The organism is Rhizobium acaciae, assembly GCF_025941625.1.
In the GTDB taxonomy this organism is placed as follows: Bacteria; Pseudomonadota; Alphaproteobacteria; order Rhizobiales; family Rhizobiaceae; genus Rhizobium; species Rhizobium acaciae.
The window spans coordinates 1-54,922 of record NZ_JAPCZO010000020.1 but is presented as its reverse complement, the minus strand read 5'-3'; the positions used below and the strand labels follow the sequence as shown (position 1 = coordinate 54,922).

56 protein-coding genes and 1 tRNA gene (1 of these 57 cut by a window edge) are annotated in these 54,922 nt (G+C 62.5%); 26 read left to right on the top strand and 31 right to left on the bottom strand.

The window, feature by feature from the left end; genetic code table 11:
• The 6 genes from OLZ32_RS27740 to OLZ32_RS27715 all read right to left on the bottom strand — a co-directional run.
• Nucleotides 1-318: the 5' portion of an arsenate-mycothiol transferase ArsC gene (locus OLZ32_RS27740; RefSeq protein WP_264423864.1), read on the bottom strand. 168 nt of this gene lie to the left of the window's left edge; the window shows 318 of its 486 coding nt (coding positions 1-318); the start codon lies at nt 316-318; its stop codon lies off the left edge, out of view.
• Nucleotides 315-788, bottom strand: a complete 474-nt coding sequence (locus tag OLZ32_RS27735; protein WP_003545319.1) for a UPF0262 family protein — start codon at nt 786-788, stop codon at nt 315-317. The genes OLZ32_RS27740 and OLZ32_RS27735 overlap by 4 nt, the downstream gene beginning before the upstream one ends.
• 4 nt (nt 789-792) lie before the next feature.
• Nucleotides 793-2,091, bottom strand: a complete 1,299-nt coding sequence (hisD, locus tag OLZ32_RS27730; RefSeq protein WP_264423862.1) for a histidinol dehydrogenase — start codon at nt 2,089-2,091, stop codon at nt 793-795.
• A gap of 116 nt (nt 2,092-2,207) precedes the next feature.
• A complete protein-coding gene (locus tag OLZ32_RS27725; RefSeq protein WP_264423860.1) occupies nt 2,208-2,639 on the bottom strand; it encodes a DUF2948 family protein in 432 nt (143 codons plus the stop codon).
• Nucleotides 2,640-2,747: 108 nt separating this feature from the next.
• Nucleotides 2,748-4,040: a UDP-N-acetylglucosamine 1-carboxyvinyltransferase gene (gene murA / locus OLZ32_RS27720; protein ID WP_017992881.1), complete on the bottom strand. Its 1,293-nt coding sequence runs from the start codon at nt 4,038-4,040 to the stop codon at nt 2,748-2,750.
• Between the two features lie 107 nt (nt 4,041-4,147).
• On the bottom strand, nt 4,148-4,342 hold the full coding sequence (locus OLZ32_RS27715) for a hypothetical protein (RefSeq protein WP_012755987.1): 195 nt from the start codon (nt 4,340-4,342) through the stop codon (nt 4,148-4,150).
• A 153-nt stretch (nt 4,343-4,495) separates the two neighbouring features.
• Between OLZ32_RS27715 and OLZ32_RS27710 the strand changes: the two genes are divergently transcribed.
• Nucleotides 4,496-4,570 (top strand) — tRNA-Thr (locus OLZ32_RS27710).
• A gap of 263 nt (nt 4,571-4,833) precedes the next feature.
• Here the strand turns inward: OLZ32_RS27710 and OLZ32_RS27705 are convergent.
• Nucleotides 4,834-5,271 (bottom strand): hypothetical protein, encoded by a 438-nt coding sequence (locus tag OLZ32_RS27705; RefSeq protein ID WP_130654545.1) that lies wholly within the window; start codon nt 5,269-5,271, stop codon nt 4,834-4,836.
• Nucleotides 5,272-5,527: 256 nt separating this feature from the next.
• Here OLZ32_RS27705 and OLZ32_RS27700 point away from each other — a divergent pair, with 256 nt between their 5' ends.
• A complete protein-coding gene (locus OLZ32_RS27700) occupies nt 5,528-5,770 on the top strand; it encodes a DUF982 domain-containing protein (RefSeq protein WP_018486318.1) in 243 nt (80 codons plus the stop codon).
• A 240-nt stretch (nt 5,771-6,010) separates the two neighbouring features.
• On the opposite strand, the gene OLZ32_RS27695 is transcribed toward OLZ32_RS27700, so the two are convergent.
• Nucleotides 6,011-6,274: a hypothetical protein gene (locus tag OLZ32_RS27695; RefSeq protein ID WP_264423853.1), complete on the bottom strand. Its 264-nt coding sequence runs from the start codon at nt 6,272-6,274 to the stop codon at nt 6,011-6,013.
• Nucleotides 6,275-6,430: 156 nt separating this feature from the next.
• Nucleotides 6,431-6,691, bottom strand: coding sequence for a BON domain-containing protein (locus tag OLZ32_RS27690; RefSeq protein ID WP_264423851.1), 261 nt, complete (start codon nt 6,689-6,691; stop codon nt 6,431-6,433).
• Between the two features lie 176 nt (nt 6,692-6,867).
• Between OLZ32_RS27690 and OLZ32_RS27685 the strand changes: the two genes are divergently transcribed.
• Nucleotides 6,868-7,134 carry a hypothetical protein gene (locus OLZ32_RS27685; protein ID WP_264397592.1) on the top strand — a complete coding sequence of 89 codons (267 nt, stop codon included), beginning with the start codon at nt 6,868-6,870 and terminating at the stop codon, nt 7,132-7,134.
• A gap of 107 nt (nt 7,135-7,241) precedes the next feature.
• Complete coding sequence (locus tag OLZ32_RS27680) at nt 7,242-9,299, top strand: ATP-dependent helicase (RefSeq protein ID WP_264423849.1); 2,058 nt, start codon at nt 7,242-7,244, stop codon at nt 9,297-9,299.
• 11 nt (nt 9,300-9,310) lie between these two features.
• Here OLZ32_RS27680 and OLZ32_RS27675 read toward each other — a convergent pair whose 3' ends face one another.
• The 5 genes from OLZ32_RS27675 to mscL all read right to left on the bottom strand — a co-directional run bounded on the left by OLZ32_RS27675 (nt 9,311) and on the right by mscL (nt 15,476).
• On the bottom strand, nt 9,311-10,363 hold the full coding sequence (locus OLZ32_RS27675; RefSeq protein ID WP_264423847.1) for an enoyl-CoA hydratase/isomerase family protein: 1,053 nt from the start codon (nt 10,361-10,363) through the stop codon (nt 9,311-9,313).
• 83 nt (nt 10,364-10,446) lie between these two features.
• Entirely contained in the window at nt 10,447-12,408 is a 1,962-nt protein-coding gene (locus OLZ32_RS27670) for a putative bifunctional diguanylate cyclase/phosphodiesterase (protein ID WP_264423845.1), read from the bottom strand.
• A 109-nt stretch (nt 12,409-12,517) separates the two neighbouring features.
• The gene (gene galE / locus OLZ32_RS27665; RefSeq protein ID WP_003545285.1) at nt 12,518-13,552 is read right to left on the bottom strand and encodes a UDP-glucose 4-epimerase GalE; all 1,035 of its coding nucleotides are present in this window, start codon (nt 13,550-13,552) and stop codon (nt 12,518-12,520) included.
• 196 nt (nt 13,553-13,748) lie between these two features.
• A complete protein-coding gene (locus OLZ32_RS27660) occupies nt 13,749-14,915 on the bottom strand; it encodes a pyridoxal phosphate-dependent aminotransferase (RefSeq protein ID WP_264423843.1) in 1,167 nt (388 codons plus the stop codon).
• A 123-nt stretch (nt 14,916-15,038) separates the two neighbouring features.
• Nucleotides 15,039-15,476, bottom strand: a complete 438-nt coding sequence (mscL, locus tag OLZ32_RS27655; RefSeq protein ID WP_264423842.1) for a large conductance mechanosensitive channel protein MscL — start codon at nt 15,474-15,476, stop codon at nt 15,039-15,041.
• A gap of 222 nt (nt 15,477-15,698) precedes the next feature.
• Between mscL and OLZ32_RS27650 the strand changes: the two genes are divergently transcribed.
• Complete coding sequence (locus OLZ32_RS27650) at nt 15,699-19,241, top strand: PAS domain-containing hybrid sensor histidine kinase/response regulator (RefSeq protein ID WP_264423841.1); 3,543 nt, start codon at nt 15,699-15,701, stop codon at nt 19,239-19,241.
• Nucleotides 19,242-19,352: 111 nt separating this feature from the next.
• Here the strand turns inward: OLZ32_RS27650 and OLZ32_RS27645 are convergent, their stop codons facing one another.
• Complete coding sequence (locus OLZ32_RS27645) at nt 19,353-19,910, bottom strand: TetR/AcrR family transcriptional regulator (protein WP_164024904.1); 558 nt, start codon at nt 19,908-19,910, stop codon at nt 19,353-19,355.
• 137 nt (nt 19,911-20,047) lie between these two features.
• Here OLZ32_RS27645 and OLZ32_RS27640 point away from each other — a divergent pair, with 137 nt between their 5' ends.
• Nucleotides 20,048-21,250 carry an MFS transporter gene (locus tag OLZ32_RS27640; RefSeq protein WP_264423838.1) on the top strand — a complete coding sequence of 401 codons (1,203 nt, stop codon included), beginning with the start codon at nt 20,048-20,050 and terminating at the stop codon, nt 21,248-21,250.
• 7 nt (nt 21,251-21,257) lie between these two features.
• Here OLZ32_RS27640 and OLZ32_RS27635 read toward each other — a convergent pair whose 3' ends face one another.
• Together OLZ32_RS27635 and OLZ32_RS27630 are read right to left on the bottom strand one after the other, a co-directional pair.
• Complete coding sequence (locus tag OLZ32_RS27635) at nt 21,258-21,701, bottom strand: YybH family protein (RefSeq protein ID WP_264423835.1); 444 nt, start codon at nt 21,699-21,701, stop codon at nt 21,258-21,260.
• Nucleotides 21,702-21,794: 93 nt separating this feature from the next.
• On the bottom strand, nt 21,795-22,199 hold the full coding sequence (locus tag OLZ32_RS27630) for a GFA family protein (RefSeq protein ID WP_264423833.1): 405 nt from the start codon (nt 22,197-22,199) through the stop codon (nt 21,795-21,797).
• 115 nt (nt 22,200-22,314) lie between these two features.
• Between OLZ32_RS27630 and OLZ32_RS27625 the strand changes: the two genes are divergently transcribed.
• The gene (locus tag OLZ32_RS27625; protein ID WP_264423831.1) at nt 22,315-22,758 is read left to right on the top strand and encodes a MarR family winged helix-turn-helix transcriptional regulator; all 444 of its coding nucleotides are present in this window, start codon (nt 22,315-22,317) and stop codon (nt 22,756-22,758) included.
• Between the two features lie 190 nt (nt 22,759-22,948).
• Here the strand turns inward: OLZ32_RS27625 and OLZ32_RS27620 are convergent, their stop codons facing one another.
• The 5 genes from OLZ32_RS27620 to OLZ32_RS27600 form a co-directional block, all read right to left on the bottom strand.
• Nucleotides 22,949-23,158 carry a cold-shock protein gene (locus OLZ32_RS27620; RefSeq protein WP_003545273.1) on the bottom strand — a complete coding sequence of 70 codons (210 nt, stop codon included), beginning with the start codon at nt 23,156-23,158 and terminating at the stop codon, nt 22,949-22,951.
• A 264-nt stretch (nt 23,159-23,422) separates the two neighbouring features.
• The gene (locus OLZ32_RS27615) at nt 23,423-25,636 is read right to left on the bottom strand and encodes a 3-hydroxyacyl-CoA dehydrogenase NAD-binding domain-containing protein (protein ID WP_264423829.1); all 2,214 of its coding nucleotides are present in this window, start codon (nt 25,634-25,636) and stop codon (nt 23,423-23,425) included.
• A 16-nt stretch (nt 25,637-25,652) separates the two neighbouring features.
• The gene (locus OLZ32_RS27610) at nt 25,653-26,036 is read right to left on the bottom strand and encodes a cupin domain-containing protein (protein ID WP_264423827.1); all 384 of its coding nucleotides are present in this window, start codon (nt 26,034-26,036) and stop codon (nt 25,653-25,655) included.
• A 2-nt stretch (nt 26,037-26,038) separates the two neighbouring features.
• Nucleotides 26,039-27,247 (bottom strand): acetyl-CoA C-acetyltransferase, encoded by a 1,209-nt coding sequence (locus tag OLZ32_RS27605; RefSeq protein WP_264423824.1) that lies wholly within the window; start codon nt 27,245-27,247, stop codon nt 26,039-26,041.
• 100 nt (nt 27,248-27,347) lie between these two features.
• Nucleotides 27,348-29,144: an acyl-CoA dehydrogenase C-terminal domain-containing protein gene (locus tag OLZ32_RS27600; RefSeq protein ID WP_264423822.1), complete on the bottom strand. Its 1,797-nt coding sequence runs from the start codon at nt 29,142-29,144 to the stop codon at nt 27,348-27,350.
• Between the two features lie 317 nt (nt 29,145-29,461).
• Here OLZ32_RS27600 and OLZ32_RS27595 point away from each other — a divergent pair, with 317 nt between their 5' ends.
• The 9 genes from OLZ32_RS27595 to OLZ32_RS27555 all read left to right on the top strand — a co-directional run bounded on the left by OLZ32_RS27595 (nt 29,462) and on the right by OLZ32_RS27555 (nt 39,011).
• Complete coding sequence (locus OLZ32_RS27595; protein ID WP_246705948.1) at nt 29,462-29,872, top strand: hypothetical protein; 411 nt, start codon at nt 29,462-29,464, stop codon at nt 29,870-29,872.
• Between the two features lie 186 nt (nt 29,873-30,058).
• Complete coding sequence (locus OLZ32_RS27590) at nt 30,059-30,760, top strand: SDR family NAD(P)-dependent oxidoreductase (protein WP_222326262.1); 702 nt, start codon at nt 30,059-30,061, stop codon at nt 30,758-30,760.
• Between the two features lie 219 nt (nt 30,761-30,979).
• Nucleotides 30,980-31,345, top strand: a complete 366-nt coding sequence (locus OLZ32_RS27585; protein WP_264397578.1) for a VOC family protein — start codon at nt 30,980-30,982, stop codon at nt 31,343-31,345.
• A 326-nt stretch (nt 31,346-31,671) separates the two neighbouring features.
• Entirely contained in the window at nt 31,672-35,475 is a 3,804-nt protein-coding gene (locus OLZ32_RS27580) for a peptidoglycan-binding protein (RefSeq protein WP_264423817.1), read from the top strand.
• A 32-nt stretch (nt 35,476-35,507) separates the two neighbouring features.
• Nucleotides 35,508-35,672 carry a hypothetical protein gene (locus OLZ32_RS27575; RefSeq protein ID WP_264423815.1) on the top strand — a complete coding sequence of 55 codons (165 nt, stop codon included), beginning with the start codon at nt 35,508-35,510 and terminating at the stop codon, nt 35,670-35,672.
• A gap of 111 nt (nt 35,673-35,783) precedes the next feature.
• The gene (locus tag OLZ32_RS27570; RefSeq protein WP_003545257.1) at nt 35,784-36,707 is read left to right on the top strand and encodes a sulfite exporter TauE/SafE family protein; all 924 of its coding nucleotides are present in this window, start codon (nt 35,784-35,786) and stop codon (nt 36,705-36,707) included.
• Entirely contained in the window at nt 36,707-37,507 is an 801-nt protein-coding gene (locus tag OLZ32_RS27565; RefSeq protein ID WP_003545255.1) for a TIGR02186 family protein, read from the top strand. Before OLZ32_RS27570 ends, OLZ32_RS27565 begins: the two co-directional genes overlap by 1 nt.
• Before the next feature lie 201 nt (nt 37,508-37,708).
• On the top strand, nt 37,709-38,266 hold the full coding sequence (locus tag OLZ32_RS27560; RefSeq protein WP_003545254.1) for a dihydrofolate reductase family protein: 558 nt from the start codon (nt 37,709-37,711) through the stop codon (nt 38,264-38,266).
• 163 nt (nt 38,267-38,429) lie between these two features.
• Nucleotides 38,430-39,011: a transglycosylase SLT domain-containing protein gene (locus OLZ32_RS27555; RefSeq protein WP_264423812.1), complete on the top strand. Its 582-nt coding sequence runs from the start codon at nt 38,430-38,432 to the stop codon at nt 39,009-39,011.
• A gap of 32 nt (nt 39,012-39,043) precedes the next feature.
• On the opposite strand, the gene pdeM is transcribed toward OLZ32_RS27555, so the two are convergent.
• The 3 genes from pdeM to OLZ32_RS27540 all read right to left on the bottom strand — a co-directional run bounded on the left by pdeM (nt 39,044) and on the right by OLZ32_RS27540 (nt 43,089).
• Entirely contained in the window at nt 39,044-39,769 is a 726-nt protein-coding gene (pdeM, locus tag OLZ32_RS27550) for a ligase-associated DNA damage response endonuclease PdeM (RefSeq protein ID WP_003545251.1), read from the bottom strand.
• A gap of 24 nt (nt 39,770-39,793) precedes the next feature.
• On the bottom strand, nt 39,794-42,304 hold the full coding sequence (locus tag OLZ32_RS27545; protein ID WP_264423810.1) for a ligase-associated DNA damage response DEXH box helicase: 2,511 nt from the start codon (nt 42,302-42,304) through the stop codon (nt 39,794-39,796).
• 152 nt (nt 42,305-42,456) lie between these two features.
• Nucleotides 42,457-43,089 carry a YitT family protein gene (locus tag OLZ32_RS27540; protein ID WP_003545247.1) on the bottom strand — a complete coding sequence of 211 codons (633 nt, stop codon included), beginning with the start codon at nt 43,087-43,089 and terminating at the stop codon, nt 42,457-42,459.
• 133 nt (nt 43,090-43,222) lie between these two features.
• On the opposite strand from OLZ32_RS27540, the gene OLZ32_RS27535 reads away from it, so the two are divergent.
• Nucleotides 43,223-43,723: an RrF2 family transcriptional regulator gene (locus OLZ32_RS27535; protein ID WP_003545245.1), complete on the top strand. Its 501-nt coding sequence runs from the start codon at nt 43,223-43,225 to the stop codon at nt 43,721-43,723.
• A 22-nt stretch (nt 43,724-43,745) separates the two neighbouring features.
• Entirely contained in the window at nt 43,746-44,207 is a 462-nt protein-coding gene (locus OLZ32_RS27530; RefSeq protein ID WP_264423808.1) for a carboxymuconolactone decarboxylase family protein, read from the top strand.
• Between the two features lie 69 nt (nt 44,208-44,276).
• Here OLZ32_RS27530 and OLZ32_RS27525 read toward each other — a convergent pair whose 3' ends face one another.
• The 3 genes from OLZ32_RS27525 to OLZ32_RS27515 form a co-directional block, all read right to left on the bottom strand.
• On the bottom strand, nt 44,277-44,423 hold the full coding sequence (locus OLZ32_RS27525) for a hypothetical protein (RefSeq protein ID WP_157626686.1): 147 nt from the start codon (nt 44,421-44,423) through the stop codon (nt 44,277-44,279).
• Between the two features lie 392 nt (nt 44,424-44,815).
• Nucleotides 44,816-45,451 carry a YitT family protein gene (locus tag OLZ32_RS27520; RefSeq protein WP_003545240.1) on the bottom strand — a complete coding sequence of 212 codons (636 nt, stop codon included), beginning with the start codon at nt 45,449-45,451 and terminating at the stop codon, nt 44,816-44,818.
• A 211-nt stretch (nt 45,452-45,662) separates the two neighbouring features.
• Nucleotides 45,663-46,595, bottom strand: coding sequence for a class I SAM-dependent DNA methyltransferase (locus tag OLZ32_RS27515; protein WP_264423806.1), 933 nt, complete (start codon nt 46,593-46,595; stop codon nt 45,663-45,665).
• Between the two features lie 201 nt (nt 46,596-46,796).
• Here OLZ32_RS27515 and OLZ32_RS27510 point away from each other — a divergent pair, with 201 nt between their 5' ends.
• The 3 genes from OLZ32_RS27510 (at nt 46,797) to OLZ32_RS27500 (ending at nt 48,994) form a co-directional block, all read left to right on the top strand.
• Nucleotides 46,797-47,063: a DUF6460 domain-containing protein gene (locus OLZ32_RS27510; RefSeq protein WP_003545236.1), complete on the top strand. Its 267-nt coding sequence runs from the start codon at nt 46,797-46,799 to the stop codon at nt 47,061-47,063.
• 1 nt (nt 47,064) lies between these two features.
• Complete coding sequence (locus tag OLZ32_RS27505) at nt 47,065-47,562, top strand: CAP domain-containing protein (RefSeq protein ID WP_017958873.1); 498 nt, start codon at nt 47,065-47,067, stop codon at nt 47,560-47,562.
• An 85-nt stretch (nt 47,563-47,647) separates the two neighbouring features.
• Nucleotides 47,648-48,994 carry an MATE family efflux transporter gene (locus tag OLZ32_RS27500; RefSeq protein WP_264423802.1) on the top strand — a complete coding sequence of 449 codons (1,347 nt, stop codon included), beginning with the start codon at nt 47,648-47,650 and terminating at the stop codon, nt 48,992-48,994.
• Here the strand turns inward: OLZ32_RS27500 and OLZ32_RS27495 are convergent.
• Together OLZ32_RS27495 and OLZ32_RS27490 are read right to left on the bottom strand one after the other, a co-directional pair.
• Complete coding sequence (locus OLZ32_RS27495; protein WP_264423800.1) at nt 48,970-50,058, bottom strand: quinone-dependent dihydroorotate dehydrogenase; 1,089 nt, start codon at nt 50,056-50,058, stop codon at nt 48,970-48,972. The genes OLZ32_RS27500 and OLZ32_RS27495 overlap by 25 nt on opposite strands.
• A complete protein-coding gene (locus OLZ32_RS27490; protein WP_130792358.1) occupies nt 50,055-50,408 on the bottom strand; it encodes a DUF952 domain-containing protein in 354 nt (117 codons plus the stop codon). Before OLZ32_RS27490 ends, OLZ32_RS27495 begins: the two co-directional genes overlap by 4 nt.
• Nucleotides 50,409-50,584: 176 nt before the next feature.
• Between OLZ32_RS27490 and OLZ32_RS27485 the strand changes: the two genes are divergently transcribed.
• From OLZ32_RS27485 to OLZ32_RS27465, 5 genes are all read left to right on the top strand, one after another.
• Entirely contained in the window at nt 50,585-50,983 is a 399-nt protein-coding gene (locus tag OLZ32_RS27485; RefSeq protein WP_264423798.1) for a hypothetical protein, read from the top strand.
• Between the two features lie 91 nt (nt 50,984-51,074).
• Nucleotides 51,075-51,722, top strand: coding sequence for a response regulator (locus OLZ32_RS27480; RefSeq protein WP_003545225.1), 648 nt, complete (start codon nt 51,075-51,077; stop codon nt 51,720-51,722).
• A gap of 111 nt (nt 51,723-51,833) precedes the next feature.
• The gene (locus OLZ32_RS27475; protein WP_003545224.1) at nt 51,834-52,511 is read left to right on the top strand and encodes a S24 family peptidase; all 678 of its coding nucleotides are present in this window, start codon (nt 51,834-51,836) and stop codon (nt 52,509-52,511) included.
• Between the two features lie 11 nt (nt 52,512-52,522).
• Nucleotides 52,523-53,233 carry a thermonuclease family protein gene (locus tag OLZ32_RS27470; RefSeq protein ID WP_264423796.1) on the top strand — a complete coding sequence of 237 codons (711 nt, stop codon included), beginning with the start codon at nt 52,523-52,525 and terminating at the stop codon, nt 53,231-53,233.
• A gap of 101 nt (nt 53,234-53,334) precedes the next feature.
• On the top strand, nt 53,335-53,748 hold the full coding sequence (locus OLZ32_RS27465) for a tellurite resistance TerB family protein (RefSeq protein WP_003545221.1): 414 nt from the start codon (nt 53,335-53,337) through the stop codon (nt 53,746-53,748).
• A 28-nt stretch (nt 53,749-53,776) separates the two neighbouring features.
• Here the strand turns inward: OLZ32_RS27465 and OLZ32_RS27460 are convergent, their stop codons facing one another.
• Nucleotides 53,777-54,652, bottom strand: coding sequence for a transporter substrate-binding domain-containing protein (locus tag OLZ32_RS27460; RefSeq protein ID WP_264423793.1), 876 nt, complete (start codon nt 54,650-54,652; stop codon nt 53,777-53,779).
• Between the last annotated feature and the right edge of the window lie 270 nt (nt 54,653-54,922).

Genomic DNA, 54,922 nt, shown 5'->3' with positions numbered 1-54,922 from the left:
CGTCAGCTCGAGTGCTGCATGATGGGCCTGCGGCGACAGCGTGATGATCAGATCGAAGTAATCGTCCTCGAGCTCTTCCAGCGTCTGCGGCTGGCGGCGCCCGAGGGAAAGCCCGATCTCCTCGAGCACGACATCCACGAAGGGATCGCGCTCGCCGGCGCGTACGCCGGCAGACTTGATATAGGTATTGGCCGGCAAAATGCTACGGGCGATCACTTCGGCCATCGGCGAGCGGATGGCATTCATCCCGCACATGAAGAGGATGGCGCCCGGCCGCTTTCCCTCCTCGACGTCGACGGCGCGCTCCATTGCCGTCATCCGCGCCAGTAGAGCACGCAGACCAGCGTGAAAAGGCGCCGGGCGGTGTCGAAATCGACCTCTATCTTGCCGGCCAGCCTATCCTTCAGCGTCTGCGAGCCTTCGTTGTGGATGCCGCGCCGGCCCATGTCGATCGCCTCGATGCGGCTCGGCGTCGACGAGCGGATCGCTTCGTAATAGCTTTCGCAGATCATGAAGTAATCCTTGACGATCCGCCGGAAGGGCGTGAGCGACAGGATATGGGTGGCGACCCCGCCGCCCTCTTCGGTGGTGATGGCGAAAACCAGCTTCGAATCGACCAGCGAGATATTCAGCCGGTAGGGGCCGCCGGCATGGCCGAGTGGCTCGAACCTGTTCTCCTCGATCAGATCGAAGATGGCGACGGCGCGCTCATGCTCGACATCGGGCGTCGAACGGCCGATCGTATCGTCAAGGACGACGTCGCAAAGCCGGAAATCGCCCTTCGCCATGCCCTCACCTTTCGAGGTTGAGGCGGATCGCGACCGATCGCGCATGGGCATCGAGGCCTTCGGAGACAGCAAGGGCGATCGCCGCCGGGCCGAGGGTGCGGAGCTGTTGCGGGCCGAGGCGCAGGATCGACGTGCGCTTGACGAAATCGAGCACCGAAAGACCGGAGGAGAAGCGCGCCGAACGCGCCGTCGGCAGCACATGGTTCGAACCGCCGACATAATCGCCGATAACCTCGGGCGTATGGGCGCCGATGAAGATCGCGCCGGCATTGCGGATGCCGTCGAGCAGCCGGTCCGGATCGGCGACGGCGAGCTCCAGATGCTCGGCAGCGATACGGTTTGCCAGCGGAATGGCCTGTTTCAGATCGGCAACGAGGATGACCGCGCCGAAATCGCGCCAGCTTGCCGCCGCCGTCTCGGCGCGATTCAGCGTCTTCAGCTGGCGTTCGACTGCCTGCTCCACCGCCTTGCCGAATGCGGCATCATCGGTGATCAGGATCGCCTGGGAACTAACGTCGTGCTCGGCCTGGGCCATGAGGTCGGCTGCGATCCAATCCGGATTGTTTTCCTTGTCTGCAATGACAAGCACCTCGGAGGGGCCGGCGATCATATCGATGCCGACGGTGCCGAAGACATGGCGCTTGGCGGCGGCGACATAGGCATTGCCGGGGCCGGTGATCTTGGCGACCGGGGCGATCGTCTCGGTGCCATAGGCAAGAGCCGCGATCGCCTGGGCGCCGCCGACACGGTAAATCTCGGTGACACCGACAAGCTTGGCGGCAGCAAGCACCGCCGGATTGACGGCGCCGCCGGTGGCCGGAACGGCGATGACGATGCGATCGACACCGGCGACCTTGGCCGGCACGGCATTCATCAGCACAGAGCTCGGATAACTCGCCGTGCCGCCCGGAACATAGAGCCCGACCGCTTCGATCGCCGTCCAGCGCGAGCCGAGACCGACGCCCATATCGTCCTCGTAGATATCATCCTTCGGCAGTTGCCGGCGATGATGGGATTCGATGCGCAGTGCCGCGAGCTTCAGCGCCCCCAGCACTTCCGAAGGCACCGCCTCGACGGCGGCGTCGATCTCTTCAGCTGTGACCCGCATCGGGACGGTGGCGTAATCAATGCCGTCGAATTTCAGCGAATATTCGGCAAGCGCCACATCGCCACGGGCGCGCACGTCATCGATGATGGCGCGAACGACGATGTTCACATCCTCGGAGACTTCACGCTTCGTCGTCAGGAAGGCGGCAAAATGCTGCTCGAAACCTTCCGATGCCTGATCCAGCCAGATTGCCAAGGCCGATATTCCTTCTCAACTCGAAACTGCGATGTTCAAACTTTAGGGCGTCAAACACTCATTGTTTTATGCATGTCGTTATCCCGGAACCGCTGCACACTTCCGGGCGACATGCATTAGCGGTGACGAGGCTTTGACGAAGCCTCCCAGGCGCCGCCGAGATCGGCCAGCTGGACCTCGATGCATTCGACATCGAGCGCAATCGAGGCGGTGCCGGACAGCGACAGCTCGATCGTGCCCTCCGGCCCCTCGCCCTTCTGCTCGAAGCGCAGCGCCAGCAGCGACAGCACTTCGTCGCGTTTCCCACGATCGATGCCGAGCGAACGGACGGCAAGCACGCGCTTGAAAACCAGGGCAGCACGGCGGCGCTCGAAACCCTTGCGCTTGCGCTCGGCACCTTCCCAGACGAAACGATTGGCGGCAAGCGCGAACTGCGCGTCGCGCGGCGACCAGTCGATGTCGCCGACCTTGAAGACGCTGTCCTGCATATGCGCGGAGATGATCGCAAGATCCTCGTTATCGAGCGCAACAAGTTTCAGGTCGGTCATTCAGCCTCATCCCATTACCGGCCTAGGCCGGGCACCGCCGGAATGGCGATGCGTCAGACAAGGGAAATAAGGCGCGGCGACCAATTACGCAACCGGGATGAACGGTGCTTACTCGCTGATGCGCTCGACGATGGCGCCGCAGCGGGTCAGCTTCTCCTCGAGCCGCTCGAAACCGCGGTCGAGGTGATAGACGCGGGAGACCGTGGTTTCGCCCTCGGCGGCAAGGCCGGCGATGACGAGCGAGACGGAGGCGCGCAGATCGGTCGCCATGACGGGCGCGCCGCGCAGGCGTTGGACACCCTCGATCTTCGCCGTCTGGCCGGACAGCGAGATCCTGGCGCCGAGGCGGGCAAGCTCCTGCACATGCATGAAACGGTTTTCGAAGATGGTCTCGGTGACATGCGAGACGCCGGAAGAACGGGTCATCAGCGCCATGAACTGCGCCTGCAGGTCGGTCGGGAAGCCCGGGAAGGGATCGGTGACGATATCGACCGGCCTGATGCCGGCGCCATTGCGCTTGATGCGCATGCCATTGTTGGTCGACGAGATTTCCGCGCCGGCGCGGCGCAGCGTTTCCACCGCGGTTTCGAGCAGCGCCACATCGGTATTTTCGAGCACGACGTCGCCGCCGGCCATGGCGACGGCCATGGCATAGGTGCCGGTCTCGATGCGATCCGGCAGGACGCGGTGGCGGGCGCCGGAGAGCGAGGTGACGCCTTCGATGGTAATCGTCGCCGTACCCGCGCCCGATATCTTGGCGCCCATGGCGTTCAGGCAGTTGGCGAGATCGACGACCTCAGGCTCGCGGGCGGCATTGCCGATGACAGTCGTGCCGCGGGCAAGCGTTGCCGCCATCATCATCACATGGGTGGCGCCGACGGAAACCTTCGGGAAGGTGTAGCGTGCGCCGATCAGACCGCCGGCAGGCGCCTTGGCGTTGATATAACCGGCATCGATTTCCATGGTGGCGCCGAGCGCCGTCAGGCCTTCGATGAAGAGATCGACCGGGCGCGTGCCGATGGCACAGCCGCCCGGCAGCGAAACGCGGCAATGGCCTTCGCGCGCCAGCAGCGGGCCGATGACCCAGAAGGAGGCGCGCATCTTCGAGACCAGCTCATAAGATGCTGTGGTATCGACGATAGTGCGGCAGGTGAAATGGATCGTGCGCGAATAGGCGTCTTCCTGGCGCTCGCGGCGGCCGTTGACGGCGACGTCAACGCCGTGATTGCCGAGAATGCGCATCAGCAGTTCGACATCGGCCAGATGCGGCACGTTTTCGAGCGTCAGCGTATCGCTGGTCAGAAGCGAGGCGATCATCAGCGGCAGTGCGGCATTCTTGGCGCCGGAAATCGGAATGATGCCATTCAGCTCATTACCGCCGACGATTCTGATACGATCCATGTGCGCTTACGGGCCGAGCCCGCCTTTCCTGAAAGTTCTGCCTTGGAATAAGGAGTGAGGTGTTTAGGGGATTTCTCGACACGCTTCAATTCGCGACGGACGGAACATTACGATTCGTCCATTTTTGCGGCGGGCAGCCCATTTGTTTCGTCGGCTTGGCCGGAACGGCGGGCGCGGACCTGCTGTTTGCGTCGCCCCAGATTTTCCCTGAGCTTGTCGGCGGCGCGCTCGCGGCGCAATTTCGCCTGTGCCTCGATCGCTTGCTTGCGGCTCTGCTGGCCGGTTTCGGTCTTTTCGTTCATGCGACAGGATTAGCCGAATTCGCGCCAATCCAAAAGGCCCGTCATCGCAATCGACGCGAAGTTGGAATTTGCGGCTTGCGCTGGCCGCCAAGCTGTGGCAATAGCCCCCCGTTCTCGCGATTGAGCCACACGGCTCGCACGGGTCCTGGTCCTGCTGCCGTAGCTCAGTGGTAGAGCACACCCTTGGTAAGGGTGAGGTCGGTGGTTCAATCCCACTCGGCAGCACCAGTTTTCTCTCAGGTATCGGGAAATCACTTTTCTCCCTCAGCGAGGCGGGCGATAAGTGGACAATAGTTCGCTGCTGGAAAAGTGTGGACTGGGCGGAGGGCGTTATTTAACGTCACACGCAACATTCCGACTTAGTAGATCGGCGAGACCAGCCCCTCATCCGGCTGCCGCCACCTTCTCCCCGTAAACGGGGCGAAGGGGATATGCCGCGACCTCTCCGTCCCTCGCTCACCTCTCGCAGGGCACGTTCCCTCGCCCCGTTTTTACGGGGAGAGAGTTAGTGTGAGGGGCAGCCATCCACACGAAGCGGGCAGCATTGCAGTACAATCGGGGATTTCGGTTACTTCGAGATAATAAGGTATGAAGGGCGAAAACTGCCAGAGTTCGAACAATGCTCCGGTCAGCACCACTTCTTCATCTGGAATTGGTGCGTGAGGCCCGAAAGGAACTCCATCGAACACGCCTTCGACATACCAGTGATCAAATTTCGCTGCCGAAAGATAGGCGCCAAGATCAATGACCGTCCCGTACACCGGGAGCGTAGCTTGCAGATATTCCCGCTGCATTTTGGGAATGGCCTCAGCGGAAATACGCGCGAGCAAAGCCTCTTCTGCTGATATCTCTGCACTGTGAGCAAGAGCCGGCATGGCCAGCACCCCGCCGAGAAAAGCAGCCTGGATCAATTTTCGATCTATACCCATGTCGAGCCTCATTTCCCGGCATGGTAGCGGTAGCAGCGCGCAAGCGCCATACAACTTATCTGCGACTATGTAGAAGACCTCCCGGCGTGCACGCCGCCGAACCCTTCTCACTCAAGCTGACATTTCGCCTCATCAGCAACCGACGATTCACCATTGTTGACCGCAAAAATCACGCTAGAGTAACTATCGCAAAGTCTCCCTGGAGGAACTGGGAGATGCTGCACTCGTTTCTGTCGAAAATCGTGGAGGAGCGTCGATGGCGACTGAAAGATGGAACAGCCCGGTCAAGGTTGGTTTCGAAGATGCCGATGCGCGAACGGTCAATGGTCCGTTCGATGCGCTGAAATGCCTGGCGGATCTGTGGCCGAGTGTGCGCGGGCTTCGTTATATCAAGGCCCGCAGTACCTGCCGGGCAGCGCTCGACGGGCGCAAGAGCGTGGAAGAAGCAAGAGCCGAGTTTCTGGCGGCAGCCGAAGAGGCGAAGCTGAAGCTGCATTAGCAGTTCGGCAAGGAATTTCGGGCGATTTTCGCCTTCTGGGCGCGAAAGCGTGCCGGAACGGGATAATGCATTAATTTTAGCTTAACCCTGCAACAAGTGCGTGCCGGGTTTCGGTGCAAAGGGCGTTGCGCCTGGTACAGCTGCATCAATAGAAGACGACCAGCCATCATGATGATGGTTAGAGGCTCGTCACCTCTGCGGAAACGCAGGCGAGCCTCGTCCGAGCAGGACCGCCTTTTTTCAGCAATCCGCGCCGCTCTCATTCTCGATCTCGACATAACCGACGCCGATGATCGTGCCGTCCGCCGCGCGAATGAAAGAGGGAAGATAGTGAGGCTCTACCGGCTGGCAGGCGACGGCCCCGGTATATTCGTTGAGGGCGATCTGGTCCTTCGGCAAAGCGGAATAATTCGTGCCGGTTTCCAGCGAAGCATGGGCGGAGCCGGCAAAGACACCGCAACCCACTATCAATGTCGTTGGCCAGAGGCGAGGAAGCAACTGCATGAGAGTCTCCAGCGTTTAGGTCCGGCCTTTCAACACGCGAGAGAGCATTTTGGTTCCCTTCATGCATCGCAAAGGGATGAGCGCGAGCCGGCGCCGGACTTTTATTTGATGCATGTCGTTGTCCTAAAACCGCTGCACACTTTTAGGCGACATACATTAGCGTCGCAGCAAGCGCGCACGCACATAGCCCCGGCCGACGACGCCCTCAGCGATCTCGACCGCCCGCTCGACATCACCCCGCCGGCGCACGAAACCTTCCAGGATGATATAGGAGCCCGATATGCTGACGGTGATTTCGCCGGCTTCGAAATCGGCGGCCGCATGAAGGGCGCTCTCCACCGAGGCCCGCGTCGCGGCATCGCTGTGGCCCTGCCGGCCGGGCTCGCCATGCCCCGTGAATGCTGGAAAGCCGAGCACCGTGAACGTTTCCTAATGTAGGTTGATGTCTGTTAACGCCGCTGCGACGCATTCGTTGCGTCCCCCGGAAAAGAAGAGCCTGCTCGACAGTGATACCTGCGCGGTGGCACGAACGGCCCTTGGCGAAAGACGCCGCGGTTTCCATATCTGGCGGCAGTCTGAGAAGGATGACGACGATGAAAGCGCTTCTGCCCGCCTTGCTTGCCGGGGCATTGCTTGCCGGGTGTTCCTCGGCCGATACGCCGGCGCTCGAACCCATTCCCGGCAGCATTACCTATGGCGGCCAGCCGCGAACGAAGCTCACCAAATCGCCGGTCGGCAGCGCCGTCTACAACCAGTTCTACAACGGGACGGGACAGCGTGTGGAGGAAACCTATATTCTTCAGCCCGACCGCAGCCTGAAGCTGGTGCGGCGCGAGATCGGCCCGGATTTCCCCGACTGAGATGTTGCTCGCGCGCCAGATCGCTTGACAGAGGCGGCAATCGCGAACATTCAAGGAACATCTAATCTTTCCCCAGTGATTCTGCGGGAGCCCGACCGGACGGCTGGATGTATCTCGAAAAGCTCAATCCGCAGCAGCGCATGGCCGTCGAGCACGGCACGCTCATCGACGGCAGCCATATTGCCGGGCCGCTGCTGGTCATTGCCGGCGCCGGCTCGGGCAAGACGAATACCTTGGCGCATCGGGTCGCCCATCTCATCGTCAAGGGCGCCGATCCCCGCCGCATCCTGTTGATGACCTTCTCGCGCCGGGCCGCCGCCGAGATGGCGCGACGCGTCGAGCGCATCTGCCGCGATGTGCTTGGTGCGAATGCCGGCGTGATGGCGGATGCGCTTTCCTGGTCCGGCACCTTCCACGGCATCGGCGCGCGGCTGTTGCGCGATTATGCGGAGCAGATCGGTCTCGATCCTGGGTTTACCATCCACGACCGCGAAGACAGTGCCGATCTGATGAACCTGATCCGACACGACCTCGGCTTCTCGAAGACGGAAAGCCGCTTTCCCACAAAGGGCACATGCCTTGCCATCTATTCCAGGGCGGTGAATTCGGAAACCGCGCTCGACCTCGTGTTGCGCGACGTCTTTCCCTGGTGCGCGACGTGGGAGAAACAGCTGCGCGAACTCTTCGCCAGTTATGTCGAGGCCAAGCAGAGCCAGAACGTGCTCGATTACGACGATCTGCTGCTCTACTGGGCGCAGATGGTTGGCGAAGCGATGATTGCCGAGGATATCGGCAGCCGCTTCGACCATGTGCTGGTCGACGAATATCAGGACACCAACCGGCTGCAGGCCTCGATCCTGCTGGCGCTGAAGCCCCAAGGCCAGGGGCTGACCGTCGTCGGCGACGACGCACAGTCGATCTATTCCTTCCGCGCCGCGACGGTGCGCAACATCCTCGATTTTCCCGCCGCCTTCAGCCCGGCCGCCAATATCGTCACGCTCGACCGCAACTACCGCTCGACGCAGCCGATCCTCGCCGCCGCCAACGCCGTCATCGATCTCGCCTCGGAGCGCTTCACCAAGAATCTCTGGACCGAGCGGCAATCGGTCGAGCGGCCGCGCCTCGTCACGGTGCGCGACGAGGCCGAGCAGGCGCGCTACGTCGCCGACATGGTGCTCGACAATCGCGAGGAAGGCCTCACGCTCAAGCAGCAGGCCGTGCTCTTCCGCGCCTCTCATCACAGTGGGCCGCTGGAGGTCGAGCTGACCCGGCGCAACATTCCCTTCGTCAAGTTCGGCGGGCTGAAGTTTCTCGACAGCGCGCATGTGAAGGACATGCTGGCCGCCCTTCGCTTCGCGCAGAACCCGCGCGACCGGGTGGCGGGCTTCCGGCTGATGCAGATCCTGCCGGGCGTCGGGCCGTCGACGGCGCAGAAGACGCTCGACCTGATGGCCGAGGATGCCAGCCCGATTTCTGCTCTCGCCGCCATGCCCGCGCCACCGCGCTCCGGCGAGGACTGGACGACTTTCGTTGCCATGCTGCAGGAGCTGAAGACCGGCAAGGCCGGCTGGCCGGCGGAAATCGGCCTGGCGCGACAATGGTACGCGCCGCATCTGGAACGGCTGCACGAGGATGCCGCGACGCGGCAGGCCGACCTGCTGCAGCTCGAGCAGATCGCTAGCGGTTATGCCTCACGCGAGCGTTTTCTCACCGAGCTCACCCTCGATCCGCCGGATGCGACCAGCGACCAGGCGGGCGTGCCGCTTCTCGACGAAGACTACCTCAACCTGTCGACCATCCATTCCGCCAAGGGCCAGGAATGGACGAAGGTGTTCATGCTGAACGTCGTCGACGGATGCATACCGAGCGATCTCGCCGTCGGCACCACCGCTGAAATCGAAGAGGAACGCCGGCTGCTCTATGTCGCCATGACGCGCGCCCGGGATGGTCTTGACCTCGTCGTGCCGCAACGCTTCTTCACCTATGGGCAGAACTCGCAGGGCGACCGGCACGTCTATGCCTCGCGCAGCCGCTTCATTCCCGCGACCCTACTGCAGTTCTTCGAGGCCTGCAGCTGGCCGCAGGGGAAATCGGAGGCCGCGCAAGCCCAAGCGCGGCAGGTGCGCATCGATGTCGGCGCCCGCATGCGCGGCATGTGGCGATAACCGGATAGAGTTTAGAGTGAAAGCGGCGGCTCAGCCGGTTTCAGGAAAAATTCGACCCTTGCGGGCTCCACGGCCTCGACTGACGCCGGCGACCATTTCGGATTGCGGTCCTTGTCGATGACGGCGGCGCGGATGCCCTCGAAGAAATCGGGATTGTCCAACATCTGCAGGCAGGCGCCGAGTTCGCGGCCGAGGCATTCGGCCAGCGAGGCGCTGCGGCGGCCGGCTCTGAGCAGCCGCAAAGCGAGCTTCAGGCTGGTAGGTGAACGCGTCAGCAGCACCCGGCGCGTCTCGGCGGCGAATTCGCCTTCCTCTTCGGCGAGGGCTGCCAGGACCTCCTCGACGCTGTCGAAACCAAATGCGCGATCGATCATCGCCGCGTTCTGCCTGAGCCGGCTTTCTCCCTGAGGCTCCGAAAGCGCCTGCAGTACGGCATCGACATCGCCGGATGAGCTGGCGCGCGGCAGGCCGGAGAGAGCATCGATCGCTTCGCCGAGCCGCGACGACGCGATCTGAAGGTCGGCAAGCCCAGCGTGGATCGCATCGGCCGCGCCAATATCAAGCCCTGTCAGGCCGAGCCATGTTCCGGCTTCGCCGGGCGCCCGCGGCAACAGCCAGGTGGCGCCGACATCCGGGACATAGCCGATGCCGGTTTCGGGCATGGCAAGCCGCGTGCGCTCGGTGACGACGCGGTGGCGGCCATGCGAGGACAGGCCGACGCCGCCGCCCATGGTGATGCCGTCCATCAGCGCGACATAGGGTTTGGGATAGGCGGCAATCATATGGTTGAGGCGGAACTCCTCGCGCCAGAAGCTTGCCGCCAGGCCATCGCCGGCGCGGGCGCTCTCATGCAGAGCGCGGATATCGCCGCCGGCGCAGAAGCCGCGTTCGCCCTCCCCCACCATCACGACGCTTGCCACCTCGAGATCATCGGCAAAGTCGTGAAGGGCCGTAGTGATCGCCCGGATCATCGGCAGCGTCAGGCTGTTCAGCGCCCGCGGCCGGTTGAGCCGGATCACGCCCGCTGTCCCCCGCCGTTCAATGATGACTTCGCCGTCATGCATGGTCCACCTCATCTGTTGAGACCATGAATAGACGACGGTGAAGCATCACTCCAGTCGATTTGCGGGGGATCGAGATCGATCGTTCAGGCAGAGAGCGAATTGCGGGCGGAAGCTTCGGCCTCGCACCTGAGAGCGTAGTCGATGGCAAGTTCGAGCGGCAGCGGCCGCGAGAAATGATAGCCCTGCGCCAGACGAACGCCCATCGCCTTCAATCCCTCGGCGATCTCTTCACTTTCGACGCCTTCGGCGACCGAGACAATGCCGAGATTCTGGCAGAGATTGGCGACCGAGCGGGTGATGTTCATGCAACGGGCGTCACGATCGAAATTCATCACGAAGGACTTGTCGATCTTCAGCTTGTCGAAGCCGAGACGATGAATATGGCTGAGGCTCGAATAGCCGGTGCCGAAATCGTCTAGCGCGATCGAGATGCCGGCAGCGCGCAGCATAGTGATCACCTGGTCGGCGGTGTCGAAATCGGAGAGCAATGCGGTCTCGGTAATCTCGAACTCGATGCGCTTCGGATCAATGCCGGAGCGAGTGATCATGGCCAGCAGCGCCATCGAGGTCTCGTGGTCGCAAATATCGCGCGCCGAGAGATTGAAGGACAGCCTGAGATTCCGTGGAATGATCGCCAGCGCTTCGAGCGCCTTGGCGAAAAGGATGCGCGTCATGCGGCCGATGACGGCCGTGCGCTCGGCCGCCGGAATGAAGGCGTCTGGGCTGATGCGGCCGAAGCGGGCGCTGTCCCAGCGGGCGAGCGCCTCGTAGGCGACGACGCGGCCGCTCTTCAGCTCGACGATCGGCTGATACTCGAGTTTCAATTCCTTGGCGAAATCATTCGCCTGCAGCTCGAGTTCGATCAGGTAGCGCTGCGTCAGGATCTTCTCGTGCTCGGCTGAAAAGAATTCGACGCCGCTGCTGCGCTTGCTCTTGACCTGGTAGAGGGCGAAATCGGCCTTCTCGTAGAGATCCTCGGCGGTGTATGTGCCGATATCGGGATAGACGATGCCGCAGGAGCCGAAAACGCGGACCGAGCCGTCGGGAATTTCGAAAGGGTCGCGGACGGCCGCACAGAGCGCCAGGCCGAGATCGGCGATCGCCTTGCGTGTCATCGAGCAGGGGAAGATGATCCCGAACTCATCGCCGCCGAGACGGGAGACGATGCCCTCTTCGCCGACCAGCGCGACGAAGCGGCGGGCCGTCTCCTTGAGCACGAGGTCCCCGGCGGCATGGCCGAAGACGTCGTTGACCGGCTTGAAGCCGTCGAGGTCGAGAATGCCGAGGACGGGTGGCGAGGACGGATCCTTCTGCAGCCGTTTTTCCAGCGAGAGAAAGAAGCTGCGGCGATTGGCAAGGCCGGTCAGCTGGTCATGCAGCGCGTTGCGGCTGTTGACGAGGTTCAGCTCTTCGGCTTCCGCCTGCTTCTTCTTCAGTTCCTCGGTCAATTGCACCAGACCGACGAAATTCTGGAAATAGCTGTTGATCACCCGGAGGAAGGGCAGGATCAGGAAGAGGCCGCTGATGGCCGTCGCGACGAAAACGGGATTGCCCGAGAACAGGAAGGTCGCGACCATGGCCGCGAAGGTGATGACCGTGGTCAGCGCTGCCGCCATCGGCAGGTGCATCAGGCAAAAGATGCAGGAAATGCCCGTCACCACGAGGAAATAGGCGATCTGACCCTGCTGGGAAGCATCGCCATATTGGTAAAGCGCGATCGCCCAGCCGCCGAAGGCGACGGCCAGGATGCCGGCTCCTGATATCGTGAGCTTCATCAGCCTGTAGGCCCGCTCGGGGGTAACGTTTTCCTTGCCCCGGATCTCCCACCAGCAGAGACGGAAGACACAGACGACGCTCAAGGCCACGGGAATGTAGAGCGAGAGCCAAAGGGGCGCGGATTTGAGGTGGGTGATCGCCACCGCAAGGGCATTGATGATCAGCAGGACATAGAGAATGGGGATCTGCGACGACAGGGCTCGGAACTGCGCCAGCAGAAGCGTCGGATTGTCTTTTTGCAGCTGCAATGAGGCCAGAAAGTTCTTCATCGTCTCTTTTCCGTTGGCCCGAGCCAGCCAGAGAAAGCTTGATTTTTCCTTATTCACGTTACGGCATGCAGACCCCCGAATGCGCGGGGATGGTAAACGGGCTCTTGCATCAGAACGAAGCGGCGGCCAGTGCCCGGTGGATGCTGTGCAGGTCGTCGACGTTCTTGTTCGACAGGAACAGTTCCCAATCGAGCGAACTCTGGACGATGGTTTCCAGCGAATCGTATCTGGGCTTCCAGTCGAGCACCTGGCGGGCGAGGGAAGCGTCTGCGACGACGCTTGCCGAATCGCCGGCGCGCCGCGGCGCCATGTGGATCTTGAAGGAATGTCCGTGCAGGCGGGTGACCATGTTCAGCACGTCGAGCACCGAATAGCCGCTGCCATAACCGCAATTGGCAACGAGTGAGCCCTTGCCTCTGCGCAGATGCTGCAGCGCTTTCAGATGTGCATCGACGAGATCGCTGACGTGGATGTAGTCGCGCACGCCGGTGCCGTCATGGGTGGGATAATCGATGCCGTAGACATTGACGCTGTCGCGCCTGCCGAGTGCCGCCTCGCAGGCGACCTTGATGAGGTGCGTGGCGCCTGAGGTCGACTGGCCGGCCCGGTGGTGCGGGTCGGCGCCGGCGACGTTGAAGTAGCGAAGCGCAACATAGTTGAAATCATAGGCGGCGGCGGCGTCGCGCAGCATGAACTCGGTCATCAGCTTCGACTGGCCGTAAGGATTTTCCGGGTTGAGGGGGGCCGTCTCCTTCACCGGCAGGTCGGTCTTTTGCTGGCCGTAGACGGCCGCCGTCGAGGAGAAGACGAAGTTGCGGATACCGGCCTTGACCGAAGCGCTCAGCAGCGCCCGGGTCTTGCCGGAATTGTTGTCGTAGTAGGAGAGCGGATCGGCGACCGAGACCGGGACGACGGCGGAGCCGGCGAAATGGATGATCGCCTCGATGTCGTTTTCGATGAAGACCTTTTTCAATATGTCGGGATCGGCAACGTCGCCGAGATAGAAACGCGCCGCCGGCGCCACGGCCCAGCGAAAGCCCGTGGAGAGGCGGTCGAGCACGACCACATCCTCGCCCGCATCGAGCAGCGCCCAAACCATGTGACTGCCGATATAACCGGCTCCGCCCGTCACCAAAACCGCCATGTCCCACATCCCCGCTTTCGTTTTTATAAGCAGGGGCATCAGGCGCCGGTTTTTCTTTCCAATTTTCTTATCGAGCGGCCTTTGGAAGGCCTTTGAACGGGTAAGTTTGGAGTCGTGGTTAGAGGCCGATTTCCGGCTTTGCTAGAGTTTTATCGATCCGGCGATTCCGGCACAAAATCGACTTGGCCGACGCTTCTCAGAGCTTGAGGATATAGTCGCAGAGGCGCTCGGCCGCGATCGCCACCTGCGCTGGATCGCGCAGAAAACAGGCGCGCAGGAAGAGTTCGCCGCCCGGTCCGAAAGCGGTGCCGGGAGCAAGGCCGACGCCTGTCTTGTCGACGATGTCGAGCGCTGCCTTGCGGCTGTCGGCGACGCCGTCGATCTTCAGGAAGGCGTAGATCGCACCATCCGGTTTCAGTGTCTCGACGCGGTTGGTGGCGACAAGCGCATCGCAGAGAATATCGCGGGAGCGGGCCGCCTTGGCGATATTGGCAGCGACGAAATCGTCGCCTTGATCAAGGGCTGCGACGGCGCCCTTCTGCATGAACTGCGCCACGCCCGATGTCGAATACTGGATGAGGTTTTCGAGCACCTGTCCCATCTCAGGGGGTGCTACGATCCAGCCGACGCGCCAGCCGGTCATCGACCAGTTCTTCGAGAAGGAATTGACGAAGATGATCTTGTCGTCCGGTTCCATCACATCGAGAAACGAGGGGGCGCGGTGGCCGGCAAAATAGTAGCGGGCGTAGATTTCATCCGCCATGATCCAGAGGTCGTGCCTGCGGGCAAGCGCCAGGATATCGCCAAGATCCTGCTTCGTTGCGGTCCAGCCCGTCGGGTTCGACGGCGTGTTGATGAAGATGCCCTTGGTCTTCGCGGTGATCGCGGCTTCGATGCGGTCAAGATCGACCGCCCATTTGCCGCCTTCGAACTGCAGCTCGACACTGAGCGAGCGCGCACCTGCTATCTCCAGGGCGGCGGCGATGTTCGGCCAGGAAGGCGAGAGGTAAACCAGTTCGTCGCCCGGCGAGGTCAACGCCTGCACGGCGATCTGGATCGCCTGCATGCCGGAACCGGTGACGTAGAAATGCTCGACCGGAAGCCGGATTTCGAAATGTCTGTCGTAATAATCCGAAAGCGCCTGGCGAAGCTCCGGAATGCCGCGCTGCCAGGTGTAGAAGGTCTCGCCGGCGGCAAGCGCGTCCATTGCCGCCCGGCTGATGAAATCGGGCGTCGGCAGATCGCCTTCACCCACCCAGAGCGGCAGCAGGCCTTCGCGGCCACGGGCATAATTGACGAGTTCGACGATCCCGCTTTCGGGCGCCGCCAGGGCGCGCGGGCTAAGGCTGCTGACGATCGACATGCATATCTCCGGTTTCCGCCTTTCATAGCGGACTTGCGCCGGCAAATCTCATGATATCCGGTGATGGCATATCGATTTTGGTGATGATTGAGCCCGGCCGGAACGGACGGGCTCCAGCCCGGATCAAGCCGTCGGGCGAGTGGCGAGAAGATCGCGGATTTCCGTCAGCAGCTGAACGTCTGCCGGCGGCGGGGGCAGCTCTTCCGGTGCCGCCTTTTCCTGGCGCTCGATCTGGGCACGCATGGTGTTCACGCCCTTGACCATCAGAAAGATGATCCAGGCGAGAATGAGGAAGTTGATGAGCACGGTGAGGAAGCTGCCATAGGCAAACACCGCTCCCTGCTCGCGGGCGGCGGCGAGCGACTGCGCGTTGACGGCCGACGAGAGCGGGAGGAAGTAATTCGAAAAATCGAAGCCGCCGAAAATGGCGCCGACGATCGGCATGATAAGGTCATCCACCAAAGATTTGACGATACCACCGAAGGCGCCGCCGATGATGACGCCCACTGCAAGATCCATGACATTGCCGCGGGCGATAAAGGCCTTGAACTCATTGAGCATCGGATCCGTCTCCCTTCGATCCATTTCAAAGATATGCAATGGAATTTATTAGCTACATCTTCATTGCAATTAATCAATCGGCAATCGCAATTATTCGGCAATACCTCTCCCGCGGTCTTTGACTTAAGGCCTAGACGGCCAGGAATTTTCAAAGCGTCTGAAATGACTTAAGCTACCCAAGTTGCGGGAGGTCCCGGCGGGTTTTGCGCCGGCGGAGGGTCAATGCTTCCAGGCTGGGTTATATTCGCGTCTGCCTTCGGCTATCTGCTCCTGCTTTTCGCCGTGGCAAGCTATGGCGACCGCAAGAACCGCGGCCAGGGCACGCCGCAAGGCGGCCAGGGCACGCTGGAAGGCGGCCCGGGCACGCTGGGCGGATGGCCGGTGGTCTATGCGCTAAGCCTTGCGATCTACTGCACCTCCTGGACCTATTTCGGCAGCGTCGGGCTTGCGGCGCAGCGCGGGTTGGAGTTTGCCGGCATCTATATCGGCCCCATCCTGGTCTTCACGCTCGGCATGCCGCTGCTTCGCCGCATCATCGAGCTCGCCAAGGCGGAGAAGCTCACCTCGGTTGCCGATTTCGTCGCCGCGCGCTACGGCAAGAACCCGACGGTCGCAACGATCGTCGCCCTGATCTCGCTGATCGGCGCCATTCCTTATATCGCGCTGCAGCTCAAGGCGATCTCCAGCACCGTCAGCGCCATGGTCAATCCGTCCGATTACGGCATCGGCAGCGGTAATCTTTATTTCCTCGACCTGCCGCTCGCCGCGACGCTGGTGCTTGCCTGTTTCGCCATCATGTTCGGCACGCGGCATACGGATGCGACGGAGCATCAGGATGGCCTCATCCTCGCCGTCTCGATGGAATCCGTGGTCAAGCTCGTCGCCTTCCTGACGGCCGGCGTCTGCGTCATCTGGTTTCTGTTCGATGGCCCGACCGATCTCTGGCGCAAGACCGTCGACAACGAGCTGGTCATGTCGGCGCTCAGCTACCATACGCCGATCAGCCGCTGGATCACCCTGATCGTCTTGTCGGCCTTTGCGATCATCCTGCTGCCGCGGCAATTCCACGTGACGGTTGTCGAAAACCGAACCCCGAAACAGTTGAAACTCGCAGGCTTCCTGTTTCCCACCTATCTGATCGCCATCAATCTCTTCGTGCTTCCGGTGGCGATCGGCGGGCTGCTGACCTTCGGCGGCACCGGCAATGCCGATTTCTACATGCTGTCGCTGCCGCTTGCCGGCCAGATGCCCGTCATTTCGCTGATCATCTTCATCGGCGGTTTCTCCGCCGCAACGGCGATGGTCATCGTCGATTCCGTCGCATTATCGATCATGGTGTCGAACGACATCATCATGCCGATCTTCCTCAGGCGCAAACTCGCCGGCCGCGCCGGCCAACGCGACAATTTCGCCAAGACGCTGCTCAATATCCGCCGCAGCGCCATCTTCGCGGTGTTGCTGTTCGGCTACGCCTATTACCGCTCGACCGACAGCACCGCCGGCCTTGCCTCGATCGGCCTTCTTTCCTTTGCCGCGATCGCGCAGATCGCCCCAGCGCTGTTCGGCGGGCTGATCTGGCGGCGGGCGAATGCGCGCGGCGCGATCCTCGGGCTGACCTCCGGCTTCGTCATCTGGATCTACCTGCTGTTCCTGCCCTCGCTCGGCGGCCCCGATTATTCCTATGTGGCGAGCGCCGTGCTCGGCTTCATCTTTCCCGGGACTACCCTGTTCACCGCGCCCGACGCCGATCCGCTGGTCAATGCGACGGCGATGAGCCTGCTGGTCAATAGCGCCTTCTTCGTCGTCGGCTCGCTCACCCGCAACGCCAAGCCGCTGGAGCGCATCCAGGCCGGCATCTTCGTCAAGCGGCATTCGCGCTCGCAATTTGCCACGCGCGGCTGGAAGACCCGCATCAGCGTCGGCGATCTCAAGGCGGCGATCTCGCGCTATCTCGGCGAAGAGCGCATGCAGCGCTCGCTCACGACCTACGAACAAAGCTCCGGCCGCAAGCTCGAAGATGAACAGCCGGCCGACATGGCGCTCATCCACTTCAGCGAACAGCTGCTCGGCAGCGCCATCGGCTCGTCCTCGGCCCGGCTGGTGCTGTCATTGATCCTGCAGAAGATCGAGGATGCCTCTTCCGACACGGCCTGGCTGCTCGACCAGGCGAGCGAGGCGCTGCAATATAACCAGGACATGCTGCAGACGGCCCTTTCGCAGATGGACCAGGGCATTGCCGTCTTCGACAGTTCCAACCGGCTGACGATCTGGAACCGGCGCTTCCGGCAATTGCTGGACCTGCCCGAGAATGCCGGCCAGGTCGGTTTTCCCTTGTCCGAAATCGTTACCACGCTCAGCCAGCGCGGCGATATCGCGCCCGGCGATCTCAGCCAGACGGTGCGACATTTCCTGACGCTCGACAAACCTTTCTCGCTGGTGCTCGGCGGCGGTGAGCGGATCATCGAGGTGCGCTCCAACGCCATGCCCGACAAGGGCATCGTCGCCACCTTCACCGACATCACCCAGCGCGTCAGTGCCGACAAAGCGCTGAAACAGGCAAATGAGACGCTGGAGCAGCGCGTCGCCGAACGCACGGCCGAGCTTACCCGCGTCAACCGCGAACTCGGCGAGGCGCGCGCCGCCGCCGACGAGGCGAATATCGGCAAGACACGCTTTTTCGCCGCCGCCGGCCACGATATCCTGCAGCCGCTCAACGCCGCCCGGCTCTATTCCTCGGCCTTGGTCGAGCGCATGGCGCAATCCGACAACGCCCCGATCGTGCGCAACATCGATTCCGCGCTGGAATCGGTCGAGACCATTCTCGGCGCGGTGCTCGATATATCCAGGCTCGATACCGGCGCGATGCGGCCGCGGCTCGCCTCCGTCGCGCTCTCCGACCTGCTGGAGCGTATGCAGACCGATTTCGCGCCGATCGCTCGCGAAAAGCAGCTGAAGCTGGTGGTCATGCCGACGTCGTTGCGCGTCCGCTCCGATCCCAATCTGCTGCGAAGACTGGTGCAGAACCTGGTTTCCAACGCCATCAAATACACGATCACCGGCAAGGTGCTGGTCGGGGCGCGGCGGCGCGGCAACCAGGTGATCATCCAGGTCATCGATTCCGGCATCGGTATCCCGCCGTCGAAATTCCGCACCGTGTTCAAGGAATTCGCGCGGCTGGACGAAGGCGCGAAAACCGCCTCCGGCCTCGGGCTCGGCCTGTCGATCGTCGATCGCATCGCCCGCGTGCTCAACCATCCGGTCGAGCTCCAGTCGACGCATGGCAAGGGCACGGAATTCCGCATTGCCATGCCGCTCGACATCTCGCGCCCGGCCGCGGCCGCAGCAGCGGTTACGCCCGCCGACCGTTCCGGCCAGCCGCTGAGCGGGTTGAAGATCCTCTGCATCGATAACGAGCCGAAAATCCTCGAAGGCATGCGGCTCTTGATCAGCGGCTGGGGCTGCGAGGCGGAGTCGCTCAATTGCCTCGCCGAGGTCACCGCCGTCGATGGCCAGGAGGGACCGCCTGACATCGTCATCGCCGATTATCATCTCGGCGACGGCACCGGCATTGCCGCGATCCTGCATCTGCGCCGGCAGTTCGGCGCCGATATCCCCGCTTTGCTGATCACGGCCGACCGCACGCCGGAGGTGCGCAGCGAGGCCGAGCGACACGGTATCGCCGTTCAGCACAAACCGGTGCGGCCGGCGGCGCTGCGCGCCTATATCACCCAGATTTCCGGCATCAAGCGCGCCGCCGCGGAGTAAGCGCAAACTTAGAGCATTTCCGTTTTTCTCCGAATCACGGAGATGCCCTATCTCTTTGTTTTCACGCAATTCCGGACGCAAAACCGCTACACACTTTTGCTGGAATTGCTCTTAGTCCGTCGTGCTCATGACACGCGCAACCAGATCGCGCACGCGTTTTGTCGCCGGCACATCGCCGAACAGGATGCGGTACATGATTGGCGCCACGACCTGGTCCATGACGCGCTCGACATCCGGAAAGGCCTCGCCGCGGGCCTTTGCCCTCTCGGCGATGACGTCGATCTGCTGGCGGGTATATTCGCTGCATTTACAGGCATTCGCGCCCGCCTGCGCCGCCAGCACGTCGCGGATCATCTCGCGGCCCGGGCCGGAGGACATTTCCTCGGCATATTGCTCGGCCCAGGTTTCGAGATCGGCCTTGCCGCTGCCGGCATCGATCGGCTGCATATCCGGCCGCAGCCGATCGACGGCGACATCGGCAAGAAGCTCCTGCAGGTCACCCCAGCGGCGATAGATGGTCGACGGCGTTACCCCCGCCTTGCCGGCAATCAGCGGGATCGTCACCTCGGCACGGCTCATCTCGGCCATCAGCTCGCGGACCGCCTTGTGCACCGATGCCTGAACCCGGGCGCTTCTGCCGCCCGGACGGAGATTCTCTTTCACTGTCATGCGTGCAACCCGACTTTCGCCCCCTGACACCGATGGTTCAAAATCTTTGACAGACCTATTAATGCAAAGAATTTGCTTTTACGAAATGCCTGCTCTACACAAGCTAACGCAACGGCTTAGCTTTAAGAGGCTTATATATGTTCGCCGCAGCCAAATCCACCGAGAATTCGCCACGCCCCTCGATCGGCTTTCATGCGCTGACACTCGCGACTTTCTTCGGCGCCTCCGCGGCGCCGACGCCGCTCTATCGGATCTATCAGGAGAACTTCTCCGTCTCGCCGGTGCTGATCACGGTGATCTTTGCGGTCTACGCCTTCGCGCTGTTGGCGGCGCTGCTGACCGCCGGTTCGATCTCCGACCACCTCGGCCGCAAGCCGGTGATCTTCTTCGCCCTCGTGCTCGAAATCGTCGCCATGGCGCTCTTTGTTGTCGCGAGCGGTCCCGGCTGGCTGATCGCGGCGCGGATCGTGCAGGGGCTGGCAACCGGGATCGCCGGCGCCTCGATCGGCGCGGCGCTGGTCGATGTCGACAGGGCAAAGGGACAGATCGTCAATTCGATCGCGCCGCTTTGCGGTATGGCGGTGGGTGCGGTCGGCACCAGCGCCCTGATCCAATACGGCCCCTTCCCGATGCATCTGGTCTATGCGCTGTTGTTTGTCGCCTTCACGCTGCAGGCAGCGGTCATCTGGCTGACGCACGAGACCGGCGGCACGCGGCCGGGCGCACTCGGCTCGCTGATCCCGCGGGTCACCATTCCCAAGCAGGTGAAGCGACCGCTCTCGTTGGTGACACCGATCAACATCGCCAACTGGACGCTTGCCGGCTTCTATCTCTCGCTGGTCCCGTCCTTGGTCGCCAGCACAACAGGCAGTCGGGCGCCGCTGACGGGCGGGGCCGTCGTCACCGCATTGATGGTGAGCGGAGCAATCGCCGTCTATCTTAGGCGCAGCAAGACGGCCTCGGCCAATCTGGTTTTCGGCGTGTCGGCCAAGACGCTCGGCATTCTGACGGTCGTTGCCGGCGTGCATCTTGCCAATGTGCCGTTGCTGCTCGTCGGCACGATTTTTACCGGCGTCGGTTTCGGCACCAATTTCCTCGGGTCGATCGGCACCATCATGCCGCTCGCCAAACCGGACGAGCGGGCCGGACTGCTGTCGGCCTTCTACGTCCAGAGTTACCTCGCCTTCAGCCTGCCGGCGATCCTTGCCGGGTTCCTGGCGAAGTCGGCCGGTTACGCATTGACGACGGATATCTATGCGACGGCGATCCTGCTTTTGATGGGCGTCGGATTGGTGAGCATTCGCGCCGACCGGCGGAAGGTCGCGGGGAGTGCTGCCTGACATTCCTTCACGGCTTGAGATCGAGCAGCGCCCGGCCGCTGCCGTCCATGGCGAAGGGCACAGAGGCATGCTGGTGGGCAACCAGCCAGCGGCCATCCTGCTTGACGAGGCCGAGGGTCTGGCGGAACCAGAGATCGACGGCGGCGCCATCGGTCTTGGTCCCGGTCATGCGCGTGAGGCCGCTCCAGAAGGCGACATCCTCGCCAACCGTCAGTCTGGCATCGCGCACCTCGCCGCCGATCGGGCCTTCCCAGGTATCGAACCAGGCCTGCAGACCCGCTTCGTCCTGGCCGTGGTAGACGAGCGGCGGCGCCAGCGAAAATTCAACGGAATCCTCGGCCTCATAGGAAAGCGCGTCGCTGGCGTTCTTCTCACCCAGCGCTTTGGCACGCATCATCAGCATGGCAATGATCGCCTCTTCCTCGATCCTGGCGTTGTCTTCGTCTTTCACAATCGTTCTCCTTCTCCGCTATGGACAGAGGACGAAGGGGAGGACGACGATCCGACATCAGCGATAGAACCACTGCGCACTTTTGGAATTGCGTCAGAGATAACTCGTCACCGCCGGTTCGTTCCACCAGGCATCGTGCCTGCCATCGGCATAACGGACAGGCAGTGCTGCCAGTTCCTCAGGGGTGATATCGTCGAGGCAGGCGATGTTGATCGAGACATAGGCGCCGCCGATTTGTTCGACATAACCGTCGCCATAGGCTGGCACACCGCAGGTGCGGCAGAAGCGATGATGACCGCTCCTGGTGTGGAACTGGTAGTCGGACGTTTCCGCCTGGTCACACATCAGCCGGAAATCCTCCGGCTTGACGTTGGCGCCCCAATAGCGGCGCTTGGCGCAGATCGAACAATTGCAGCGGCCGGTGCCCGCCTCGAGGTCCATGTCCACCTCGTAATGCACTTTGCCGCAATGGCAACTTCCCTTGTAGGTTTTCTTCATGGCGCTCTCCTCCTTCGACGTTGCCTTCAGTGTCCGTATATGACAATATGTTGTCATTATGGATGAGATACAAAATCGACAACATGTTGTCAAACAGAATCGACCGGAGCGAACAATGGAGGGGGATGCTTTTTCCGCTTTCGCAATCACCGCTCTTCGCCTCGCCGGTCATCTGACGGCGGCGGGTGACCAGTTGGCAAAGCCGGCGGGACAGACGAGCGCGCGCTGGCAGGTGCTGGCCGCGGCACGACGCGGCGGCATGTCTGTGGCGCAGATCGCCCGCGCGCTCGGCCTCGCCCGCCAGGGCGTACAGCGGCTTGCCGACGTGCTGGAGCGTGAAGGGCTGATCGCCTATGCCGACAACCCGCAGCACCAGCGCGCCAAGCTGGTGCGACTGACGGAAGAAGGGGCGGCGCGGCTCGGCGTCATAGAGATCGCGCAAGCCGGATGGGCCGACGGGCTGGGCGCCGCGTTTACGTCAGCCGAGCTCGATGCGGCACGGTCGGTGATGGCGCGGGTCATGGAGTTGCTGGAGGGTAACGAGGCGGCAGGCCGTTGAGCGACTTACCTGTCTTGCGGGACTTGTTGTCGCCGGCGACGCGCGGACGCATTTCTCGGGAAAGGGCACGGCATCAAACGGCCAGACACAAAAAAAGGCCGGGGTAACCCGACCTTCCCTGCTATCTCAACGAACCGTGCCAGTACATCCGTGGTCACGATCCGGAGATGATATTTGGAGCCTTGAAGGCTCAGGCCGCCTGGAGGCGGTCTGCCGACATCTTGCCGGACTTGTTGTCGCGGACGAGCTCGTAAGACAGCTTCTGGCCATCCTTGAGATCGCGCATGCCAGCGCGTTCAACGGCGGAGATGTGGACGAAAACGTCGGCTGCGCCGTCATCCGGCTGAATGAAGCCGAAGCCCTTGGTTGCGTTGAACCACTTTACGGTACCTGTGCTCATGACGATATCCTTTTCGAATCGTTCATAGAAGATTGCAGCTCGGATAAATGCCAAGCGGCGATGAAAACCGATTTTGGAGGAAGTTCGCCAGGAACGACGCGAGGCCGTTTCAAAGTTCATCTAGCAAGATCGATGCGCGAACATGTAATCGGAAATTGTGTCCGTGACAAGGCCGCAGCAAGGGAAAGTCGAATTCAAATGGCGAGGGTGAAGTCGAATAATTGTTGAACGTCTTAGCGCCGCGGCAGGATGGGCAAAGGCGGCCTAGGCCGCCTTCCCCACTTTCGCATAGGGGTCGAACCGGCCGTAAAACGTCTCGCCCTTGGCGGCCATGTCCTTCAGCAGCGGTGTCGGCTTGAAGTGACTTCCGTAAGCATCAGCTAACTTTTCTGCCAATTCAACGAAAGCCTTCGCACCCATCCCGTCGATATAGCTCAGCGCCCCGCCGGTATAGGGCGCGAAGCCGAAGCCGAGGATCGAACCGACATCCGCTTCGCGCGGATCGGTGACGATGCCTTCTTCCACGGTGCGGGCGGCTTCGAGCGCGATGGTGACGAGGAACCGTTGTTTGAGGACGTTGACGTCGACCTCATCCGCCTGCTTCTGCGGGTAGAAGGTCTTGAGGTCGGGCCAGAGGGACTTCTTCGCCGGTTTCGGCGGATAGTCGTAGAAGCCCTTGGAATTCTTGCGGCCGAAACGGCCCTCCTTTTCCACCATGCGGGAGATGAGTTCCATATGCCTGGGGTCGATGGCTTTTTCGCCGAGATCGGCGACCGTCGCCTTGAGGATCTTCAGCGAGAGGTCGATGGCGACCTCGTCGTTGAGCGCCAGCGGACCGACCGGCATGCCGGCCATCTTGGCGGCATTCTCGATCATCACAGGCGGCACGCCCTCGATCAGCATGTCGTAGCTTTCCGACATGTAGCGCAGCACGCAGCGATTGACGAAGAAGCCGCGGGTGTCGTTGACGACGATCGGCGTCTTCCTGATGGCAGCGACATAATCGAGAGCAACGGCCAGTGCCTTGTCGCCGGTGTCGCTTCCGAGGATGACCTCGGTCAGCATCATCTTCTCCACAGGCGAGAAGAAGTGGATGCCGATGAAATCGGTAGGGCGTTTCGAATTCTTGGCGAGACCTGAGATCGGCAGGGTCGAGGTGTTGGAGGCGAAGATCGCGCCTTCCGGCAGCACGGCCTCGACCGCCTCGATGACCGCTTTCTTCACTTCGCGATCCTCGAACACCGCCTCGATGACGAGATCGGCATTGGCGAGGGCGGTATAGTCTGCCGAGGGCGTGATGCGCGAGAGCAATGCAGCCGCTTCATCCTGCGTAAGACGCCCCTTACCGACGGAATCCTTGACCAGGCCTTCCGAGACGGTCTTGCCCTTGGTCGCCGCCTCGATGTCGCGGTCGATCAGCGTCACGGGAATGCCGGCGGCGGCGGTGACATAAGCAATCGAAGCACCCATGAAACCGGCTCCGACGACGCCGACATGCTTCAGCTCGGTCTTCGCATGACCTGCCGGGCGGCGGGCGCCTTTTCCGAGCTCCTGCATAGAGATGAACAGCGAACGGATCATCGAGAAGGCTTCGCGGGTCTGCAGCACCTCGGTGAAATAACGCTGCTCGATCTTCAGACCCGTGTCGAACGGCACCTGCAGGCCTTCATAGACGCATTTCAGGATGGCAAGCGCTGCCGGATAATTGCCCGATGTTTCCCGGCGCAGGATCGCCGGAGCTGCCGGCCAGAGCTGGGCAGATGCCGGCGTCCAGATGCCGCCGCCCGGCGCCTTGAAGCCCTTCTCGTCCCAGGGGGCGACCGGCTTCAGGCCATCCTTGATCATCTGCTTAGCCGCGGGGATGAGCTGATCCGGCTCCACCACCTGGTGCACGAGATTCATCGCCTTGGCGCGGGAGCCGGTCAGCGACTGGCCGGTCGTCATCATCTGCAGCGCATCCTGGGCGCTCGCCAGCCGCGGCACACGCTGCGTGCCGCCGGCGCCGGGGAAGATGCCGACCTTCACTTCGGGCAGCGCGATCTTGACGCTCTTGGCATTGGAAGCGACGCGGCCGTGGCAGGCGAGCGACAGTTCGAAGGCGCCGCCCATGCAGGTGCCGTTGATGGCGGACACCCAGGGCTTGCCCGATGTTTCGAGTTTGCGGAACAGGCCACTCATGCGGCCGACCAGACCGAAGAGGTTCTGCACCGCCGTCTCGGGGCTCTTTGCCTTCTCCTCCTGGTAGGAACTGAACATCGACTTGATCATCGACAGATCAGCGCCGCCGGAGAAGGAGGACTTGCCGGAGGTGAAGACGACGCCCTTGACGGCGGCATCGGCGGTCGTGGCGTCGATGATGGCGTCGAGTTCGGCCATCACCTCGGCTGTGAAGACGTTCATCGATTTGCCGGGCATGTCCCAGGTGACGAGAGCGATGCCGTCGGCGTCGGTTTCGAGCGTGAAATTGGTGTAGGTCATTGGGTTTCCTCCCCGATCAAGCCGGCAAATGGCTGCGCTGCGCGTCTAAGGTCTTCGTCTTGTCGGTGACGACATCGCCGGTATGCTTGGTCTGCGACGGCTCGAAAAGCACGATCCAGCATTCCTCCGGCGCAACCGGATTATGCTCGACACCTCTCGGCACGACATGAAAATCGCCGGCCTTCAGATGCACATGCGGGCGGTCGCGATATTCGATGGTAAGCGCCCCCTTCCAGATCAGGAAAAGCTCGTCCTCGTCGCGGTGGGAATGCCAGGCAAGCTGGCCCTGGACCTTGGCGAGCTTGACGCTCTGGCCGTTGAGATCGGCGATGACGCGGGGCGACCAGTGCTCGGTGACCTCGGCATATTCGGTTTCGATCGTGCCGGTGTTGAAGCCCATCGTCAGACCCTCTCGATAACCGTTGCCGTGCCCATGCCGGCGCCGATACAGAGCGTCACCAGCGCGGTGTTGAGGTCGCGGCGTTCAAGTTCGTCCAGCACCGTGCCGAGGATCATCGCGCCAGTGGCGCCGAGCGGATGGCCCATGGCGATGGCGCCGCCATTGACGTTGATCCTGTCATGGTCGATGTCGAAGGCCTGCATGTAGCGCAGCACCACGGCAGCGAAGGCCTCATTCAACTCGAAGAGGTCGATGTCGGAAAGGCTCATGCCTGATCGTTTCAACAGCTTCTCGGTGACGTCGACAGGCCCGGTCAGCATCAGGGCCGGATCGGAGCCGATATTGGCGAAAGCCTTGATGCGGGCGCGCGGCTTCTTGCCCATGCTCTCACCGCCGGCTTTGGAGCCGAGCAGGACGACGCTGGCGCCATCGACGATGCCGGAGGAATTGCCGGCATGGTGGACATAGTTGATGCGCTCGATCTCCGGATGGGCCTGTATGCCGACGGCCTCGAAGCCGCCCATCTCGCCGGGCATCTGGAAGGACGGATTGAGGGAGGCGAGCGCCTGCATATCGGTGCCGGGGCGCATGTGTTCATCCTTTGCCAGGATCGTCAGGCCGTTCTGGTCCTTGACCGGGATGACCGATTTGCCGAACCAGCCCTTTTCCCAGGCATGGGCGGCGCGCCTCTGGCTCTCGACCGCGTAGGCGTCGACATCGGTTCTGCTGAAGCCGTATTTGGTGGCGATCAGATCGGCCGAGACACCCTGCGGCATGAAATAGGCGGGGAAATTTACCGACGGGTCCATGAACCAGGCGCCGCCGGACATGCCGAGGCCGACGCGGGACATGCTTTCTACACCGCCGGCGATGACGATATCGTCGGCCCCTTGGGCGATCTTGCCGGCGCCGAAATTGACGGCATCGAGACCGGAGGCGCAGAAGCGGGAGATCTGCATGCCGGGCGCCTTGGTGGAGTAACCGGCTTCGAAGGCGGCGGCCTTGGGGATGACGGCGCCGGCATCCATGACCGGATCGACGCAGCCCATGATGATGTCGTCGACCGTGCCCGTGTCCAGCCCGTTGCGCTCGCGGATGGCCTCCAGCGTCTTTGCCGCGAGGCGGACGGAAGGCACCTCATGCAGGGCGCCGTCCTTCTTGCCGCGGCCGCGTGGCGTACGCACGTGGTCGTAAATGAAAACCTCGGTCATTGTCTCATCTCCCTGACGGCAATCTATCTTGCCTCAAATCTTGGAAGGAGGAGATAAGACCCCTCCCCAGCCCTCCCCACAAGGGGGAGGGAGAACCGGCTCAAAACGCTTCGGCGGCCAGTTCCATCATCGTGTCGGCGCCGGCTTCGATGCGGGCCTTGCGAAGTGCGGTTTCCGGCATCAGGCGTTCCATGAAGAAGCGGGCGGTGACCAGCTTGTTCTTCAGGTAATCCTCGCGGGCGGCATCGCCGGATGCAAGGCCGTCCTCGGCGGCCCTGGCCATCTTCGCCCACATATAGCCGAGAATGACGAGGCCGAAGAGGTGCATGTAGTCGGTCGAGCCGGCGCCGGCATTGTCGGGTTTGGCCATGGCGTTCTGCATGAACCACATGGTCGCGCCCTGGGCGTCGTTCAAGCCCTTCTTCAGATGCTTGGTGAAGAAGGAGAGCTTTTCGTTGCCGCGGTTCTCCTCACAGAAATCACCGATCTCCTTGAAGAGGGCCATGGCGGCGCGGCCGCCGTTCAGCGCCAGCTTGCGGCCGACGAGATCGAGCGCCTGAATGCCGTTGGCGCCTTCATAGATCATGGCGATGCGGGCATCGCGCACATACTGGCTCATGCCGTGTTCTTCGATATAGCCATGGCCGCCGAAGACCTGCTGGGCCATGACGGCGTGATCGAAGCCCTTGTCGGTCATCACGCCCTTGAGGATCGGGGTGACGAGGCCGAGAATATCGTCGGCCGTCTGGCGCTCCTTCTCGTCGGTGGCGCGGTGGGCGATATCAGACTTGAGCGCAGTCCAGAGCAGGAAGGCGCGGCCGGCCTCGTTGAAAGCGCGGATGGTCATCAGCGTCCGGCGAATGTCCGGATGGACGATGATCGGATCGGCCTTCTTGTCCGGCGCCTTGGGGCCCGACAGCGAGCGGCCCTGGATGCGGTCGCGGGCGTAGCTGGCGGCGTTCTGATAGGCGATCTCGGAAATGGCGATGCCCTGCAGGCCGACCATCAGGCGGGCCTCGTTCATCATCACGAACATGGCGTTGAGGCCGCGGTTTTCGGCGCCGATCAGGAAGCCGGTCGCCTCGTCGTAATTCATCACGCAGGTGGCGTTGGCGTGGATGCCCATCTTGTGCTCGATCGCGCCGCAGGAGACAGCGTTGCGGGCGCCGACCGCGCCGTCCTTGCCGACGAGGAATTTCGGGACGATGAAGAGCGAGATGCCCTTGGTGCCCTCGGGCGCACCCTCGATGCGGGCCAGCACCAGATGGATGATATTGTCGGTCAGGTCGTGCTCGCCGGCGGAGATGAAGATCTTCTGGCCGGAGATCTTGTAGCTGCCGTCAGCCTGCGGCACCGCCTTGGTGCGCAGCATGCCGAGATCGGTGCCGCAATGCGGCTCGGTGAGGTTCATGGTGCCGGACCACGTGCCGTCCACCATCTTCGGCAGGTAGGTGGCCTTCTGCTCGTCGGAGCCGTGGACGAGGAGTGCCGCGATCGCGCCCTGCGTCAGGCCGGGATACATCATCAGCGACATGTTGGCAGCCGAGGTATATTCGCCGACGGCGGTATGCAGCGTATAGGGAAGCCCCTGGCCGCCGAATTCCTCCGGCACCGCAAGGCCGATCCAGCCGCCTTCGCGATAGGCTTTATAGGCTTCCTTGAAGCCCTTCGGCGTCGAGACGCTGGCATCGTCGTGGCGCGTGCAGCCTTCCTGATCACCGGAATAGTTCAACGGAAAGAGAGCTTCCTCGGCAACCCTTCCGGCCTCACCTAGGATCGCTTCGATCATATCAGGGGTCGCATCGGCAAAGCCCGGCAGATTGTTGTAGCGTTCGAGACCCAGCACGTCGTTCAGGACGAAGAGCGTATCGTTTACCGGGGCCTTATAGACTGGCATCTCTCAAATTCCTCCCATTCGGCTGACCGGGTCGCGCCGGCCTTGGGCACTGTCTTACAAAATATTGACGTTTGCGTAAACGTCAAATGTTGCGCTTGTGAAGTCTTTTCTTGAAAAAATTCGAGAGCACGAATCCGCGAGCCATGAAGCGCCGAAAGGAGCAGACGCCATATCATCTGCTTGTCCACCGCGGAAAGGAGTCAAAGCGGAAGCGTTTGTAACCGCGCGAACGGAGGGCCGGCGAGAACAAACCGTTTCAGCGCAGTAGGTCAGTAGTGCTGTCTTAACCATCGCGATAAATTGGTTGCGATGGTTCAATGGCCGGCTGCTATACCGGAATGTATGAAATAGCGCGTTCGGGAAATCATTTGAAACAGATAATTGGTGCCACCATAGGATTGCTGATCACTTGTTCAGCGGCATTTGCGGAGGAACCGGCGCTCCATCCCAAATTGTCGAAAGAGCAGTTTCTGTCCTTTGCAGCCGGGGCGGCCGTTGCGGGTATGTATTGTGGGAAGCTCGAACTAAATGCCGATTTCGTCGCCGGGTATCAGTACGGAACCGGTATCTATCCGCCACTCGATCCCTATTTCCGATCAGAAATGTCCCGGCTTGAGAAAGAAGCCCAAAACGACCCGAAGAGCTACTGTTGGGCGACACGACGGATGTTTTACAAGGGCAACAAACCAAAGCCGTTAGCAGCTCCTCTTTTGATCGACAAGCCGTGATAGCGTCTCCGCGCGCGGGACCGTGACGCCTTCGACGACTCGGCAGGAGAGACAGGTCTTTCCTTGATCCCTCGCGCGCGCATCGGCTCCTATTCAATCGATTCGGCGACTGAAATTTCAATCGGGCTGTAGCGCCAGCCGCTCAGGCTTCCTAAATCTTTCGGACGACTCATCGAGGAAGACATCATGACCGACTTTCCCTATGAGAGCGCGCTCATCGTCGGCGCGGGCTCCGGCATCAGCGCATCGCTTGCCCGGCAATTGTCGGCGCAGGGCGTCAAGGTCGGGCTCGCCGCCCGCAATATCGAGAAACTGCAAGGGCTGATCGAGGAGACCGGCGCCAGCGCCTTTACCGCCGACGTCTCGCAGCCGGCGAGCGTCGCAGCACTCTTCGAAGAGGCCGCTGCCGCAATCGGCGGGCCTGACGTGGTGATCTTCAATGCCAGCGCCCGTCAGCGTGGCCCGCTGGCCGAACTCGATCCCGCCGAGGTCGAGAAGGCCATCGCGACCACCGCTTTCGGCGGCTTCCTGGTGGTGCAGCAGGCGGCGCGGCGGATGATCCCGCGCGGCCGCGGCGCCATCCTCATAACAGGCGCGTCGGCAAGCGTGAAGGGCTTTGCGCAATCGGCCCCCTTCGCGATGGGCAAGTTCGCGCTGCGCGGCCTTGCGCAGAGTGCCGCTCGCGAACTCGGGCCGATGGGCATCCATGTCGCGCATTTCGTCATCGACGGCGCGGTGCGCTCGCAGATCCGGCCGGACCGGGTGGACAAGCCGGATGGCACGCTGCTGCCGGATGCGATCGCCCAGACCTATATCGATGTGCTTCGCCAGCACCGCAGCGCATGGTCGCTGGAGGTGGAAGTCCGGCCCTGGACGGAGAGCTTCTAAGTCTCCCTCCCTGGCCGCGGCCTGCCGCCGCAGGGGAAGCAACTTTCACGACACTCTCAGACGGGCTAGCTAGGCTTTGCCGTCAAGGCTAGAACAGGATGATTTTGGGCCTGTTCGGCCTAACATCTGAATCCTGTTCTCAATTAAAGAGTTAGAGCATGATGTCGACCGAAAACCGCTCACACTTTTCGGCATCATGCTCTAGCTGGGAGGATACCGATGCCGCGTCTGGACCATGTCACCATCGAGACCCGCGATGCGCCTCAGATGATCGCCTTCCTGGAAACCGTGCTCGGCGTTCGGGAAGGCTATCGGCCGCCCTTCGCCTCGCCCGGCCATTGGCTCTATCTCGACGAGCGCCCGGTCATCCATCTGAGCCTGACGTCGCGCAGCACCGATTTTCCGCCCGGCATCTTCAACCATGTCGCCTTCAGCCTTTACGAATTCGAGCCGGCGCTGGAACGCATCAAGGCTGGCGGCTATCGTCACGAATATTACGATATTCCCGACACCGATCTCGGCCAGGTCTTCGTCTACGGACCCGAAGGCGTGAAAATCGAGTTGCAATATCCCAGGCCCGCCTGAGCGCGGCGCCGCCATTCGATGTGACGCGTTCGGGGGCAATTGCCGCCAAAAGCGGCGTTTTGAACACAAACGTTAAAAAATTCCCATCGGCATTAACGGCTTGTTTACCACGTTTCGTGAAAGGTGCGGATTGAGCAGTAGTGATCCGCATTCCTTTCCCCCGTCTCGCGTTCCTTAAGGATGCCGCTACATCGTTCAGCTTGAGGAAAGTCTAATTGACTATCGTCTTATGAATGGTGCGCTCAGGCCCCCGTAAAGCGGGCAGCAGACGAAAAGCCAACGATCGAGCTCTGACGAGGGGTCGAGCAGTCGAAGCGAGCAAGAAGATGAACGGATCGCGATCAAATCCTTCCCGACAGTCCGACAGGACCTCGCTCGATGCGCTGAACCGCACGATCGAAGGGCTGGAGGCGCGCATCGAAGGGCTGATGGGCAGCGGGCGCGAACAGCGGCCGCGCACGGCAACGGCCGAGCGCGATCCTTATGCAGCTTCCCATGCCCCCCGGCCCGCAAAGGCCCCGCCCGAGCCGCGGCCGGATCCGCTCGCCGAAATTCGTCAACGCCAGCGCGCACTCGAAGCCAGCCGCGAGCGGCCTTACGCACGCGAGCAGGCTCCGCAGCTTCGTGAACCCACACCACGCGCCGCCGCGCCAGTGCCGGCACCGGCCTTGCGCGCCGGCGACGACACGATGACGGAGATCGCCCAGGCGCTCGTCAATCTGCGGCAGGACCTGAAGCGCGACATTTCCGAGGGCGTCACCCGCGAGATGAACGCGCTGCGCACCGAGCTGCGCGAGATCAAGACAAATGCCGGAGACGGCCGTTTCGCCGACGACATGCGCGCCGATATGGGCCGCCTTGCCCAGAGCATCACCCAGCTGACCGGCCGCTCCGCCGCACCGGAGGCCACAGGCCTGCGCGAGGATTTCGAAGAGCTGCGCTCGCTGATGGACGGGCTGGCGCGCGAGGATTCGCTGCGCCATATGGAAAACCGCTGGGACGGCTTCGAAAACCGGCTTGCGGCGCTCGATACCGAGGGGCTGCAGGAAGAGCTCGTTTCGCTCGCCTATCGGCTCGATGATATCAAGCGCCATATCGGCGGCATGGGCGAGAGCCCGGCCGTTCGGGCGCTGGAAGACAAGCTGATCTCGATCGCCACGGCGATGGAGCATTTCGGCAACATGATCCAGCCGCACGACCGGGTCATGTCCGAGCAGTTCGCCGCCATGGACATCCGGCTCGACGAGATCAGCCGGGCGATTGCGGCAAGCGGGCGCACGGCCACTGCCAATGATCCGGGCCTGATGCAGCGGCTGGAAAGCCGCCTTGCGGCGCTCGCCGACCAGATCGACCTGATGAGCCATGATGCGGCCAGCCGCGTGAACCCGGCCGACGAGCTAGCGATGCGGCTGGAGGCGCTGACGGGACGCGTCGAGGAGCTGACGAAGGCAGAAGCGACGTCGCGGCTCGACGAACGGCTGGAACATCTATCCTATCTGCTGGAGCGCACGCAGGAGACGGCGCCGCAGGCCGACCTCACCGGCACGCTTTCCGACATTTCCCGCAAGATCGACGCGCTTGAGAATGGCGCCGTCAACGACTTGCTGGCGCAGCGGCTCGACCATCTCGCCCGGCGCATTGACGAGATGGCCTATCAGCAGCAGGCGCCGGCCGCTGTGGCCGACGACAGTGCCTTCCAGCGTCTCGAAGGACGGCTGAGCGACATTGCCGCCCGGCTCGAAGAGAGCACATCGGCAGCGCCGACCGATCCGCACGCGCTGAAGAACCTCGAAGACCAGATCGCCAATCTGTCGGCGCTGATGAGCGCGCCGCGCGAGAGCGCTGCGATACCCCCCGAATTCGACCAGCGCATGGGCGCGATCGAAGACTATATGGCGACGAGCGACGAATATATCATCGAGGCCGCACGCCAGGCGGCAGAGGCTGTCGTCGAAGCCTATTCGCGTCATGGCGGCCCGCAGGGCGTCATGCCCGCCGCCGACATGTCGGCGCTGACGGCGCTGGCCGAGGATCTTCGCCACCTCGAGGATCTCAGCCGCGATAGCGAAGAACGCACGCACAAGACTTTCCAGGCGCTGCACGAGACGCTGGTGCATATCGCCGACCGCCTCGACGGCATGGAAGATCGCGGCCGGCCGCTCGCCCAGATGCCGGTCGCCGAGGTCGATTTCGATGTCGATCCCTATGCGCTGATGGTGGCCGAAGCCGAGATGAACAGGACGCCGGCCGCTGCCCCGACAGCGAAGGCTTCTCCTGTTATCCGCACGGCCGAGGTCGCAGCCGAAGCTGCCGCCCCGGCACAAGCCACCGCCCCGGCACAAACCAACGCCATGAGCGGAACGAGCGCGATCGCCATCGAAGCCGCGACCAGGACGACGGAGACAGCAGCGACATCGGCAGGGACACAGGCACCGGCAAAGGCCAGCCTGCTCGCCAGCCTCGGCAAGCGGCTGCTGCCCGGCAAGAAGGCCGAGAGCCGGACGACCGAACGGCCGATGATCGACCCCGCGCCGTCGATCGATCCCACCGACGTCGTGCCGACGGATGCGGCAAACGAATTGCTCGAGCCGGGCTCGGGCGCGCCTGACGTGAAGAAGATCCTTGAACGGGTTCGCGCCAGCCAGAGTGCGGCGCGCGGCAAACCTGCCGGCGAAACCGATCGCGCCGATTATATCGCTGCTGCGCGCCGTGCGGCGCAGGCGGCCGCGATGGAGGTGGATGCCAATCCGAAGCAGGCAGCCGGCAAGGCCGAGAAGAAGGGCGCGACTGCAGACAAGGCCGGCAAGGCTTCTGACAAGACCGGCAAGACCAGCGCCTTTTCGCGCTACCGGCGGCCGATCCTGCTGGCGGTCGGCGCCGTGCTGCTCGCCATCATGGCCTTTCCGCTTGCCCGAACGCTGACAACAGGCGAGCGCGCGCCGCAGCCGCCAGCAGAAGTCTCGGCGCTGACCGGCGCTGAAAACCCGGCGCCGGCCTTGCCCGAAGCGACACCTGCCCAGCCGGATGCCGCCGCTCTCGGAACGACCGCTCCGGCAGCAGATGCTATGCCGCCCGCCGCCGAACAGGCGCAGCCGGAAGCAACCTCGCCTGACGCCGGCGAGCATCTGACCGACGTGGCGCCGCTTGACGGCGAAGGGGCTGCGACATTTGCCCCTCCCGGTCCGTCGGGCGCAGCACAAGAGACATCAGGCTTCGTTCCGAACGCCCCGGCTGCGGCGGCACCCGCACCGGCCATCACCATTCCCGAAACCGTCCAGCCGAAATCGCTTGCCGATGCGGCGAGCAGCGGCGATGCGCTGGCGCTATTCGAGATCGGCGCGCGTTATTCGGACGGCCGCAACGGCATGACGGTCGATCAGAAGCAGGCAGCGAGCTGGTACCAGCTTTCGGCCGATAAGGGCTTTGCGCCGGCCGAATACCGGCTCGGCAGCATGTACGAGAAGGGCAACGGCGTCGAACGCGACATCGCCAGGGCGAAGGGTTTTTACGAGCAGGCAGCAAACCAGGGCAATGCCAGCGCCATGCACAATCTCGCCGTGCTCTACGCCTCCGGCGCGCTCGGCCAACAGGATTATGCGACGGCCGCCTCGTGGTTCACCAAGGCTGCGAACCTCGGCATCACCGACAGCCAGTTCAACCTGGCAATCCTCTGCGCGCGCGGCAACGGCGTTCCGGCGGATCTCGAAGAGTCTTACAAGTGGTTTGCGATCGCCGCCAAGGGCGGCGACAAGGATGCGGCGCAGAAGCGCGACGAAGTGGCCAAAGCCATGAAGCCCGACCAGCTCGAACGGGCGCGCGGCAAGGCCGATCTCTGGAAGGCGGAGCCGGTCGACCACCGCACGAACGCCATCGACATCCCCGACGAATGGGCCGGCACCGGCGCGAAGACGGCGAGCGTCGACATGAAGAAGGCGATCCGCAACATCCAGGCGATCCTCAACAATAACGGCTTCGACGCCGGCGTGCCGGACGGCGAAATGGGCGCGAAGACCGTGACCGCGATCAAAAACTTCCAGAAGTCGGTCGGGCAGGAGCCGGACGGCAAGGTGACCGATGCGACCGTGAAGGCGCTGCTCGAACGCAACAAACAGGGCAGCAAGGCAATCTGAGGCCCGCGTCGCATCGACGCAGGATCGTCTCTTTGTTCCGGGCGATGAAACCGGCCGGGCGGCGCTATGTCGCAAGGCTTTCAATTTTGCCGTTGCCTGTCACAAAACCTGAAAAAAGCCGGATTATGCCCGGACATATCGATCCGCGCATCCGCGAATCCTCTGCCACCGATCTCTCCGTCAATCTCTATGGCTAATCACGGGGCCGATCGAAAGCCTCTGGCAACGATTTCACAGTATGGTGCGCATTCGAACGGGGACGTGACAAGAAATCGCCCGGCAGGAGCGGTCATCATTCGGGGTCGGCTGTGACAATCTATCTGCCCATCGCAGAATTGTCGGTGAACATCTTCATCATTCTCGGCATGGGGGCGGCCGTCGGATTCCTGTCTGGAATGTTCGGCGTCGGCGGCGGTTTTCTCATCACGCCGCTGTTGATCTTCTACAACATCCCCCCCGTCGTCGCCGTCGCGACCGGCGCCAACCAGGTTGTGGCGTCGTCGATATCGGGCGCGATCACGCATTTCCGGCGAGGCTCGCTCGACGTCAAGCTCGGCACGGTGCTGCTGGTCGGCGGCCTTGCGGGTGCGACGGTCGGCATCTGGATCTTCTCTTTATTGCGCGCCATCGGCCAGCTCGATCTCATCATCTCGCTGATGTATGTCATCTTCCTCGGCACCGTCGGCGGACTGATGCTGCTCGAAAGCGTCAACGCCATGCGGCGGGCAGCGCGCAACGAGCCGCCCGCACCGCGCAAGCCCGGCCACCAGCACTGGGTGCATAAGCTGCCGCTGAAGGTGCGCTTCAAGAAATCGAAGATCTTTCTCAGCGTCATTCCGATCGTCGCCCTCGGCTTTGCGATCGGCATCCTCACCTCGATCATGGGTGTCGGCGGCGGCTTCATCATGGTGCCGGCAATGATCTACCTGCTGCGTATCCCGACCAACGTCGTCGTCGGCACCTCGCTGTTCCAGATCATCTTCGTGACCGCCTATACGACGATCGTGCAGGCGGCGACGAACTTTTCCGTCGACATCGTGCTCGCCTTCATCCTGATGGTAGCAGGTGTCATCGGGGCACAATACGGCGTGCGCGTCGGCCAAAAACTGCGCGGCGAACAGCTGCGCGCCCTGCTCGGCCTGCTGGTGCTCGCCGTCGGCGTGCGCCTTGCGATCGCTCTGGTGGTGACGCCGGCCGACGTCTATTCGGTGGTGATGGGAGCGGGCAATTGATGCGCCTGGCTGCCGCTGTCATCGCATTGCTTTGCCTGCTGCCGGCCTCTGCCGGAGCGCAGTGGTTGCCGGGGCAAGCAACGGAAGTGGTGCGTGAAGGGCTGGAAATCGGCACGTCGACCAGCGAAATCGCCATCACCTCGGATTTCCACGGCGCGGATCTGACCATCTTCGGGGCGCTCTCGAATACCGACCAGCTGCTGCTCGCCATCGGCCAATATGACGTGGTCGTGGTGCTGGAGGGCCCGCGCGAGGATGCGACAGTGCGCAGGAAGGAACGCGTCTTCGGCATTTGGGTGAACACCCGCTCGATGACCTTCGAAGCGGTGCCGCATTCCTATTCGATGTCGAGCTCGCGCATGATCGACGATCTGACGACACCGCTCGAGCTGACCGATCAGGGGATCGGCATCGACCACATTCCGCTGACGCCGGTCGGCTTCGTCGGCGACGGCAGTAATCTCGGCGAGTTCCGCGACGCCTTCCGGCGACTGCAGCAGGGTGGCGGGCTCTACGACCGCAACCCGAGCGGCGTGCGATTCGTTTCCTCCAACCTCTTCAAGGCGAGCCTGCGCTTGCCGGCAAACATTCCGAACGGCGTGCACACCGTGCGCGCCTATCTGTTCAAGAGCGGGCTTTTCGTGACCGAGAAATCGCTGCCGCTGCGGGTCATCAAGACCGGCATCGAGCAGACGATCACCGACGCTGCGCATGAGCAGCCGATCCTCTACGGCTTTGCCGCCGTGCTGCTCGCCGTCATCACCGGCTGGGGTGCCAGCCTGATCTTCCGCAAGGACTGATCCACAGCCAAGGCGCTCAGGATTTCTTCCAAAATAGGCTCGGCAAGGCGCTGAGCACGAAGGCCTGCGCGAGCAGCTGCTTGCCTTGAATGTTGTGCTCCAATAAAAACCGCTTGCATTTCGCTATCAGTCGGCCTAGCTTTCAACCAGTTGTTATACGCAACCGGTTTTGATGGATCGCAGTTCAGAAGGAGGATGGAAATGAGAAAGCTTATCGTCTGGAACCTGATGACGCTCGACGGTTATTTCGAAGGCACGAAGCCTTGGGATATCGACTTCCACAATTTCGCCTGGGGACCCGAGCTGCAGCGCTATGCCGAACAGTTCGGCAGGGAAAGCGATCTTCTCGTGTTTGGCCGCAAGACCTATGAGGGCATGGCCGCCTACTGGCCGACCGCCGAGGGCGAAGGTGAGATCAAGGCCTATATGAACAGCATCGCCAAGATCGCCGTGTCGCGGACGATGAGCGAGCCCGGCTGGAACAATGCCCGCGTCGTCAGCGATCCGATCCCCGAATTGACGAGGCTCAAGCAGGAGGATGGCAAGGCGATCTTGATCTTCGGCAGCGCCGAGCTTGCCGACAGTCTGCTGAAAGCCGGCCTTATCGACGAAGTCAGGGTTTGCCTGGTGCCGGTGATCCTCGGCGGCGGCAATCCGCTTTTCAAACAGGCAGAGGGCCAGGTGCCGCTGAAGCTCATCGAATCCTCGACGACGGAAGGCGGCGCGGTGATCCTGCGCTACGAGCCCGTCAAGGCTTAGGAGCGCTCACCCATTGGGACCTTGATGCGATGCCGTCCGGTGGTCAGGCCAGGGTATCGATCCCTGGCCGTATAAGAGAGCAGCCTGGGAAGTTCGCATTCGACTAAAAACCGGTTTTTAACATTTACGAGTTAGTAATCTCTCGGAAACGAGAGGTTTTGTCATGCGTACTCGTATCGTTCTGACGGCCGTGGGTCTCGCGCTGCTTGCCGGCTGCGCGACGGCGCCGAAGCAGACGAGGAACATCTGTGCCGTCTTCGACGAGCGCGACGGGCTCTTCTCCAGCTGGCAGAGTGCCGCCGAGCGGACGGAGAAGAAATACGGCGTGCCCGTGCCGATCCTGATGGCGACGATGTATACCGAATCCGGCTTCCAGCCCTATGCGCGGCCGCCGCGCACCAAGCTGTTCGGATTCATTCCCTGGACCCGGCCTTCGACCGCCTACGGCTATTCGCAGGCGCTCGACGGAACCTGGGATCACTACCAGTCGCAGACAGGGGACTGGACGGCGCGGCGGGCGAACTTCGCCGACGCGATCGATTTCATCGGCTGGTATCACTACCAGAACAGCGTGGAGACCGGCATTCCGCTGAACGATGCCTATAATCTTTACCTTGCCTATTATTCCGGTCCGACGGGATACAAACGCGGCGACTGGCGCTCGAACGGGCAATTGCAGCAGACGGCGCAGAAGTTTGCTCGGATGGCGGGGACGTATCAGCGGCAGCTGCAGGAGTGCGATTGAGTTTAGGTGGTGCCGTCCAAATATGAAGGGCACTACCCCCACAAATTCCCGTACCTGACCGAATAAATCCGATCGCGCCCCAGCAGATGCGCCACCAGCAAAGCCTTGTCGAACAGGCCCTTCATCGCCTGATGGCCGAGATCCAGACCGCCGCTCATAACGCCGAAAGCCGGCATCAGCAGGCGGGCACCGTCGGTCGCAAAGCACGGGCGGCGGACGGATTTCTCGCGGCGGCGGACGGTCGCCGACGGGTGCAGGTGGCCGGCGATCTCGCCGCTCTGCAAGCCGTTCTTCGGCTCGTGCCGGAAGGTCAGGCCGGCATAATGCATCTCGTCGGCAGATGTGCCCGGCAGGTCGACGATGCCATCCGGATCATGGTTGCCATTGATCCAGATCCATTCGCGGCCGCGCGCCATATTGACGATCAGCGTGCGAAAATTCTCCGGCAGGTGCTTGGAACCGATGCGATCGTGGAAATTGTCGCCGAGCGAGATGACGAGCTTCGGATCATAACGCGAGATGACGGCGGCAAGGACGGTCAGCGTCGCCAGCGTATCGTAAGGCGGCAGCATCATGCCGCGGCGGGCGAAGGCTGCGCCCTTTTCCAGATGCAGGTCGGAAACGACGAGCAGGCCGGCATCCGGCAGATAGAGGGCGCCGAGCGGATCGCAGACGGCGGCAATGCCATGGACTGCCGTTTCGACGCCTGATGTCGCGGCCAGTCCCGATATGTCGCGCGCGAGCGCCAGGCGGTTCATCACGGTGTTTTTTCCTAGTCGTCATCATGCCAGAGCTTCGGCGATCAGATCGTCCGCCGCTTCGGCCAGGAGCGCGTCATGGGCCTCGCCCGGCACCGCCTCGCGTCCGATTTCCAGCATCACCGGCACGGCGAGCGGGGAAATATGGTCGAGGGCGCGGTGGGTGATGTGGCCCCTGATTCGTCTCAGCATATCGCCAAGACGGCCAATATCCAAAAGTCCCGTCGCCGCATCCTGCCGCGTCGCCTGCAAGAGGATGTGATCCGGCTCGTGGCTGCGCAGCACGTCGTAGATCAGATCGGCGGAGACGGTGATCTGGCGGCCGCTCTTTTCCTTGCCCGGATGGCGACGCTCGATCAAGCCTGCAATCACGGCGCAATTGCGGAAGGTGCGCTTCAACAGAAAGGACTCGTCCAGCCAGGCTTCGAGATCGTCGCCGAGCATGTCCTCGTCGAAGAGGTCGGAGAGGTTGAGACGGCCATTGCCGATCATCAGCCCCATATCCTCGAGGCCCCAGATGGCCAGCGAATAATCGGTGGCGACGAAACCGAGCGGCTTGGCGCCTATCCGCTCCAGCCGGCGGGTGAGCAGCATGCCGAGCGTCTGGTGAGCGAGACGGCCTTCGAAGGGATAGGCGACCATGTAGCCGCGGCTGCCGCGCGGGAAGGTTTCGATCAGAAACTCGTCGCCCTTCGGCAGCATCGACTTGTCGTTCTGTAGCGACAGCCAATCGCGCACCTGATCCGGCAGGCGGCGCCAGCGATCGGGATCGGCGATCATCGCCCGCACCTGCTCGGCGAGATAGGTCGACAGCGGAAACTTGCCGCCATTATAGGAGGGGATTTTGGGATCGAGCGAAAATGCCTGCGAGGCGAGGCACTCATTTTCACGGATGCCTTCGAAGCGCAGCACCTTGCCGGAAAAGAGGAAAGTATCGCCCGGCGACATTTGCTCGAGGAAATATTCCTCGACCTTGCCGAGGGTGGCGCCGCCACGGCCGATCCTGCCGCCCTCGCCGCGCTTGACCATGCGGATATTCAGCATCGGGCTTTCGACGATGGTGCCGAGGTTGAGGCGATATTGCTGGGCAACAGCAGGATTGGAGACGCGCCAGCGGCCCTCCGCGGTCTTGCGGATGCGGGCGTAACGCTCATAGGTGCGGAGCGCATAACCGCCGGTCGCGACGAAATCGACGATGCGCTCGAAGGTCTCCCAGCTCAGATCGGCATAGGGCGAGGCGCTGATAATTTCATCGTAAAGTTCCAGCATGTCGAAAGGCTCGGCGCAGGCCATGCCGAGCACATGCTGGGCGAGCACATCGAGCGCGCCGCGGCCGACCGGCGGGGTGTCCTGCGCGCCGATATAATTGGCATCGAGGGCCGCCTGGCACTCCATGACCTCGAAACGGTTGGCAGGCACGAGGATCGCCTTCGAGGGCTCGTCCATGCGGTGATTGGCGCGGCCGATGCGCTGGGCAAGGCGCGAGGCTCCCTTCGGCGCGCCGACATGGATGACGAGATCGACATCGCCCCAGTCGATGCCGAGATCGAGGGTGGAGGTAGCAACGACGGCGCGCAGCCGGTTTTCGGCCATCGCCGCCTCGACCTTGCGGCGCTGGGCGACATCGAGCGAGCCGTGATGGAGCGCGATCGGCAGGTTATCGTCGTTGATCGTCCAGAGCGCCTGGAAAAGCATTTCCGCCTGGCTGCGGGTGTTGACGAAGAGCAACGTCGTGCGATGTTCGACGAGCTTGTTGTAGACATCCGGAATGGCATATCGGGCGGAATGGCCGGACCAGGGAATGCGCTCTTCGGTCGAAAGAATCGAGATATCGGGTTTGGCGCCGCCTTCGACGACGACGAGGCCGGCATGATGTTCGCTACCCTCTTCCTGGCCGACCAGCCATTTCTGCAGATCCATCGGTTCGGCGACGGTGGCCGACAGACCGATGGTCTGGAGACCGGGGGCAAGGCGGCGCAGGCGGGCAAGGCCGAGCGAAAGCATGTGGCCGCGCTTGGAGGTAACCAGCGAATGCAACTCGTCGAGGACGATATATTTCAGGTCCTTGAAGAAGCGCTCGGCCTCCCGGTTCGCCAGCAGCAGGGCGACCTGTTCCGGCGTCGTCAGCAGAATATCCGGCGGGTTGAGCTTCTGGCGTTGGCGCTTGGCGTTCGGCGTATCGCCGGTGCGGTTTTCGACGGTGACAGGCAGACCCATCTCCTCGACCGGCTTCATCAGGTTGCGCTCGATATCGATGGCAAGCGCCTTCAGCGGCGAGACATAGAGCGTGTGGATGCCGGTGAAGGCTGAACCGGGCGGGATCCTGCCGCGGCGGGTGAGATCGGTGAGCGAGGGCAGGAAACCGGCAAGCGTCTTGCCGGCGCCGGTCGGGGCGATCAGCAGGGTGCTTTCCCCGGCCTCGGCGCGGGCAAGCAATTCCAGCTGATGGGCGCGCGGGCGCCAGCCTTTTTCCGCAAACCAGCGGGTAAAGGCGGCAGGAAGCAGGGTACGGGCTTCGGAATCGATCTGGTCCACGCCTGGAAGGTAGTGAAATGCCGGGGAAAGAGAAGAGCGGCCAAAGCATGTCGCGCAAAAGTGTGCCGCGGTTTTGCGATAACGACATGGGTAAATACAAAGACCTAAAGCGCGATGAGCGAATCTGAAAGATCGCGACGCGCTTTAGCAATTCACATGGCGATATAGCGGTCCTTGCGGTGGTTGATGGCAATCGTCAGGTTGAGAACGATCGCACCAAGCACGGAGCAGGCGATGATGAAGGGGCTGGCGACGAAGAAGGAGAGCGCCAGGATGATGCCGTCGAAGCCGAGCTGGACGAAGCCGGCGCGCCAGCCGAAGCGATCCTGGATATAGAGGGCAAGAATGCCGATGCCGCCAAGGCTGGCGCGGTGGCGGAAGAGTGCCAGCATGCCGGCGCCGATGACGAGGCCGCCGAAGAGCGCGCCGGCGATGGGATCGACATGCGCCATGCTGATGAAGCCCGAGACGAATTCGGACAGGACCGAGGTCAGCGCGATGGCGGCGAAGGTCTTGATGGTGAAGGCGGCGCCCAAGCGGCGGAAGGCGAGATAATAGAAGGGCAGGTTCACGGCAAAGAAGCAGAGGCCGAAGCTGAAGCCCGTCGCATAATGGGCGAGGAAGGCAAGGCCCGCCGTGCCGCCGGCAAGCAGTCCCGCGCCGGAGAGAAGCGTTACGCCGAGCACGGCGAGCATGCTGCCGGCGACGATGCCCTGGGCGTCGTCGAAGAGCGAGTGACGATCGGCGCTGGAATTCAGAATGCCTGCGAAAGCGTTGGATGCCATGTTGTTCCCCTGTCGGCGTTTCCGTCTTCTATCCGCGGTCAGGATAAAGGCAAGTAGCAAGCAGCAAGCCCGCCCCTTGACATCAGGTATAATCGTGGATATTTTTTATCCACGAATTGAGGAGGCCATGTGCATGAAGATGGGCGATGGGGTCGAGCAGGCCATTCACAGCGTTGCGATGCTTTCCGGCCTCTCCGAAGGCGGCGTGCTGTCGGCGGCCGCGCTGGCCGAATTCCACGGCGTCTCGACGAGCTATCTGCTGAAGCATCTGCAGGCGCTGTCGGGCGCCGGCATCCTCGATACCGTACCGGGGCCGAAGGGCGGATATCGGCTGGCAAAAGCGCCGAAGGAGATTTCGCTGCTCGACATCGTGCTCGCCGTCGAGGGATCTGCGCCGGCGTTCCGTTGCGCCGAAATCCGCCAGCGCGGACCGAACCCGGTCTCCGATCGCTTGTTCGCCCAGCCCTGCACCATCAACGCGGCGATGCTGAAAGCCGAACGGGTCTATCGCGCCGAACTCGCCAAGACGAGCCTGGCCGATATCGGCATCGAACTTGCCGCCGTCGACGATGGATCGATCGCAGCCAGAGGCTGCGCCTTCCTTGAAATCCATGAACGCAAGACGGCTCGTTGAGCCATAACAAAGGAGAAAGACCATGCAACCACGTTTCAACTTCGCCAAAGCCGCTCCCGATGCCTACAAGGCAGTCGCCGCGCTCGAGCAATATGTCCAGTCCTCCGGGCTGGAACGCCGCTTCATCCATCTGATCAAGCTGCGCGCTTCACAGATCAATGGCTGCGCCTATTGCGTCGACATGCATGTGAAGGAAGCCCGCCATGATGGGCTCTCCGAGCAATGGATCAACCTGATGTGCGTCTGGCGGGAATCGCCGGTCTATGACGCCCGCGAACGGGCGCTGCTCGGCTGGGTGGATTCCGTGACCAATATCGCCAAAACAGGCGTGCCGGATGCCGACTACGAGACGCTGAAGGCGCATTTTTCCGAGGAAGAAATGACGAAGATCACGGTGGCGATCGGCGCCATCAACATCTGGAACCGGCTTGCCGTCGGCTTCCGCTCGCAGCATCCGCGCGATGCGGCGCAGAAGGCAGCCTGATCGAAATCTGCTTGCAGGGAATTCATCCTGGCAACCGACCCGAAAATCTCGGGTCGGTCGAATATCGGGTCAATCGTGATCCCTGGTGGCCCGTCCGGCAACGGCGTCAAACCGATTGCCCGAGAGGTCGACGCTGTTGAATAGGTCGCGGACGACTTTCGCAATTTCTTCTGCGGAAGCGCCCTTGGCATATTCTTCCTGCATACGGCGTCTCACAAGCTTTTCCAAATCTGACATAGTTCACCTCATCAAATCCGGCGCGAGCAGAGTTTGGCGCCGAGACCGATCACAGGCAAGTTACGTTTTGTTTAGAATGGCTTACCGATTTGTAACGTTGGAGCCTTTCCTGCTTCGACCAATCGACGCGCAACGTAGAAGGCAGCGTGAGACGCAGTCCCCTCTCCCCGTAAAAACGGGGAGAGGGGACGTGCCATGCGAGAAGTGAGTGCGGACGAAAAGCTTGCGGCATGTTCCCTTCTCCTCGCATGCTGGGGCAGGTGCTGGCGGGCTTGCGTTCTTTCCGGCTGCAAGCAATTGGCGATAGCTTGCCATGGCGATGGCCCTCACCCTAACCCGCTCGCGGCGAGAGGGGACCTGATCGGGTATCCTTACAGCGCGATGTAGCGATCAGCGCGGTGGTTGATGGCGACGAAGAGGTTGAGGACGACGGCGCCGAGCACTGAATAGAAGACGACAGGCGGCGTGGTGACGAAGAAGGCGGCGGCGAGCACGCACATGTCGATGGCGAGTTGGACCAAGCCGGCGCGGATGCCGAAACGATCCTGCAGGTAGATGCCGAGAATGCCGACCCCGCCGAGGCTGGCGCGGTGGCGATAAAGCGCCAGCAGGCCGAAGCCGAGCAGCAGGCCGCCGAGAAGGGCCGCCCAGGCCGGATGAATGCTCGAAATGGAGAAGAAGCGCGACTGCACATCGGCAAGCACCGAGGTCAGGCCGATGGCGATGAAGGTCTTGATGGTGAAGGCCATGCCGAGGCGCTTCCAGGAGAGATAGAAGAACGGCAGGTTGAGCAGGAAGAAGGCGAGACCGAAATTGACGCCGAAGGCATAATGCAGGAGGAAGGCGACGCCAGCCGTGCTGCCGGTGAGAAGGCCGGCGCTGGCGAGCACGTAGAGGCCGAGTGCGGCAACGAGGCTGCCGGAGAATATGCCCTGCACATCTTCGATCGGCGTGTGGCGCGTCGCAGTCGTATTCCAAAAGCCAAGGGCATTGATGAGCTGTGTCATGTCGCCAGTCTCCACGGCAGACGAGTTCAAGAACGCGCTTCGGAAGACCCGGGCGCGACGGAATTTTGGATCATGAAAGGAGCCCGAGCGCCTCGGCGTAATATTGCCGGGCTCTCTGCCGATATGGTGCAGTATCGGGTTTTTCGGTCTTCCGATCAAGCGAAATAGGTAAGCAATACTGACCTATTCAAAAATCGCAAGAAATGTTCGCTCACGCGGGCTTGCGCGTAAGGAACAGAATGCCGGAAACCGGTTTTCCGCCATCTTTGCGAATGACCGACTTGACGGTCTTGAGGATCTCCAGCCCGTGACGGGCAAGAAGCATCCTGACATAGCTTTCCGAATGGGCGTAGCGCAGCGACGGGGCGAGATGGAAGCCGTCACCCTCCCCCGCATCCTCGACGGAAAAGGCGATATCGGCGCCTGATGCGGCGAGTTCTCCGACGATGGCAAAGACGCTTTCGAGATTGCCGAGATACATCAGCACATCTGCTGCCGTCACCAGGTCGGCGCGATGGCGCGCTGTATCGGCAAAGACGCCGGAGAGATCGGGTGCGAGCGAGAGATCGGCCTGGGCGAGACTGTCATAGACATGTTTTTCGGCGGCCTTGGCCAGCATGTTCTGCGAGAGATCGAAGCCTTCGAGGCGGCCGGCACGGCTACGGATCTCCGGGCCGAGCAGGCCGGTGCCGCAGCCGAGATCGACGGCCAGTTCGTAACGCCTGCCGGTGGAGGCGATGAGCGCTGCCAGTTTCTGCGGGACGCTGTAGTCGAGCTTTTCGACAAGTGCTGATTCGAACCGGTCGGCATAGTCGTCGAAGAGGCGCTCGACATAGCGGCTCGGCGGCAGGTCAGGCGTGGCCGCGTCGCCGAGAAGGGCGAGCTTGAGGGCGGCGCCGAAAATGTCATCGGGACCGAGAGCAAGCGTCCTGCGATAGGCCTCGATCGCGGCCTCACCCCTGCCCGCCTTTTCCAGGTAGGTGGCGAGGCGATACCAGCCGGCGGCCCAGGCAGGCACGAGCTCGAGGGCCTGTTCCATCAGCTCGGCAGCCGCTTCCGGCTCGCCGCCTTCTTCGAGCATCCTGGCATAATCGGCGCGGCGGTCGGCGATGACGTCGCCTGAGGAAAGCTGGTGAGGCTGCATCAATGGACCTGTAGCTCTTTCTTTTATGCATGTCGTTTTCCCGGAACCGCTGCACACTTCCGGGCGACATGCATTGGCCCGCATTTGGCGGCGGCCACAAAAAAACTCAAGTCCTATTTCAGAGGCGAAGCGGCCAATTCCGGAAAGGGCTTGCGGGCGCCGCGCTGCGACCTTATTCCAAGGGCAAACAGGAGATGGCTTATGTCCGATCAGGCGAACAGGTTCCTCGGCGATTCAATCGGCCGCACATTGATAAAGCTTATCGTGGTGTCGCTGATCGTCGGTTTCGTCATGACCGTCTTCGGCCTGACGCCGTGGGGCATCATCTACGGCATACGCGATTTCATCCTGGAGATCTGGTACCGGGGCTTCTCGGCGCTTGGGCGCGTCGGCGACTATCTCCTCCTCGGTGCGACGATCGTCATCCCGCTCTTCATCATCCTTCGTCTTTTCAGCTACCGCCGGTAACATGACATCCATCGATCTTTCCAGGCGCGGCCTGCTACGCCTTTCCGGACTTGCGCTCGCCGCCGGCATCGCCGGCTGCACCACGACCCCGCGGATGGCCGGCACGCCGTCGGAGGGCGAAGACGAGACGGCGAGCGTGCTGCCGCTCGTCAACCAGCTCAGGGCCAAAAACGGCCTGCCGCCGCTTGCCGTCGATCCGGCCGCGAGCACTGCCGCCTTGTTCCAGGCGAAACGCATGGCGAGCGCCGGCAAGATGGCGCATCTGATGGGCATGACCGACAGTTTCGGTGCGCGCGTCAAGGCGAGCGGTGTGCGGCTGCCGGCGGCGGAAAACATCGCCTCCGGCCAGCAAAGCGTCGATGCCGTGGTGACGGCCTGGATCAACTCGCCGCATCACCTGGAAAACATGCTCGGACGTTACGGCGGCCTCGGCGTTGCTGTCGCCCATAATACATCTTCCAGGAACCTGCCCTATTGGGCGATGGTGCTTTCCAGCTGAGGTGATTCCGCCTGCAGCAGTTCAAGTGATGCAGCGTCTTTTGCGCGTCTGAAACGACGCGTGGCGCTGCCGCGGCGAGGCCGGCATGGATACACGCAGCAATCACAACGCGCTTGCATTCGACGTGACGCACCTGATGGTGCTGTCGATTGCCATTCCGATGACGCTCGGCTTCATGACGACGCCGCTGCTCGGGCTGACGAACACCGCCGTCGTCGGCCGCATGGGCAATGCGGAGGCGCTGGCGGGGCTGGCGATCGGCGCGATGCTCTTCGATCTGATCCTCGGCAGCTTCAACTTCCTGCGCGCCTCGACAACCGGGCTGACGGCGCAGGCCTATGGCAGGCGCGACCAGCACGAGCAGCAGGCGGTCTTTTCCCGGGCGATGATTTCGGCGCTCGGTTGCGGACTGGCGCTGCTCTGTCTTTCGCCGCTGCTGATGGCGGCGGGGTTGAGGCTGATGGGGGCGGAAGGCGCGATCGCGCAGGCAACCAGCACCTATTTTTCGATCCGCATGCTGGCAGCACCTGCAGCACTGGCGAATTATGCCATCCTCGGCTTCGTGCTCGGGCGCGGACAGGGCAATATAGGACTGCTGCTGCAGGCGATCATCAACGGCATCAACATCCTGCTTTCCATCTATCTCGGCCTGACGCTCGATTGGGGCGTGGCGGGGGTCGCCTGGGGCACGATGGCCGGCGAAACCACCGGCGCGCTCGTCGGGCTTGTCATCGTGCTCAACGGCTTCGGCAAGGCAGCGCGGCCGGCATGGTCCGAGGTCTTTTCCCGCCACCGGCTGGCCGAGCTTTTTGCGCTCAACCGCGACATCCTGATCCGGACTTTCGTGCTGATCGGCGCCTTCACCATCATGACGCGGATCGGCACCAGCTTCGGCGCGGTGACGCTGGCCGCCAATGCCGTGGTGATGAATTTCTTCCTGCTGTCGGGCTATTACCTCGACGGGCTTGCCAATGCCGCCGAGCAGATCATCGGCCGGGCAATCGGCGCGCACTACCGGCCGGCCTTCGACCGCGGGCTGAAGCTGACGATCTTGTGGTCCTTCGGGCTGGCGGCGCTCGGCTCGGCCTTCTTCTTCCTCGCCGGCCCCTGGCTGATCTCGGTGCTGACGACTTCACCCGAGGTGCGGCAGGCGGCGGAGACCTATCTGCCCTGGGCGGCGGTCACCGGGCTGGCCGGCGCGCTCGCCTTCCTGATGGACGGGGTCTTCATCGGCGCCACGTGGTCGGCCGACATGCGCAATCGGATGCTGATCTCTTTTGCCGGCTATCTCTTGATGCTCGCAGTCTTCGTGCCGCTCTTCGGCAATCACGGCCTTTGGCTGGCGATGAACGCCTTCCTGCTCTTTCGCGGTTTCTTCCTGGCGATGCTGGTCAAGCCGAGGGCCGATCAGACCTTTCGCGCAGCCCAGTAATCAACCCTGGCATCGCGCAGCTCGCGGATCGAGCCGGCCTTTTCGCGGTCCAGGAGTTTCGAGAGGCCGCGGATAATATCGCCGGCCAAGCCGGGGCCTTCATAGACCATGCAGGAATAGAGCTGGACGAGATCGGCACCCGCCCTGATCTTCTCCAACGCGGTTTCGGCCGAGGAGACGCCGCCGACGCCGATGATCGGCAGATCAGGGCCGACGCGCTTGCGCATCCTGGCGAGCACCGCCGTCGACTTTTCGAACAGCGGCACGCCGGAAAGGCCACCCGTCTCCTTCGCCTGGCGCTGATCCTTAAGTCCGTCGCGCGACAGCGTGGTGTTGGAGACGATCAGGCCGTCGAGCGCATGCGAGAGCGCTTCCGCGGCAATATCGTCCATGCCTTCCTCGGTCAGATCAGGCGCGATCTTCAGAAAGACCGGGATCTTCCGGCCGGATGCCGCCGCCATTTCGTCACGCGCCGCAAGCACAGCAGACAACAGCACCGCAAGGCTTTCGCGCCCCTGCAGATCGCGCAGGCCAGGGGTGTTCGGCGAGGAGATGTTGGCGGTGAAATAGCGCGCGACGGAATAAAAGCGGCGGATGCCGGCGACATAGTCGGCGATGCGATCCTCGCTATCCTTGTTGGCGCCGATATTGACGCCGACCAAGCCGCCGCCCCTCAGCGCGGCGAGGCGCCCGAAAGCGGCATCATGGCCTTCATTGTTGAAGCCGAGGCGGTTGATGACGCCTTCATCCTCCACCAGGCGGAAGATGCGCGGGCGCGGATTGCCGGATTGCGGCTTCGGCGTCACCGTGCCGATCTCGGTAAAGCCGAAGCCGAGCTTCAGCAGCGCCTCCGGCACCTCGGCATTCTTGTCGTAGCCGGCGGCCATGCCGAGCGGATTTTCGAAGGTAAGGCCGGCAACGGTCTGGCGCAGGCGCGGATCGGGCGTCAGCTGGCAGGCGGGCACGAGGCCGGATTTCAAGGCGGCGATCGACATGCCGTGCGCCGTTTCCGGATCGAACAGGAAGAGACCCTTGCGGGCGAGACGCTTGAAGGGATCAATCATGGCTGCAGCTCCGGGAAGATATGGGCGCCGGCTTCGTCGAGCGGCAGCGGCGCCTCCCAGAGCACGGCGGCAAGCGGCAGATCGGCGTAGAGGTGCGGGAAAAGATCGCCGCCGCGCGAGGGTTCGAAGACCAGCTTGTCGCCAAAGCCGCTGCCATCGACGGCAATCAGCAGCAGGCCGGACTGGCCGGTAAAATGCAGCGCGGCGGTCTGCTTTACCTGGTCTGCCGTCGAGAAATGGATGAAGCCGTCCTTGAGATCGATGCCGGCGCCATGAAAAGTGCCGGTTTGTCTGGCTTGCTGCCAGAGCGTTTCCGTCACGATCTTGTAAAGGGTCGGTGTCAGGGTCATCATGGCCTCACGATAGGCTGTTCCTTGGTCACGAGGGCTTTGCCGGAAAGAGGCGGCGATGTCCACGCCCCGGCGCCGAAAAACGGGACAGCTGGAACAGAATTGGAGCATGATGTCGTCCGAAAACCGCGCACACTTTTCGGCATCATGCTCCAGAAAATCCGGAGGATGAGACGATGAAGGCATTCGTTATCACGCTTGGCGTTTTTCTGATGCCGTTGGCGGCCGCGGCCGTCGAACCTGATGCAAGCCGCTTCCAGCTGGAGAAGAGCGGCGACCATTTCGTCCGGCTCGACCGGCGGACCGGCGCGATGTCGATCTGCCAGGACAAGGATGGCGCCCTCGTCTGCCGGATGGCGGCCGACGAGCGGGCGGCCTATGAGGACGAACTCGACCGGCTGGCAAAGCGGGTGACGGCGCTCGAACAAGGCGGCGTTATCCAGCGCGCGCTGCCGAGCGATGCCGAGGTCGACCGTTCGATCAGCATCATGGAGCGGATGATGAAGAGTTTCATGGGGATGGTGAAGGAGTTCCAGGCCGAGGAAAACACCAATCCCCTTCCGCAGAAGACCTGATCTGATATAGTCGGTATGAGCAAGCTGGCGTGCAACGCGGAGGGGCGGAGGCACATGCCGGCATGATCGGGCTCTTGGGAGGGAGTTTTCGATGCAGGAACAGACCATCATCATTGCGGACGATCATCCGCTTTTCCGCGACGCGCTGCGCCAAGCGGTAATCGGCATGGAAGGCCGGCAGTCGATCGTCGAGGCCGGCGATTTCGCCGCCGCGCGCCGGGCAGCCGGCGCCCATGCGGATGCCGACCTGATGCTGCTCGATCTCGCCATGCCCGGCGTCAGCGGCTTTTCCGGCCTGATGGCATTGCGCTCCGAATTCGCCAGCCTGCCGATCGTCATCGTCTCGGCAACCGACGATGCGACGACCATTCGCCGGGCGCTGGAACTCGGCGCTTCCGGCTTCATTTCGAAATCCTCCGGCATCGAGGATATTCGCCGCAGCATCCAGACGGTGCTTGCCGGCGATATCGCCACGCCGGAAAGCTATCGCGACGGCCAGGAGCAGGATCCCGATGTCGCCGACCTGATCCACCGCCTGCATACGCTGACGCCGCAGCAGAGCCGGGTGCTGACCATGCTCGGCGAAGGGCTGCTGAACAAGCAGATCGCCTACGAACTCGGTGTCTCCGAGGCGACGATCAAGGCGCATGTCTCGGCGATCCTGTTGAAACTCGACGTCGACAGCCGAACGCAGGCCGTCATCCAGCTCGGCAAGATCAATATGGCGATGGTCGCCTGAGCATTCGATAACAGGATTTTATTCCTCTTCTATCTTTACTCAGGCGGCGCGGTCGGTTAATATTCCGCCGGGTTGGAGCGCGGCGTTGAATGAGCCGCGACGGAATCGCGCATGCTGTCACACAACCAGATCTGGGAAGCGCTCGACAGGCTTGCCGAACGGCACGAGCTGACGCCATCCGGACTTGCGCGCCGCGCCGGCCTCGACCCGACCTCCTTCAACAAATCGAAACGGCTTTCCGCCGACGGGCGGCTGCGCTGGCCGTCCACGGAATCGATCGCCAAGGTGCTCGACGCCACAGGGGCGAGCATGGAGCAGTTTCTGGCCTTCATGCGGGCCGACGCCGGCCCCTCCGAGCAGCAGGCCAGGCAGCAGGAAAACGCGTTTCAGCCGCAAGGCGGCTCCATTCCGCTGCTCGGCTTCGCCCAGGCGGGCGCCGGCGGTTTCTTCGACGATGGCGGCTTTCCGGCCGGCCAGGGTTGGGACGTGGTGGAATTTCCGGCCGCCCCTTCGCAGAAATCAGGCGTCTATGCACTGGAGGTGCAGGGCGAGAGCATGATGCCGCTGTACCGCGACGGCGACGTGCTGATCGTTGAGCCGGGCGCCCAGGTGCGCCGCAACGACCGCGTCGTCGTGCGCACAAATGAGGGCGAGGTGATGGCCAAGGTGCTGCTGCGCCAGAGCCCGCGATCGATCGAGCTGCTGTCTCTCAATCCCGAACATCCCAACCGCACCCTCGAGCTTTCCGACGTCGCCTGGATCGCCCGGATCATCTGGGCCAGCCAATAGGAAGATATTCCATGCGCCCTGCCGCCTTCCTCACAGGTATCACCGGGATGGTAGTGGTGGTCGGCCTGCTGATAGCGGGCGAAGCAAGGCTTGGCGGCGGCACGGCCGGGCAAGAGACGGCGTCCGCAGAAGAGACGGCGACGGCAGCGGCGGAGGCTGCTCCCGAAGCCGGCGCACGTGCGACAATCTCGGACGACCGTGCCGAAATGATCGCTCGGTCGGCGGAACCGGCGGCGTCGCCTGCCCCGGAGCCAGGCGACGGTGGGGCACCCAAACCGGCCGATGTGCCGCAACAGGCGGAGACGCCGGCCGGGCAAACAGCGAGTTCGGCCGCGAAAAAGCCTGTGGAGTTGGCACGGCCGGCGGTCGACAATGCCGGCATCCTTTCCTTCGGCGAGCGCCGGCTTCAGCTTGCCGGCATCGTGCCGACGCCGGTCGACAGAATATGCGGGCCGGCGGGCCGGCAATGGCCCTGCGGCATGATGGCGAAGACGGCGCTGCGCCTATTGTTGCGCAACCGCAGCGTCAGCTGCGATCTCGAGACGGTGGAATGGAAGGAAACGGTAACGACTGCCTGCCGGCTCGGCACAGAGGATCTCGGCTCATGGCTCGCCGAAAACGGCTGGGCGGAAGCAGCAGTGGGTTCGCCGCTTACGGCTGCCGCCGAAAAGGCCAGGCAGGCAGGAAAAGGCCTCTACGGCGATGATCCACGCCGCAATTAAACCGGCAGCCACGACAGCGGTTGGACAACCCCGCATGGGCCGATCCCTTGTAATGGCTGTCGCCAATTCCTAATCTGGGCTGACCGAAAAAGGAATCAGAGATGAACAAGCCGCTTTCCGCCCATGACGCGCTGATCTACGTGATGGTGATGGCATCCGCCGTCGACAGCACGATGAACGACAGGGAGATGACAAGGATCGGCCAATTGATCGGGTTCCTGCCGGTTTTCCGGGATTTCGACGACGACAAGCTGATTGCAGTGGCGCGCGACTGCGCCTCGCTGCTGGCCGGGCCGGAAGGCCTCGACGTCGTTCTCGAAACCGTGCGCGATACCCTGCCCGCAAAGCTCTACGACACGGCCTATGCGCTCGCCGTCGAGGTGGCATCCGCCGATCTCTCGGTCAAGGCGGAGGAGTTGCGGCTGCTCAGCCTGCTGCGCGATCGGCTCGGCCTCGACAAGCTCACCTGCGCGGCGATCGAGCGCAGCGCGATTGCCCGCTTCCGCAAGGGCTGAATGCATCAGCTTTGGACTGCTGCATAATTCAATAAAGCCCGTAGGGGAAATAACGCAGATAGATTTCCTGGAGGCGGCCGTTGCGCGACAGCGTGGCGAGCGCGTGGTCGATGGCTGATGTCAGCACGCTGTCCTTCTGCCGCAGCATGATCGTCATGCCCTCGCCGAGGAAATGCTCGGAGAGATAGGGGCCGTCGAACAGCGCGCAGCATTTGGCTGAGGCCGGCGAAGAAACCCAGAAGGAAAGCTGCAGCGCATCGGCAAAGGCGGCATCGACCTTGCGGTCCTTGAGCGCCGCAAGCAGGGCGTCCTTCGTGTCGAACGGCTCGGCCTTGAGCGTGGGGAAAAAGGCTGCCAGCATCGCCTCGTGCACCGTCCCCCTGACGACGCCGACCGGGTGGCTGGAAAGCGCGGCAGCGGTCTTTCCGTCGAGCGGCATGCCGAGATTGCGCACGAAGCGCGCCGGCAGCATCAGATAAGGTCTGGAGAAGACGAATTGCCGACGCAGCTCCGGGGTCACGGCAAAACCGGCGATGACGGCATCGCCCTGTGAGGCGGCGAGCGCATCCCTGAGGTCGGCAAAGGGGAGCGCCTGAATCTGGCACTTATCCGATATTTCCAACTCGCTGCAGATTTCGCGGGCGAGGTCGACATCGAAACCGGAAAGCTTGCCGTTCTGATCGGTGAAATTGAAGGGCGGGAAATCGACCGAAGTCAGGAAGCGCAGGCGCACCAGCGAGGAGAGATCGGGCCTGGCAAGACGCTCGCGCGCATCGAAGAGCAGCGGCAGCGAGGGCGCCGCCTGCTGGGCCGATGCGGCAAAACTTGAAAAAAGCGCGCCGAGAAACAGGCTGAACGCGAAAAAACCCTTCAGAGTCAGGGATGCCAGCTTGGATTGCATCATCGTGATTGTGGTCTCTGGGTTAAGCGCGAAGCATTCGGCGTCGGTGAGATGTATCAGAGTCATGCGTGGCGGGGAATATGCGTGGGGGTGAGGGGGCGGATGGCGGTCGCGAACTCACCAACATCGTAGAAGCGCGGCACCCTCCAACGTCCCTCATCCTGAGGCGTGGAGGCCAAAGGCCGGAGCCTCGAAGGACACGACGCAACGCCGCTCCTTGCATGATCCGACGCCGGAATGCCCGCCTCGTCCTTCGAGGCCCTGCGGGGCACC

What these genes read in the sequence shown, in the direction of transcription:
- OLZ32_RS27735 (WP_003545319.1), bottom strand. Translation starts at nt 788, where the DNA reads ATGGCGAAGGGCGATTTCCGGCTTTGCGACGTCGTCCTTGACGATACG.
- OLZ32_RS27725 (WP_264423860.1), bottom strand. Translation starts at nt 2,639, where the DNA reads ATGACCGACCTGAAACTTGTTGCGCTCGATAACGAGGATCTTGCGATC.
- murA (WP_017992881.1), bottom strand. Translation starts at nt 4,040, where the DNA reads ATGGATCGTATCAGAATCGTCGGCGGTAATGAGCTGAATGGCATCATT.
- OLZ32_RS27715 (WP_012755987.1), bottom strand. Translation starts at nt 4,342, where the DNA reads ATGAACGAAAAGACCGAAACCGGCCAGCAGAGCCGCAAGCAAGCGATC.
- OLZ32_RS27705 (WP_130654545.1), bottom strand. Translation starts at nt 5,271, where the DNA reads ATGGGTATAGATCGAAAATTGATCCAGGCTGCTTTTCTCGGCGGGGTG.
- OLZ32_RS27700 (WP_018486318.1), top strand. Translation starts at nt 5,528, where the DNA reads ATGGCGACTGAAAGATGGAACAGCCCGGTCAAGGTTGGTTTCGAAGAT.
- OLZ32_RS27695 (WP_264423853.1), bottom strand. Translation starts at nt 6,274, where the DNA reads ATGCAGTTGCTTCCTCGCCTCTGGCCAACGACATTGATAGTGGGTTGC.
- OLZ32_RS27685 (WP_264397592.1), top strand. Translation starts at nt 6,868, where the DNA reads ATGAAAGCGCTTCTGCCCGCCTTGCTTGCCGGGGCATTGCTTGCCGGG.
- OLZ32_RS27680 (WP_264423849.1), top strand. Translation starts at nt 7,242, where the DNA reads ATGTATCTCGAAAAGCTCAATCCGCAGCAGCGCATGGCCGTCGAGCAC.
- OLZ32_RS27675 (WP_264423847.1), bottom strand. Translation starts at nt 10,363, where the DNA reads ATGCATGACGGCGAAGTCATCATTGAACGGCGGGGGACAGCGGGCGTG.
- OLZ32_RS27670 (WP_264423845.1), bottom strand. Translation starts at nt 12,408, where the DNA reads ATGAAGAACTTTCTGGCCTCATTGCAGCTGCAAAAAGACAATCCGACG.
- galE (WP_003545285.1), bottom strand. Translation starts at nt 13,552, where the DNA reads ATGGCGGTTTTGGTGACGGGCGGAGCCGGTTATATCGGCAGTCACATG.
- OLZ32_RS27660 (WP_264423843.1), bottom strand. Translation starts at nt 14,915, where the DNA reads ATGTCGATCGTCAGCAGCCTTAGCCCGCGCGCCCTGGCGGCGCCCGAA.
- mscL (WP_264423842.1), bottom strand. Translation starts at nt 15,476, where the DNA reads ATGCTCAATGAGTTCAAGGCCTTTATCGCCCGCGGCAATGTCATGGAT.
- OLZ32_RS27650 (WP_264423841.1), top strand. Translation starts at nt 15,699, where the DNA reads ATGCTTCCAGGCTGGGTTATATTCGCGTCTGCCTTCGGCTATCTGCTC.
- OLZ32_RS27645 (WP_164024904.1), bottom strand. Translation starts at nt 19,910, where the DNA reads ATGACAGTGAAAGAGAATCTCCGTCCGGGCGGCAGAAGCGCCCGGGTT.
- OLZ32_RS27640 (WP_264423838.1), top strand. Translation starts at nt 20,048, where the DNA reads ATGTTCGCCGCAGCCAAATCCACCGAGAATTCGCCACGCCCCTCGATC.
- OLZ32_RS27630 (WP_264423833.1), bottom strand. Translation starts at nt 22,199, where the DNA reads ATGAAGAAAACCTACAAGGGAAGTTGCCATTGCGGCAAAGTGCATTAC.
- OLZ32_RS27625 (WP_264423831.1), top strand. Translation starts at nt 22,315, where the DNA reads ATGGAGGGGGATGCTTTTTCCGCTTTCGCAATCACCGCTCTTCGCCTC.
- OLZ32_RS27620 (WP_003545273.1), bottom strand. Translation starts at nt 23,158, where the DNA reads ATGAGCACAGGTACCGTAAAGTGGTTCAACGCAACCAAGGGCTTCGGC.
- OLZ32_RS27615 (WP_264423829.1), bottom strand. Translation starts at nt 25,636, where the DNA reads ATGACCTACACCAATTTCACGCTCGAAACCGACGCCGACGGCATCGCT.
- OLZ32_RS27610 (WP_264423827.1), bottom strand. Translation starts at nt 26,036, where the DNA reads ATGGGCTTCAACACCGGCACGATCGAAACCGAATATGCCGAGGTCACC.
- OLZ32_RS27605 (WP_264423824.1), bottom strand. Translation starts at nt 27,247, where the DNA reads ATGACCGAGGTTTTCATTTACGACCACGTGCGTACGCCACGCGGCCGC.
- OLZ32_RS27600 (WP_264423822.1), bottom strand. Translation starts at nt 29,144, where the DNA reads ATGCCAGTCTATAAGGCCCCGGTAAACGATACGCTCTTCGTCCTGAAC.
- OLZ32_RS27595 (WP_246705948.1), top strand. Translation starts at nt 29,462, where the DNA reads ATGGCCGGCTGCTATACCGGAATGTATGAAATAGCGCGTTCGGGAAAT.
- OLZ32_RS27590 (WP_222326262.1), top strand. Translation starts at nt 30,059, where the DNA reads ATGACCGACTTTCCCTATGAGAGCGCGCTCATCGTCGGCGCGGGCTCC.
- OLZ32_RS27585 (WP_264397578.1), top strand. Translation starts at nt 30,980, where the DNA reads ATGCCGCGTCTGGACCATGTCACCATCGAGACCCGCGATGCGCCTCAG.
- OLZ32_RS27580 (WP_264423817.1), top strand. Translation starts at nt 31,672, where the DNA reads ATGAACGGATCGCGATCAAATCCTTCCCGACAGTCCGACAGGACCTCG.
- OLZ32_RS27565 (WP_003545255.1), top strand. Translation starts at nt 36,707, where the DNA reads ATGCGCCTGGCTGCCGCTGTCATCGCATTGCTTTGCCTGCTGCCGGCC.
- OLZ32_RS27560 (WP_003545254.1), top strand. Translation starts at nt 37,709, where the DNA reads ATGAGAAAGCTTATCGTCTGGAACCTGATGACGCTCGACGGTTATTTC.
- OLZ32_RS27555 (WP_264423812.1), top strand. Translation starts at nt 38,430, where the DNA reads ATGCGTACTCGTATCGTTCTGACGGCCGTGGGTCTCGCGCTGCTTGCC.
- pdeM (WP_003545251.1), bottom strand. Translation starts at nt 39,769, where the DNA reads ATGAACCGCCTGGCGCTCGCGCGCGACATATCGGGACTGGCCGCGACA.
- OLZ32_RS27540 (WP_003545247.1), bottom strand. Translation starts at nt 43,089, where the DNA reads ATGGCATCCAACGCTTTCGCAGGCATTCTGAATTCCAGCGCCGATCGT.
- OLZ32_RS27535 (WP_003545245.1), top strand. Translation starts at nt 43,223, where the DNA reads ATGAAGATGGGCGATGGGGTCGAGCAGGCCATTCACAGCGTTGCGATG.
- OLZ32_RS27530 (WP_264423808.1), top strand. Translation starts at nt 43,746, where the DNA reads ATGCAACCACGTTTCAACTTCGCCAAAGCCGCTCCCGATGCCTACAAG.
- OLZ32_RS27520 (WP_003545240.1), bottom strand. Translation starts at nt 45,451, where the DNA reads ATGACACAGCTCATCAATGCCCTTGGCTTTTGGAATACGACTGCGACG.
- OLZ32_RS27515 (WP_264423806.1), bottom strand. Translation starts at nt 46,595, where the DNA reads ATGCAGCCTCACCAGCTTTCCTCAGGCGACGTCATCGCCGACCGCCGC.
- OLZ32_RS27510 (WP_003545236.1), top strand. Translation starts at nt 46,797, where the DNA reads ATGTCCGATCAGGCGAACAGGTTCCTCGGCGATTCAATCGGCCGCACA.
- OLZ32_RS27505 (WP_017958873.1), top strand. Translation starts at nt 47,065, where the DNA reads ATGACATCCATCGATCTTTCCAGGCGCGGCCTGCTACGCCTTTCCGGA.
- OLZ32_RS27500 (WP_264423802.1), top strand. Translation starts at nt 47,648, where the DNA reads ATGGATACACGCAGCAATCACAACGCGCTTGCATTCGACGTGACGCAC.
- OLZ32_RS27495 (WP_264423800.1), bottom strand. Translation starts at nt 50,058, where the DNA reads ATGATTGATCCCTTCAAGCGTCTCGCCCGCAAGGGTCTCTTCCTGTTC.
- OLZ32_RS27490 (WP_130792358.1), bottom strand. Translation starts at nt 50,408, where the DNA reads ATGACCCTGACACCGACCCTTTACAAGATCGTGACGGAAACGCTCTGG.
- OLZ32_RS27485 (WP_264423798.1), top strand. Translation starts at nt 50,585, where the DNA reads ATGAAGGCATTCGTTATCACGCTTGGCGTTTTTCTGATGCCGTTGGCG.
- OLZ32_RS27480 (WP_003545225.1), top strand. Translation starts at nt 51,075, where the DNA reads ATGCAGGAACAGACCATCATCATTGCGGACGATCATCCGCTTTTCCGC.
- OLZ32_RS27475 (WP_003545224.1), top strand. Translation starts at nt 51,834, where the DNA reads ATGCTGTCACACAACCAGATCTGGGAAGCGCTCGACAGGCTTGCCGAA.
- OLZ32_RS27470 (WP_264423796.1), top strand. Translation starts at nt 52,523, where the DNA reads ATGCGCCCTGCCGCCTTCCTCACAGGTATCACCGGGATGGTAGTGGTG.
- OLZ32_RS27465 (WP_003545221.1), top strand. Translation starts at nt 53,335, where the DNA reads ATGAACAAGCCGCTTTCCGCCCATGACGCGCTGATCTACGTGATGGTG.
- OLZ32_RS27460 (WP_264423793.1), bottom strand. Translation starts at nt 54,652, where the DNA reads ATGATGCAATCCAAGCTGGCATCCCTGACTCTGAAGGGTTTTTTCGCG.